Origin of the sequence: Stenotrophomonas sp. (assembly GCF_050737575.1) — a bacterium.
Lineage (GTDB): Bacteria > Pseudomonadota > Gammaproteobacteria > Xanthomonadales > Xanthomonadaceae > Stenotrophomonas.
Genome location: NZ_JBOHXW010000002.1, coordinates 570,391 through 628,061, shown reverse-complemented (window position 1 = coordinate 628,061; position 57,671 = coordinate 570,391). Strand labels below are relative to the sequence as shown.

General features: G+C 62.1%; 45 protein-coding genes, 3 tRNA genes and 2 pseudogenes (2 of these 50 only partly in view). 30 read left to right on the top strand and 20 right to left on the bottom strand.

Annotated features, from left to right (window positions below; all coding sequences use genetic code 11):
* Both mfd and ACREP4_RS06105 read left to right on the top strand, forming a co-directional pair.
* Positions 1-1,326 carry the end of a transcription-repair coupling factor gene (gene mfd, locus ACREP4_RS06110; RefSeq protein WP_431595260.1) on the top strand. Its footprint begins 2,283 nt before the window's first position, so only the last 1,326 of its 3,609 coding nucleotides appear in the window; its start codon lies off the left edge, out of view; it ends in the stop codon at positions 1,324-1,326.
* Between the two features lie 105 nt (positions 1,327-1,431).
* Positions 1,432-2,049: an HD-GYP domain-containing protein gene (locus ACREP4_RS06105; protein WP_431595259.1), complete on the top strand. Its 618-nt coding sequence runs from the start codon at positions 1,432-1,434 to the stop codon at positions 2,047-2,049.
* Between the two features lie 141 nt (positions 2,050-2,190).
* Here the strand turns inward: ACREP4_RS06105 and pbpC are convergent, their stop codons facing one another.
* From pbpC to ACREP4_RS06090, 3 genes are all read right to left on the bottom strand, one after another.
* A complete protein-coding gene (gene pbpC / locus ACREP4_RS06100; protein ID WP_431595333.1) occupies positions 2,191-4,554 on the bottom strand; it encodes a penicillin-binding protein 1C in 2,364 nt (787 codons plus the stop codon).
* 162 nt (positions 4,555-4,716) lie between these two features.
* Complete coding sequence (locus ACREP4_RS06095) at positions 4,717-9,612, bottom strand: alpha-2-macroglobulin family protein (protein ID WP_431595332.1); 4,896 nt, start codon at positions 9,610-9,612, stop codon at positions 4,717-4,719.
* A 287-nt stretch (positions 9,613-9,899) separates the two neighbouring features.
* Entirely contained in the window at positions 9,900-10,601 is a 702-nt protein-coding gene (locus ACREP4_RS06090) for an FKBP-type peptidyl-prolyl cis-trans isomerase N-terminal domain-containing protein (RefSeq protein WP_431595258.1), read from the bottom strand.
* A 170-nt stretch (positions 10,602-10,771) separates the two neighbouring features.
* Between ACREP4_RS06090 and ACREP4_RS06085 the strand changes: the two genes are divergently transcribed.
* The 14 genes from ACREP4_RS06085 (at position 10,772) to rnt (ending at position 23,885) form a co-directional block, all read left to right on the top strand.
* A complete protein-coding gene (locus tag ACREP4_RS06085; RefSeq protein ID WP_431595257.1) occupies positions 10,772-11,554 on the top strand; it encodes an enoyl-CoA hydratase/isomerase family protein in 783 nt (260 codons plus the stop codon).
* Positions 11,555-11,564: 10 nt separating this feature from the next.
* Positions 11,565-11,915 carry a hypothetical protein gene (locus ACREP4_RS06080; RefSeq protein ID WP_431595256.1) on the top strand — a complete coding sequence of 117 codons (351 nt, stop codon included), beginning with the start codon at positions 11,565-11,567 and terminating at the stop codon, positions 11,913-11,915.
* 128 nt (positions 11,916-12,043) lie between these two features.
* A complete protein-coding gene (gene nth, locus ACREP4_RS06075) occupies positions 12,044-12,679 on the top strand; it encodes an endonuclease III (protein ID WP_431595255.1) in 636 nt (211 codons plus the stop codon).
* A gap of 270 nt (positions 12,680-12,949) precedes the next feature.
* Positions 12,950-14,158 carry an OprO/OprP family phosphate-selective porin gene (locus ACREP4_RS06070; protein WP_431595254.1) on the top strand — a complete coding sequence of 403 codons (1,209 nt, stop codon included), beginning with the start codon at positions 12,950-12,952 and terminating at the stop codon, positions 14,156-14,158.
* 539 nt (positions 14,159-14,697) lie between these two features.
* Positions 14,698-15,717, top strand: a complete 1,020-nt coding sequence (gene pstS, locus ACREP4_RS06065) for a phosphate ABC transporter substrate-binding protein PstS (protein ID WP_431595253.1) — start codon at positions 14,698-14,700, stop codon at positions 15,715-15,717.
* A 380-nt stretch (positions 15,718-16,097) separates the two neighbouring features.
* Positions 16,098-17,186: a phosphate ABC transporter substrate-binding protein PstS gene (gene pstS, locus ACREP4_RS06060; protein WP_431595252.1), complete on the top strand. Its 1,089-nt coding sequence runs from the start codon at positions 16,098-16,100 to the stop codon at positions 17,184-17,186.
* Positions 17,187-17,338: 152 nt separating this feature from the next.
* Positions 17,339-18,310, top strand: a complete 972-nt coding sequence (pstC, locus tag ACREP4_RS06055; RefSeq protein WP_431595251.1) for a phosphate ABC transporter permease subunit PstC — start codon at positions 17,339-17,341, stop codon at positions 18,308-18,310.
* Positions 18,310-19,188, top strand: a complete 879-nt coding sequence (gene pstA / locus ACREP4_RS06050) for a phosphate ABC transporter permease PstA (RefSeq protein ID WP_431595250.1) — start codon at positions 18,310-18,312, stop codon at positions 19,186-19,188. The genes pstC and pstA overlap by 1 nt, the downstream gene beginning before the upstream one ends.
* A gap of 16 nt (positions 19,189-19,204) precedes the next feature.
* Positions 19,205-20,035, top strand: coding sequence for a phosphate ABC transporter ATP-binding protein PstB (pstB, locus tag ACREP4_RS06045; protein WP_431595249.1), 831 nt, complete (start codon positions 19,205-19,207; stop codon positions 20,033-20,035).
* A gap of 123 nt (positions 20,036-20,158) precedes the next feature.
* Complete coding sequence (gene phoU / locus ACREP4_RS06040; protein WP_431595248.1) at positions 20,159-20,869, top strand: phosphate signaling complex protein PhoU; 711 nt, start codon at positions 20,159-20,161, stop codon at positions 20,867-20,869.
* Positions 20,870-21,197: 328 nt separating this feature from the next.
* Positions 21,198-21,551 (top strand): HvfA family oxazolone/thioamide-modified RiPP metallophore, encoded by a 354-nt coding sequence (locus tag ACREP4_RS06035; protein WP_431595247.1) that lies wholly within the window; start codon positions 21,198-21,200, stop codon positions 21,549-21,551.
* Positions 21,535-22,413, top strand: coding sequence for an HvfB family MNIO-type RiPP peptide maturase (locus tag ACREP4_RS06030; RefSeq protein WP_431595246.1), 879 nt, complete (start codon positions 21,535-21,537; stop codon positions 22,411-22,413). Before ACREP4_RS06035 ends, ACREP4_RS06030 begins: the two co-directional genes overlap by 17 nt.
* Positions 22,406-23,149: an HvfC family RiPP maturation protein gene (locus ACREP4_RS06025; RefSeq protein ID WP_431595245.1), complete on the top strand. Its 744-nt coding sequence runs from the start codon at positions 22,406-22,408 to the stop codon at positions 23,147-23,149. The genes ACREP4_RS06030 and ACREP4_RS06025 overlap by 8 nt, the downstream gene beginning before the upstream one ends.
* A 91-nt stretch (positions 23,150-23,240) precedes the next feature.
* Positions 23,241-23,885 (top strand): ribonuclease T, encoded by a 645-nt coding sequence (gene rnt, locus ACREP4_RS06020; protein WP_431595244.1) that lies wholly within the window; start codon positions 23,241-23,243, stop codon positions 23,883-23,885.
* Positions 23,886-23,888: 3 nt separating this feature from the next.
* Here the strand turns inward: rnt and ACREP4_RS06015 are convergent, their stop codons facing one another.
* From ACREP4_RS06015 to ACREP4_RS06005, 3 genes are all read right to left on the bottom strand, one after another.
* A complete protein-coding gene (locus ACREP4_RS06015) occupies positions 23,889-24,626 on the bottom strand; it encodes a diguanylate cyclase domain-containing protein (protein ID WP_431595243.1) in 738 nt (245 codons plus the stop codon).
* Between the two features lie 179 nt (positions 24,627-24,805).
* Entirely contained in the window at positions 24,806-26,233 is a 1,428-nt protein-coding gene (locus ACREP4_RS06010) for an ATP-binding protein (protein ID WP_431595242.1), read from the bottom strand.
* Positions 26,230-26,940 carry a response regulator gene (locus tag ACREP4_RS06005; protein ID WP_431595331.1) on the bottom strand — a complete coding sequence of 237 codons (711 nt, stop codon included), beginning with the start codon at positions 26,938-26,940 and terminating at the stop codon, positions 26,230-26,232. The genes ACREP4_RS06010 and ACREP4_RS06005 overlap by 4 nt, the downstream gene beginning before the upstream one ends.
* Before the next feature lie 222 nt (positions 26,941-27,162).
* Between ACREP4_RS06005 and ACREP4_RS06000 the strand changes: the two genes are divergently transcribed.
* The 3 genes from ACREP4_RS06000 to ACREP4_RS05990 are packed head-to-tail and all read left to right on the top strand — an operon-like array spanning position 27,163 to position 31,897.
* Positions 27,163-28,509 carry an efflux RND transporter periplasmic adaptor subunit gene (locus ACREP4_RS06000; protein WP_431595241.1) on the top strand — a complete coding sequence of 449 codons (1,347 nt, stop codon included), beginning with the start codon at positions 27,163-27,165 and terminating at the stop codon, positions 28,507-28,509.
* On the top strand, positions 28,506-30,458 hold the full coding sequence (locus ACREP4_RS05995; protein WP_431595240.1) for a MacB family efflux pump subunit: 1,953 nt from the start codon (positions 28,506-28,508) through the stop codon (positions 30,456-30,458). The genes ACREP4_RS06000 and ACREP4_RS05995 overlap by 4 nt, the downstream gene beginning before the upstream one ends.
* Before the next feature lie 8 nt (positions 30,459-30,466).
* Complete coding sequence (locus ACREP4_RS05990) at positions 30,467-31,897, top strand: efflux transporter outer membrane subunit (RefSeq protein ID WP_431595239.1); 1,431 nt, start codon at positions 30,467-30,469, stop codon at positions 31,895-31,897.
* Positions 31,898-32,381: 484 nt separating this feature from the next.
* Here the strand turns inward: ACREP4_RS05990 and ACREP4_RS05985 are convergent, their stop codons facing one another.
* Together ACREP4_RS05985 and ACREP4_RS05980 are read right to left on the bottom strand one after the other, a co-directional pair.
* On the bottom strand, positions 32,382-33,572 hold the full coding sequence (locus tag ACREP4_RS05985; protein WP_431595238.1) for a P1 family peptidase: 1,191 nt from the start codon (positions 33,570-33,572) through the stop codon (positions 32,382-32,384).
* Between the two features lie 10 nt (positions 33,573-33,582).
* Positions 33,583-33,681: pseudogene (locus ACREP4_RS05980) on the bottom strand (TrmH family RNA methyltransferase); the annotation flags it as partial.
* 126 nt (positions 33,682-33,807) lie between these two features.
* Between ACREP4_RS05980 and ACREP4_RS05975 the strand changes: the two are divergent.
* On the top strand, positions 33,808-34,362 hold the full coding sequence (locus ACREP4_RS05975; RefSeq protein WP_431595237.1) for a hypothetical protein: 555 nt from the start codon (positions 33,808-33,810) through the stop codon (positions 34,360-34,362).
* Positions 34,363-34,500: 138 nt separating this feature from the next.
* On the opposite strand, the gene rlmB is transcribed toward ACREP4_RS05975, so the two are convergent.
* Positions 34,501-35,244, bottom strand: coding sequence for a 23S rRNA (guanosine(2251)-2'-O)-methyltransferase RlmB (rlmB, locus tag ACREP4_RS05970; protein WP_431595236.1), 744 nt, complete (start codon positions 35,242-35,244; stop codon positions 34,501-34,503).
* Positions 35,245-35,454: 210 nt separating this feature from the next.
* The gene (rnr, locus tag ACREP4_RS05965) at positions 35,455-37,911 is read right to left on the bottom strand and encodes a ribonuclease R (RefSeq protein WP_431595235.1); all 2,457 of its coding nucleotides are present in this window, start codon (positions 37,909-37,911) and stop codon (positions 35,455-35,457) included.
* A gap of 115 nt (positions 37,912-38,026) precedes the next feature.
* On the opposite strand from rnr, the gene ACREP4_RS05960 reads away from it, so the two are divergent.
* Positions 38,027-38,113, top strand: a tRNA-Leu gene (locus ACREP4_RS05960).
* A 136-nt stretch (positions 38,114-38,249) separates the two neighbouring features.
* Here ACREP4_RS05960 and ACREP4_RS05955 read toward each other — a convergent pair.
* Complete coding sequence (locus ACREP4_RS05955; RefSeq protein ID WP_431595234.1) at positions 38,250-39,254, bottom strand: hypothetical protein; 1,005 nt, start codon at positions 39,252-39,254, stop codon at positions 38,250-38,252.
* The gene (locus ACREP4_RS05950) at positions 39,247-40,485 is read right to left on the bottom strand and encodes a DNA cytosine methyltransferase (RefSeq protein WP_431595233.1); all 1,239 of its coding nucleotides are present in this window, start codon (positions 40,483-40,485) and stop codon (positions 39,247-39,249) included. Before ACREP4_RS05950 ends, ACREP4_RS05955 begins: the two co-directional genes overlap by 8 nt.
* A 320-nt stretch (positions 40,486-40,805) precedes the next feature.
* Between ACREP4_RS05950 and ACREP4_RS05945 the strand changes: the two genes are divergently transcribed.
* A tRNA-Leu gene (locus ACREP4_RS05945) sits at positions 40,806-40,892 on the top strand.
* Positions 40,893-41,043: 151 nt separating this feature from the next.
* Here ACREP4_RS05945 and ACREP4_RS05940 read toward each other — a convergent pair.
* Positions 41,044-41,802, bottom strand: coding sequence for a sulfite exporter TauE/SafE family protein (locus tag ACREP4_RS05940; protein WP_431595232.1), 759 nt, complete (start codon positions 41,800-41,802; stop codon positions 41,044-41,046).
* Positions 41,803-41,893: 91 nt separating this feature from the next.
* On the opposite strand from ACREP4_RS05940, the gene ACREP4_RS05935 reads away from it, so the two are divergent.
* From ACREP4_RS05935 to ACREP4_RS05925, 3 genes are all read left to right on the top strand, one after another.
* Positions 41,894-42,790, top strand: a complete 897-nt coding sequence (locus tag ACREP4_RS05935) for a LysR family transcriptional regulator (protein WP_431595231.1) — start codon at positions 41,894-41,896, stop codon at positions 42,788-42,790.
* An 84-nt stretch (positions 42,791-42,874) separates the two neighbouring features.
* Positions 42,875-42,961, top strand: a tRNA-Leu gene (locus tag ACREP4_RS05930).
* A gap of 119 nt (positions 42,962-43,080) precedes the next feature.
* Positions 43,081-45,054, top strand: a complete 1,974-nt coding sequence (locus ACREP4_RS05925) for a DUF6538 domain-containing protein (RefSeq protein WP_431595230.1) — start codon at positions 43,081-43,083, stop codon at positions 45,052-45,054.
* A 434-nt stretch (positions 45,055-45,488) separates the two neighbouring features.
* Here ACREP4_RS05925 and ACREP4_RS05920 read toward each other — a convergent pair.
* A pseudogene (locus tag ACREP4_RS05920) lies at positions 45,489-45,761 on the bottom strand (energy transducer TonB family protein); the annotation flags it as partial.
* A 1,276-nt stretch (positions 45,762-47,037) separates the two neighbouring features.
* Here ACREP4_RS05920 and ACREP4_RS05915 point away from each other — a divergent pair.
* Positions 47,038-47,379 carry a helix-turn-helix domain-containing protein gene (locus ACREP4_RS05915; protein ID WP_431595330.1) on the top strand — a complete coding sequence of 114 codons (342 nt, stop codon included), beginning with the start codon at positions 47,038-47,040 and terminating at the stop codon, positions 47,377-47,379.
* Here the strand turns inward: ACREP4_RS05915 and ACREP4_RS05910 are convergent.
* The gene (locus ACREP4_RS05910) at positions 47,369-47,941 is read right to left on the bottom strand and encodes a recombinase family protein (protein WP_431595229.1); all 573 of its coding nucleotides are present in this window, start codon (positions 47,939-47,941) and stop codon (positions 47,369-47,371) included. The genes ACREP4_RS05915 and ACREP4_RS05910 overlap by 11 nt on opposite strands.
* A 166-nt stretch (positions 47,942-48,107) precedes the next feature.
* On the opposite strand from ACREP4_RS05910, the gene ACREP4_RS05905 reads away from it, so the two are divergent.
* The 3 genes from ACREP4_RS05905 to ACREP4_RS05895 are packed head-to-tail and all read left to right on the top strand — an operon-like array spanning position 48,108 to position 51,368.
* Positions 48,108-49,229, top strand: a complete 1,122-nt coding sequence (locus tag ACREP4_RS05905) for a PP2C family protein-serine/threonine phosphatase (RefSeq protein ID WP_431595228.1) — start codon at positions 48,108-48,110, stop codon at positions 49,227-49,229.
* Between the two features lies 1 nt (position 49,230).
* Entirely contained in the window at positions 49,231-50,286 is a 1,056-nt protein-coding gene (locus ACREP4_RS05900) for a serine/threonine-protein kinase (RefSeq protein ID WP_431595227.1), read from the top strand.
* A complete protein-coding gene (locus tag ACREP4_RS05895) occupies positions 50,283-51,368 on the top strand; it encodes a protein kinase domain-containing protein (protein ID WP_431595226.1) in 1,086 nt (361 codons plus the stop codon). Before ACREP4_RS05900 ends, ACREP4_RS05895 begins: the two co-directional genes overlap by 4 nt.
* 144 nt (positions 51,369-51,512) lie before the next feature.
* Here the strand turns inward: ACREP4_RS05895 and ACREP4_RS05890 are convergent, their stop codons facing one another.
* From ACREP4_RS05890 to ACREP4_RS05870, 5 genes are all read right to left on the bottom strand, one after another.
* Positions 51,513-52,046, bottom strand: coding sequence for a hypothetical protein (locus ACREP4_RS05890; protein WP_431595225.1), 534 nt, complete (start codon positions 52,044-52,046; stop codon positions 51,513-51,515).
* 692 nt (positions 52,047-52,738) lie between these two features.
* On the bottom strand, positions 52,739-54,301 hold the full coding sequence (locus ACREP4_RS05885) for a DHA2 family efflux MFS transporter permease subunit (RefSeq protein WP_431595224.1): 1,563 nt from the start codon (positions 54,299-54,301) through the stop codon (positions 52,739-52,741).
* Positions 54,302-54,308: 7 nt separating this feature from the next.
* The gene (locus ACREP4_RS05880) at positions 54,309-55,490 is read right to left on the bottom strand and encodes an HlyD family efflux transporter periplasmic adaptor subunit (RefSeq protein ID WP_431595223.1); all 1,182 of its coding nucleotides are present in this window, start codon (positions 55,488-55,490) and stop codon (positions 54,309-54,311) included.
* 9 nt (positions 55,491-55,499) lie between these two features.
* Positions 55,500-56,978, bottom strand: coding sequence for an efflux transporter outer membrane subunit (locus tag ACREP4_RS05875; RefSeq protein WP_431595222.1), 1,479 nt, complete (start codon positions 56,976-56,978; stop codon positions 55,500-55,502).
* Entirely contained in the window at positions 56,975-57,418 is a 444-nt protein-coding gene (locus tag ACREP4_RS05870; RefSeq protein ID WP_431595221.1) for a MarR family winged helix-turn-helix transcriptional regulator, read from the bottom strand. The genes ACREP4_RS05875 and ACREP4_RS05870 overlap by 4 nt, the downstream gene beginning before the upstream one ends.
* 211 nt (positions 57,419-57,629) lie before the next feature.
* Here ACREP4_RS05870 and parC point away from each other — a divergent pair, with 211 nt between their 5' ends.
* Positions 57,630-57,671, top strand: the 5' portion of a protein-coding gene (gene parC, locus ACREP4_RS05865; protein WP_431595220.1) for a DNA topoisomerase IV subunit A. The gene runs 2,202 nt beyond the window's last position; the window shows 42 of its 2,244 coding nt (coding positions 1-42); the start codon lies at positions 57,630-57,632; the stop codon falls past the right edge of the window.

The following is a 57,671-nucleotide window of genomic DNA, read 5'->3' as shown; positions in this document are numbered from 1 at the left end:
GACGTGATCATCGGTACGCACCGTTTGTTGCAACCCGATGTGAAGTTCCGCGATCTGGGCCTGGTCATCGTCGATGAAGAACAGCGGTTTGGTGTACGCCAGAAGGAAGCGCTGAAGGCGATGCGCGCGAATGTGCATCTGCTCACGCTCACCGCCACGCCGATTCCGCGCACGCTCAACATGGCGATGGCCGGCTTGCGCGACCTGTCGATCATCGCCACGCCGCCGCCGAATCGCCTGGCAGTCAAAACCTTCATCACCGCCTGGGACAACGCGCAGCTGCGCGAAGCCTTCCAGCGCGAGTTGTCGCGCGGTGGCCAGCTGTACTTCCTGCACAACGACGTGGAAAGCATGGGCCGGATGCAGCGTGAGCTGTCCGAGCTGGTGCCCGAGGCGCGCATCGGCATGGCCCACGGCCAGATGCCCGAGCGCGAGTTGGAAAAGGTGATGCTGGATTTCCAGAAGCAGCGCTTCAACGTGCTGCTGGCCAGCACCATCATCGAATCGGGCATCGACATTCCCAACGCCAACACCATCATCATCAACCGCGCCGACCGCTTTGGTCTGGCCCAGTTGCACCAGTTGCGCGGCCGCGTCGGTCGCTCGCATCACCGCGCGTATGCGTACCTGGTGGTGCCGGACAAGCGTTCGATGACGCCCGATGCCGAGAAACGGCTGGAAGCCATCGCCTCGATGGACGAGCTGGGCGCGGGTTTCACCCTGGCCACGCACGATCTGGAGATCCGTGGTGCCGGCGAATTGCTGGGCGAGGACCAGAGCGGGCAGATGGCCGAGGTCGGTTTCAGCCTGTACACCGAGCTGCTGGAACGCGCGGTACGTTCGATCAAGGCCGGCAGGTTGCCGGATCTGGATGCAGGCGAAGAAGCACGCGGCGCCGAAGTCGAGCTGCATGTGCCGGCGTTGATCCCGAACGACTACCTGCCCGACGTACACACGCGTCTAACCCTGTACAAGCGCATTTCCAGCGCGCGCGACAGCAGTGCATTGCGCGAGCTGCAGGTGGAGATGATCGACCGTTTCGGCCTGTTGCCGGATCCGGTGAAACATCTGTTCGCCATCGCCGAACTCAAGCTGCAGGCCAATGAACTGGGCATCCGCAAGTTGGAGCTGGGCGAAAACGGCGGCCGCATCGTGTTTGCGAGCAAGCCCAACATCGACCCGATGGCGGTGATCCAGCTGATCCAGAAGCAGCCCAAGCTCTACCAGATGGATGGCCCGGAAAAACTGCGCATCGAACATCCGTTGCCGGAAAGCGCGGACCGCTTCAACGCCGCGCGCGCCTTGCTGACAACCCTGAAGCCCTAGGCTTGCTGAACGAAAGAAGGCGTGAAATTTGCGTAAGAGCGAGGCCGCACCGAGAATGCGCGCCCTCGCTTATCATCGACGAGCCTCTCCAAGGCCGTGCCGCACATGTCACCTATTTCCATGCCCGTGGGGTTGTCCATTCCTCCCGAGGACAACTCCTGCGCCATCACGGTGCTCGCCGCCGCGCTCGACCAGCGCGACAGCTACACCGACCATCACTGCAACCGCGTTTCGCAATTGGCCCATGCGATGGGCCAGCACTGCGGCTTGCCGGAAGATCGTTTGGCGCACCTGGTGCTGGCGGCACGCTTTCACGACGTCGGCAAGATCGGCATCCGCGATGATGTGCTGCTGTATCCGGGCAAATTGGATGAGGACAAACGCTCGATCATGCGCACCCATCCGGAACGTGGCGCGGCCCTGTTCAAAGCCACCGGCCGCGACGATGCGCAGCAGGTTGCCACGCTGATCCGCCATCACCACGAAGCCTGGGACGGCAGCGGTTATCCGCATGGGCTGCAAGGCGAAGAGATCCCAATGGAGTCGCGCATCCTCACCATCGTCGATGGTTACGACGCGATGACCTCGTTGCGTCCCTATCGCGCGCCGATGTCGACCGAGGCCACGCTGGAAATTCTCGACAAGCAGCGCGGTCGTTTGATCGACCCACGCCTGCTCGATGAATTCCTCGGCATGCTGCGCGAAGACAACAACGTCATCTAAACGTCCTGGCCCAAGCGCCGCACATTCGCAAGTCACCCCGTAGTGCCGAGCCATGCTCGGCAGACGTCTCACCGATAAAGCCCCAGCAGCGCGTGGCTCCGCGCGATCAAGCGCGTGCCGCCGGCCGCGCTGAACTCCCCGCTACTTCACCACCCGGAAACGCACGCGCGTCCACGCGCCGTCTTCGGCCAACGCGGTGAGGGTGTGTTCGCCGGGCTCATCGAAGTCACGCGTGAACATCCGGCTGCCGCGCGTCTGCGCAATCCAGCGGCCATCCAGCAACCACTCGATGGATGACTCACTGCCGAGCGCGCGAACCTGCAGGCGCGGCCCGTGGGTTGCACCGGGCGCGCGTGCCAACGTCGCTTTGTCGTTGAGCCCCTGGATGTGCAGCACGCCATCGGATTGCCGCCCATCCTCCGGGCAGCCCGGTGCCAACGCGGGCAGTTGCTGCGCCTGCCGCTGCGCTGGCGAAAGCCACGGCGACGCCAGCGCCGGCCAGCGTGCGATCTCGCGATCCTCACGTTGTTCATAGCCTTCGCAACCGGCCGAAATCCGCTGTCCGCTTTTTGCATCCACCTGGAAGCGCACCCTGCCCGCCTGCCACAACCGCGCCTCGCGCTCCGGGAAGGTGGGCGGTATCACGCCATCCAGCACCATCGCCGGGAAGCGTCGCTGGCACATGGCCGGCGGTGTCTGTTCGGCAGCGATGCCCAACGGCCAACAGATATCGACTTCGCTGACACTGGCGGGGACCGCCTGCGCGGCGTTGTCGTTGCCCTGTCGCGGCAGGCTGTCGATCACCTCGAACATCAACGGCAAGGCCGTCACCGCGCCGTACTGGCCCGGCAACGGCGTGCCGTCCGGCCGACCGACCCACACGCCGACGGTGTAGTTGCGCGTGCTGCCAATCGCCCACGCATCGCGATAGCCGTAGCTGGTGCCGGTCTTCCACGCCACCTGCGGGCGGCTGCCGGTATCGAACGTGCCCACGCCATAACCCGGGCGTGGATTGGATTGCAGGATGTCGCGCACGATCCACGCCGCGCCGTCGGACATCATGCGTCGTTCGATGCGTGGATCCTGCGGCGTGTAACGCACACGGCCGGCAATGCCGCCACGGTTGAACGCAGCGAACGCGCCCACCAGCCCTTCCAACTGTGCGCCGGTGCCGCCGAGGATCACTGCCAGGTTCGGCTTCGCACCGTGCGGGAATTTCAGGTTGACGCCGCCATTGGCCAGGCGTGCGGTGAAGCGCGCAGGGCCAACGCGGTCCAGCAGATCCACCACCGGCACGTTCAACGACAGGCGCAGCGCACTGGCCGCGCCAACCGGCCCGTTGAACGCCGCATCAAAGTTGCCCGGCCGATAGCCACCAAAACTCTGCGGCGCATCCATCAGCAGGCTTTCGGAATGGATCAGCCCATCGTCCAGCGCCATGCCATACAGAAACGGCTTGAGCGTGGAGCCGGGCGAACGCCAGGCCTGCACCATATCGACATGGCCCAGCCGCGCCTTGTCGGCGAACGCCACCGAACCGACATAGGCGCGCGCTTCCAGCGTGGCGTTGTCCATCACCAGCAACGCGGCCGAGGTGCGCTCGGGCAGCTGCGAGAAATACGAGGACACCCGTTCTTCCAACGTGCGCTGCAAGCCGCTGTCGAGCGTGGTCTGGATATGTGCGGCCTTCGGTTGCTGGCTGCGCAGACGCTGCGCCAACAATGCCGCATGCAATGGCTGCTTCAACGAACGCGCCACCACCGGCTCGATGCGCGCGTCGGCCACTTCATCGGCCGACCACTCGCCCAGCGCAGCCATGCGCGCCAACACCTTGTCGCGCGCACGCTGCGCCGCTTCGGGGTGACGGTCCGGGCGCAAACGACTCGGCGACTGCGGCAGCACCGTCAGCAACGCTGCCTCGGCCTGCGACAGGTACGCCGCGGATTTACCCAGGTACGCCCAACTGGCTGCTTCCACACCTTCGATGGTGCCGCCATACGGTGCGCGTTCCAGATACAGATCCAGAATCTCGCCCTTGCTCAGATGCACTTCCAACTGCAGCGCACGCAGCAGCTGCTTCACCTTTCCCCACGGCGTGCGGGTATGCGGATCCAGAATGCGCGCCACCTGCATGGTGAGCGTGGAGCCACCCGAAACAATGCGCCGCTCGAACAGCCACTGCTTGCCAGCGCGCAGCAAGGCCCACGGATTGATGCCCGGGTGCCGCCAGAACCAGCGGTCCTCATAGGTGAGCAGCGCCTGCAGATACAACGGCGACACGGTTTTGGCATCGGCCGGATAGCGCCACACACCTTCGGCATCGGCAAACGCGCGCAGCGGCGTGCCGTCGCTGGCGACCACCAGGGTGCTGGTGTCGCGTGACTTTGGCAGCGGCGGCGGGAATGCGATGTCGAGGATCAGCAGCAACGCCAGGGCGGCGGCGACGCCCCAACGCAGAAGGCGGAGCTTGGGAACAGCGCGCAGGCGAGTGCCAACATTTTTCAGCCAATGGGCGCGCGGATTCACTCGTGCTTGCTCTTCAATCGGTGTCTGCAGTTGTTGTAGGAGCGAGCTTGGTCGCGAAGCTGGCGGTGTGCCGGCATGTTGAATGCCTGCTTCCTCCGCAACCCTCCCTTTGCCGGCGGCAAAGGGAGGGAGCACTTCCGCTTACGGCTGCACCACCGTGATCGTGGTCGGGCTGGAACGGCCCACGCCACGCAGGTCGGGACGGTACATGTCCTCGGCCAGCGGCGGCGGCACCATGTAGGTGCCCGGCGTGACCGCGCGCACCAGATAGAACACATGCGCCTTGCTGCCACGCGACAGGTTCAGCGCGGCGACATAGCGGTCATCGCGGAACTCTTCGTGCTTCACATCCGCCGCGCGTGAGCGGTCGCTGATGTCCACGCCGTCGACCACGACATCAGCCCACTGCTTGGCGTCGCCCAGATTGAAGTTCTCGATCTCCAGGCCTGCCGGCAACAGATCGGTGATCAGCGCGTCGGGCATCGACACATCCGCGGTGATGCTCAGCCGCACGATCAGGGCTTCACCTTCCTTCAGCAGACGCGGCGTCCACGGCTTGCCGTCGGTGCCGTACCAGCTGCGTTCGATGCCGATGTGGGTGTTGTCCGGTGCCGGCGCCTGACGCGGAATGCCCGCCACTTCCAGGCTGGCGAACATCGGTGCCTCGCCCTGCGGCGAGAACCGCACGCCCTGCGCCAACTGCGCCATGTCGAACACACGCGCGAATGCCTTGCGTGCGTCGATGCTCTCGGTCTTATCGCCCACCACCAGTTCGCCGGACACCAGCTTCTTCTGGTTGGCCATCAACGCCTTGCCCAAGCGCGCCAGCGCAACCTGCTCCTGCGTACTCAGCCACAACCAGCCTCCGTTGCGACGGATGTCCAGTGTGCGGCCCAAGTCGATCACGCGAGCGTCGTACTCCGGCTTGGCAAGACCGCGTTCGTGCAGCAGCGCGATCATCAACGCACCGTCACGCAGCGGGCTGCCGTAATCACCAAAGTAGGCCGGGCGATCCGAGATGGACTTGGCGAAACCCGCCGCAATCGCGGCCTGGCCACGCTTGCTGTCGCCCTGCAGCGACAACGCCACACCCAGATGCACCAGCGACAGCCCCGTCACCGCCTTGCTGCGCTCGTTGTCCCACAAGGTGCGCAGCGTGCCCAGCGGTGCACGGTTGACCCGCGCCAACACATAGCCGGAGTACGCCTGATTGGCGAACTTCATCGAATCACGGCGATCCTGCCCATAGAACTGGTTGCCGCCGCTGAGCAGGTCTTCGCTGATGCGGTTCAAGGCCTTCTGCAGCACGTTGTCCGGCACCGCGAAACCAGCGTCCTTGGCATCGAGCAGGAACTCGGCGATGTACGGCGTCAGCGCCGGATTGATGTAGTCGTCATTGCCCCACATCGAGAAGTTGCCGTTGGCCACCTGCATCGAGGCCAGCCGCCCGAACGCGCCTTCCATGCGCTCGTTGCGTGCCTTGGCATCCAGCCCGTCGGCACCGAGCATGGTCGACGTCGCTTGGTCGAGCATCAACGCGGCATAGCCCTTGCTGGTGGTCTGCTCGGCGCAGCCATACGGGTAGTTCAACGCACCCTGCAAGGCCGAGGCGAACGGAATCGGCGGCAAGGCACTGACCAGCATGCGTGCATTGACCGAACCGGCCATCAAGCCGCTGGCGAAGTTGCTGTCCAGCGTGACCGGCGCCAACGGGTCCAGCGTGCGCGTCTGCGAACGCAGCACCTGCGGCCACGCCGCACGCACCGGCAAGTCGTAACGGCGGTCCACCTTGAAGCCGTTGCCGTCCACCCGCACCCGCACCTTGGCCACCGTGTAGCCTTCCTGCGCATTCAACGGGAAGCTCAACGTGCGCTTGGCGTCGGCCGCCAGCGTCACCGTGCGCGAGGATTCGCCAATGCCCAGCGGGCCTTCGCCCTCCACCCGCACCGCGAACTCACCCGGCTTGCCGGTGAAGTTCTGCACATCCAACGTGACCGTGCTGCGATCACCCGGCGCCATCACCCGCGGCATGCTGGCCTCGGCCAGGATCGGCGCGCGCACCAGCGTTTCAACATCGCGATTGCCGTAACGCGCATCGGTGTACACCATCGCCGACACCCGCAGCGTGCCGTTGAAATCGGGCACCTGCAGGGTGACGCGCGCATTGCCCTTGGCATCCAGCACCACCGGGCCGGAGAACAGATCAACCGTCTGCACCCGCGCGGTCGGGCGCTTGGCCTGCGGCAATGCCGCCAGCGCCATGTCGCCGCCGAACTTCAGCTTGCCGCTGTTGCCCTCGAAGCTCTCGATCACCCGGCCGTAGATGTCATACGCATCCACACCCAAACGCCGTTGCGCGAAGAAGTGCGCCGGTGCATCCGGCACCGCGAATCGGGTGATATTGAGAATGCCCACATCCACCGCGGACACGGTGACATGCGCTTTCTTGCCAGCCAGTTCCGGCGCGCTCACCGTCACCGCCATCGGCTGTTCCGGGCGCATCTGCTTCGGCGCGATCAGGCCGACCGCGATGCGGCGATCACTGCGATCCATCGGCACATGCACCACGCCCACGGCGCGGGCCGGGGTGATCTTGCTGGGTGCACTGCCGCCACGGAACACCAGCGCGGTGACATACACGTCATGCCGCTCCCAATCGGCGGTGACCGGGATTTCAAAGGTGCTGCCCGGCTTGGCGTCGATGTCCTGCACATAGAGCATGCGGTCGCTTTCGACCATCAACAGACCACGGCCGGCATGCGGCGGCGTTACCGTCACCTTGAGCGTGTCACCGGCGCGATAAGCGGTCTTGTCCAGCGCCACCTTGACCTTGTCAGGGCGTGCGTCCAGGCCACGGTTGTCGTCGTCCCAACTCCAACCGGCGCGGAACGGATAACGCGTGGTCAGGCCGGTGCCCGGGTCGAACACGTCCACGCGGTACTCGCCCCACTCGACCGGGAAATCGAACTTGGTCGAGGTGGTGCCCGCATCGAGCGTGCGGGTTTCCTTGTTCTCGAAACGACGGGTGAAGTCGTAGTCCCAGCTGTTGTCGGTGTAGGTCCAGTGGTAATCACGCAGCTCACGCACCAACGTGACCTTCAAGCCCTTGGCCGGCTGCGGGTTGCCTGCGGCATCCACGCGCATCAGCTCGAAACGCGCATTGGCGTTGGCATCGGCGCCATCGGCATCGCTGAACAACGGACGCACCGCCACCAAGGCCGGTGCCGGCCACACCACACGCTTGAGCGTGCGGGTGACGGTTCGCCCGCCGGTTTCATAGACGCTGCCGGACAGCAACGCCGACACCGTGGTGCCCTTGCCTGCGTCAGCCGGCAACGGCACGTCCTGACGCAGCTTGCCGTCGGCCGGCAACGTGGTGTCGATCACGTCATTGGCTTCGCGCGGCAACTGCACCGTCGGGTCGCCGAAGAACCAGCCCTGCATCGACTCCACCGGATGCTGTTCAACCGCCACCGCCAGACGCGCGGTGAACCGGTTGCCGTCAGCCGGCGCGCCGTACAGGTACGCAGCATCGGCTTGCAGCTTCAGCGGCTCGCCCGGCTTGATCGTCTTCTGCGCGCTGTCCAGATCCAGCTTCATGCGCTCGGGCAAGAATTCCTCGATACGCAGGGTCATGCCCTGCACGGCCTCCTTGCTGCCCGGGTCGGTACGGAACTCCACCTGCCAACGGCCGGTGGGCGCTTCGGCCGGAATGGTCTGCTCGAATGAGAAATAGCCCTGCTCGCCCGGCTGCAACCGCGTTTCGCGGAAGGTCTTGCCGTCCGGCTGCTTGAGCCGCAGGAACACCGGCTGGCCGCCGGTCGCCGGCCCGGCCAGCATCTTGCCGTCGTTGTCGCGCAACAGCGCCGACACGCGCACGGTTTCGCCCGGTCGGTACAAGTCGCGGCCAGACCAGGCAAACACATCAAAGTTGGCGTTCTGGCGCCCGGCCACGGCGAACTCACTCAAGTCCAGCGCCGGCTGGTTGAACGGCAGCATCGTGGTGTCGCTGCCACTGGAGGCGACCAATACATGCGCGGCATCCAGCGTGTAGTTCAGCAGCGCATTGCCGTTGCCATCGGTCTGGCCGCGCAGCACCACCTCGCCCTTGGCGTCGATGACCTTCAGTTCCACCTTCTTCGCGGCTGTGCCATTGGCCAGCGAAGCGGTGTGCACGAACAGCGTGTCCTTGTAGGCACGCGTGTGCAGGCCGATGTCACTGACGGTGAAGAATGCGGTATCGAACTCACTGTCAAAACTGCCGGTGCGCTTCATCACCGCGAAGTACAGGCCGGGCTGCTGCAGCTCCTTCACGTCCTGGATCGGCAGATAGGTCAGCACCCGTTCGTTCTGCTTGCCACCCAGCACAAAGCGGTTCACGTAAACCGGTTCGGCCATCTTGGACAGCGGCGTGCGCTCGCTGTATTCACTGTCCAGTTCCCAGCTGCCGCGACGACCGCCGCGCTGGTATTGGCTGAAGAACGTGGGCAGGTCTTTTTCGCGCACGCGCAGAAATTCGACGTCCACTTCCGGCACATTCACCGACACCACCGGCAGGCCGCGGCTTTCCTTGGACGGCAGCACGCTGCCCTGCGAGGCAAAGCCCACCGCAGGATCCAGTTCACCGGTGAACACCTTCTGCCGCACTTCGGTACCGAGCCGGTTGCCGTCAGCGGCAAGCAGGTCCGGTGAAATGATCAGCGTGTATTCCTTGGCCGCTTCCACATACGGATAGCGCAGGATCTTGCCGTCGTTGGACAGCGACCAGCTGCTTTCCTCGGTGCCAACCTTTTCCTCGAAGCGCAGCAGCTTGTCGAAATCCTGCGTGCCAACCAGCGGCCGCGAGAACTCCACCGCCAACGCCAGTCCGTCACCGCGCTGCTGGTCCGGCCAGGCGCGCAACAGCGCAAAACCCTTGACCTCTTCCTGCTTGGCAACAATCGCCTCGCCACTGGCGCCGGGCAACTGTCCGGTTTCATTCCGTTTGCATCCTGCAATCAAGGCCAGCGCCGCAAACGCGACCGCCGCCCACCGCATACGCACCGACTTCCTGTATTCCATGGTGTCCTCCAGCAGATGGCGCGGAGTATACCCAGCCATCAGTAAACACCTTGCACACACCGCAGTTTTTGAGCCAATTCCCGTGTGTGCCGATCGCGCTCACTACCAAGCCGATACCGCATTGCCAGAAGGTGCCGCGAAACCATCGCCACAGCCGTTAGCCCGCCGCTGCGCACCACCAAACTCGCACGCCGGAATCGGCGCATAAAAAAACGCCGGTGCATGCACCGGCGTTTTTCTTCAACTCAACTGATTGGCGTGAATTACTTGACGCTGACCAGCTTGATCTCGAACTGCACCGCCACGTTCGGCGGGAACGGGGTACGCGGGTCGGCACCGTAGGCCTTTTCCGGCGGCAGGGTGACTTCCCACTTGGCGCCGGCCGGCATCTGCAGCAGCGTTTCGCGCATGGCAGCCATCTCGACTTCGCTCAGCTTGATCGACGGAATCGACTGGGCCGGACGCGCTTCGGCCGGACGCTGGCCGTACGGGAACGGGCCGGCAACTTCCAGCGCAACGGTGCTGGCCTGGGTCGGCTTGGCGCCGTTACCGGCTTCGATCACGCGGTACTGCACGCCATCGGCCAGGCTCTGCACGCCAGCCTTGGCCTTGTTGGCGGCCAGGAACTGGTCGCTACGGGTTTTGTTTTCACCGGCGGCCTTGTCGTACTCCGCCTTGGCAGCCTGGGCACGGCCCTGCTCACGGCGCTGGAACGCTTCGACGGCCGGCTTCAGCTGGTCGGCGGTGATGGCCGGCTGCTTCTTGGCGTAGGCGTCCTGCAGGCCCTTCACCACCGAAGCGATGTCCAGCTGCTCGCCACGACCGGTGAGTTCGGCAAGGTTGTTGCCGTAGTCGTAACCAAAGTAATAGCTCAGCTTGCCCTTCTCGGACGAGACGTCCTGGGCGAATGCGGTGCCGGTCAGGGCCAGAGCGGCCACGGCGACCGCGATAGAACGCAACTTCATCAAACAGTTCTCCAGGAAGGGTGTCTCAGGGGCAACCATGCCGCATGAGGCGACGGGTTAGGATAGCCGTCACAAAGGCTGTCCGCCACTGACGACGCAAGCTCAGACAGACATTGCCGCGCAATAGTTCCAGCATCACTTTTTTTTAACTTTTCCAGGAGTTCCACTGCATGTCCGAAGCACCGGTTTCAATCAGCACCCGCGACGGTATTCGTACTCTTACGGTGCAGCGTCCGGAAAAGCTCAACGCCTTGAATCGACACACTTTGGAGTCACTGGATGCGGCCTTTGCCGACGCCGCCCAGGCCGACGAGGTGCGGGTGGTGGTGCTGACCGGAGCCGGTCCCAAGGCCTTCGTGGCCGGGGCCGATATCGCCGAGATGAACGGATTGAGCCCGGTTCAGGGGCGTGACTTTTCGCTGATCGGCCAGCGCCTGATGCGCCGGATCGAGCGCCTGAACAAGCCGGTGATCGCCATGGTCAACGGTTTTGCGCTGGGCGGTGGCATGGAACTGGCCATGGCCTGCCATCTGCGCATCGCCGCCGACAGCGCAAAGGTTGGCCAGCCGGAAATCAATCTGGGCTTGCTGCCGGGCTTTGGTGGCACCCAGCGCCTGCTGCGTCTGGCCGGTCGTGCCGCCGCGCTGGAACTGTGTCTGTTGGGCGCACCGATTGACGCAGCCCGTGCGCAACAACTGGGTTTGGTCAACCGCGTGGTGCCGGCCGCTGAGCTGGAAGCGGAAACCCTGAAGGTCGCCACGCAGCTGGCCAACGCCGCGCCGCTGGCATTGCGCGGCATCCTGGATGCGATCAACGTCGGCGGCGAGTGCGGCATCGAAGAAGGTCTGGAATACGAAAGCGCACAGTTCGGCCTGGCCTTCTCCACCGACGACATGCGCGAAGGCACCAGCGCCTTCCTGGAACGCCGCAAGCCGGAATTCAAGAACCGCTGAGTCACGACCGATGTCCGCCGTCCCCGCTACACCGCAACAGTTGTTGCAGTTCATTGTTGATGACGACCTGGACGCCGCCGTGCGCGCCGGGTTGATGGACTATGCCGCGCAGCCCGGCGACACCACGTTGTCGCCAGCACAGTCGCAGCAGTTGCTCGATGCACAGCAACAGCTGCGCACTGCGTGGGCCGCACGCGAACGTCACCGCGCCCGCGATGCGCGGCTGGCGCGACGTGCCGCCGAACGCGAAGCACGTCGCGCACCGCCGCCTGCTGCTGACAGCAAACCCGCCCTGCCCTCGGCGGCGGCCGCCATTCTTGCTCGCGCCAAGGCGCGCGCCGCAGAGAAGCCGTCGTCATGAGTGCTGCCGCAATCAAGAAAGCCGCGACAAAAAAGGCTGCGGCTAAAAAGGCTATTGCGAAAAAGCCTGTCTCGAAGAAGACCGCTGCCGCTGCAACAAAGCCCGCAGTGCCGCGCAGCAGCAAGCGCATGAGTCGCGAAGAAGTACGCGAGATGTTCACGCGTCTGCGCGAGCTCAACCCGCACCCGAAGACCGAGCTGGAATACAGCTCACCGTTCGAGTTGCTGGTCGCGGTCGCCTTGTCCGCGCAGGCCACCGACGTGGGCGTCAACAAAGCCACACGCAAGTTGTTCCCGGTGGCCAACACCGCGCAGGCCATTCTTGATCTGGGCGAGGAAGGACTGAAGCGTTACATCGCCACCATCGGTCTGTTCAACGCCAAGGCCAAGAACGTGATCGCCGCCTGCGCGATCCTGGTGGACAAGTACGGCGGCGAAGTGCCCGCCGACCGCGCCGCGCTGGAAGCCCTGCCCGGCGTTGGCCGCAAGACCGCCAACGTAGTGCTCAACACCGCCTTCGGCCAACCGACAATGGCGGTGGACACGCATATCTTCCGCGTCGGCAACCGCACCGGATTGGCGCCGGGTAAGGATGTGCGTGCGGTGGAGGATGGCCTCGTCAAAGTCATTCCCGAGGAATTTCTGCTCGACGCGCACCATTGGCTGATCCTGCATGGCCGCTACGTGTGCAAGGCACGCAAGCCGGATTGCCCGCAGTGCGTGATCCGCGATCTGTGCCATTTCAAGGACAAGACCGCCGCTTGATGCGGTAACCGCGCCCGTTGTCGGCGCGGCGTCTTCACCGGCGCAGCTGCCCGTTCCCTTCTGCGATCCGCCTCACCCACCGGCAAAACGACCGACGCCCGGGCGCCGCCGACTGCCATCTGCGCGACACCTGCCGGTAACAGCCCACGTGTCCAATGCGCTGACACTAACTGTGCGCCGCAAAAGTTGGTCGCCGAACTGTCACATTTACGCAATCTTTACGCCCTAGCCTTCGCAGCATCCTCAACCCGCCTGCAAGGCTATCCACCCATGAAACTGCATCGCCAACTTCTTACTGCAGCCGTTGCGGCGGCGCTGTTTGTCCCGGCCGCCCACGCTGAAGTCGCCATCGACGTCATCGGCGGCTCCGAAATCACCTTTGAAGGCCTGGTGCAGGCTGACGGCAATTGGTTCGACAACGACAAGGCCGACCTCAACGGCGTTGGCAAGAACGGCAAGGACAGCGAGTTCGAGCTGCGCCGCGCCGAGCTGGTGCTCAAGGGCAAGGGCCCGGGCAACGTGGAATGGGTGGTCGGCTATGACGCCAAGGCCGACAAATTCCTCGACACCAACGCCAAGTACAAGCTGGGCGGCAACAGCAATCACTACCTCCAGGCCGGCCAGTACAAGCAGCCCAACAGCCTGGAAGAACTGTCCAGCACCAAGAACAACGACTTCATCTCCAAGGCCACGGTCACCAACACCTACGCGGTGGCCCGTCGCCTCGGCGTGGGCTACGGCATCGGCGACAGCAACTGGTCGGTCAACGCCTCGGCGTTCGGCCGCGAGCTGACCCGCGATCTGGCCCACGGCAGCGGCTACGGCGTGCGCGGCACGTTTGCCCCGATCAATGAAAAGGGCAACGTCCTGCATCTGGGCCTGAGCTACGTCAACTACGACACCGACGCTGACCTGCTGCGCCTGCGTGCACGCCCGAACGCCGACCTGGCCACGGTGCGCCTGGTCGACAGTGGCGACCTGAAGGACACCGATCGCCTCAGCACCATCGGCGCCGAAGCCATGTACGTGCGCGGCCCGTTCAAGGCCCAGGGCGAGTACTACAGCTCCAAGGCCAAGCGTTACGACCACGACAACTACAGCAGCGACGGCTTCTACGTCAGCGGCGTGTGGAACGTCACCGGCGAGACCTGGGGCTACAAGGGTGGCACCCCGAGCCTGGGCCTGCCGGACGAGCCGGGCCGTGGCATGTGGCAGCTGGCGGCACGTTATGACCACATCGACTTGAACGACGGCGGCCTGCGTGCCCCGGCCGTGGTCGGCGGCGCTCCGCTGGTGGACGGCGTGCTCGGCGGCAAGATGGACATCTGGACCGTGGGCGCCAACTGGTACTGGCGCTCCAACTTCAAGGCGTCGATGAACTACGTGATGGTGGACAGCAAGAAGTACAGCTCCAGCGCAGGTGGTTTTGTCAGCGACAAGCCGAACATCCTGGAAGCGCGCCTGCAGTTCTTCTGGTAAGCCATTGCCAGAATCACCGATGTGACACGAACGCCCCGCAAGGGGCTTTCGTTGTTTGCGGCCTATCCATTTGCGGCCCCGCACGTAGGAGCGGCCTTGGCCGCGAAGCCAGTGACATGTCGAACATCCGACAGCTGGGCACTGGATGCGTCGGCGAAGGTGGAACCACCGGATGGCGGAGGCACGGTGATGGGAACCTGCGCCAGCTTCGCGGCCAAGGCCGCTCCTGCGTGCACGCGTCATCAGACGTGAGGCCTGTTGGTCTGCACGAAGAACGAAGAGCCCCCCTCCCCGGTCCTCCCCTACGCCGCAGGCGCAAGTGAGAGGGAAAAGCGGCAAGCGAGGGTGTGAAATCCCGAAGGCGAAAACGAGGTGACAGCGCTGCAGGAAACGGGGGTTAGCCGGCAACTTTGCATGGGGTGTGTGACATCTTTTCCACTGTCACCGCAACGTCATATGACAGACGCTGCACTGTCACCAAATGGTTATGGAATAGGCGCCGGGCGGAACCACCGCACCTCTACTCTCAGGAGCCTTTCGTGATCCACGCCATCAAGTCGCGCGCCGCCGTTGCCATCCTCGCCGCGTCGTCCGTGTTCGCTGCCAACGCCTCCGACGTCACCGGCGCCGGCGCTTCGTTCATCTACCCGGTCATGTCCAAGTGGTCGGCCGACTACAACACCGCCACCGGCAAGCGGGTGAACTACCAGTCCATCGGTTCGGGTGGCGGTATCGCCCAGATCAAGGCCAACACCGTGGACTTCGGTTCCTCCGACGCGCCGCTGCGCCCCGAAGAACTCGCTGCCTCCGGTCTGGTGCAGTTCCCATCGGTGATCGGCGGCGTGGTGCCGGTGCTCAATGTGGCTGGCGTCGAAGCCGGTGCGATGAAGCTGGACGGCCCGACCCTGGCCAACATCTTCCTGGGCAAGATCACCAAGTGGAATGACCCGGCCATCGTCGCGCTCAATGCTGGCCTGGCGCTGCCGGACACCAAGATCACCGTCGTGCACCGCTCCGACGGTTCGGGCACCACCTTCAACTTCGTCAACTTCCTGTCCAAGGTCAACAACGACTGGAAGACCAGCGTCGGCGAAGGCACCAGCGTCCAGTGGCCGGTCGGCATTGGCGGCAAGGGCAACGAAGGCGTGGCCGCATACGTCAAGCAGATCAAGGGCTCGATCGGTTACGTCGAGTTTTCCTACGCACTGCAGAACCGCCTGACGTTCTCGCGCATGAAGAATGCCGCCGGCAACTTCATCCAGCCGCGTGACGAGAGCTTCTCGGCCGCCGCTGCCAGCGCCGATTGGGCCAACGCACGTGATTTCTACCTGGTGATGACCAATGCCCCGGGTGAACAGGCCTGGCCGATCACCGCCACCAACTTCATCCTGATGCGCAAGCAGCCCAAGACCGCCGAAGGTGCCAAGTCGACACTCGAATACTTCCGCTGGATCTACGCCAACGGTGACGCGCAGGCCCGTCAGCTGGACTACGTGCCGCTGCCCGATCCGTTGGTCCGCCAGATCGAAACCTACTGGCAGCAGAACCTGTCGTACTGAGTGTAGAAACGCCGAGGCCCTCTCCCTCGTCGTCTCAGGCGCGGATCACGTGATCCGCGCCTTTTTTGTTTTTTTGGGAGCTGCGTAAACCGCGAAACCAACAATTCCTGAAACCCCGTGGAGCCGAGCCATGCTCGGCTGAAGCTTTACCGGGGAGGCCCGTTGCCGAGCATGGCTCGGGCACTACAGGCATTCCCGGGAAAGTCCCGACCTGCGGGCGACATTCCGGCCTTCAGGCCCGCCAACCGCCTACCCGATGGCCATTGATTCTGTGAGCTTTTTCAGATTTTTTTGACGATGTAATCAAGCTGTAACAAAAACATCATTTCATAGCCTCATCCGCTGGCCCTGCCGGCATTTTCCCCGCTATGGAGTGACCCATGAAGTTGCACACGACCGGTCTTGCCGCCCTTTCCCTGGCCATTGCCCTGGGCCTGTCGGCCTGCGGCGGCACTGGCAACCAGGCTGCAACCAATCCGGAAAATGCCGCTGCCGGCGCGCCCGCCGCCGGTGACAAGCTGACCGCTGAAATCTCCGGCGCCGGCGCTTCCTTCATCTTCCCGCTGGTGTCCAAGTGGTCGGCCGACTACAACGCTGCCACCGGCGCCAAGATCAACTACCAGTCCATCGGTTCGGGCGGCGGCATCGCCCAGATCAAGGCTGGCACCGTGGACTTTGGTTCCTCGGACAAGCCGCTTTCCACCGAAGAGTTGGCGCAGGCTGGCCTGGGTCAGTTCCCGTCGGCCATCGGCGGCGTGGTGCCGGTGGTGAACCTGGAAGGCCTGCAGCCGGGCCAGTTGCGCCTGAGCGGCACTCTGCTGGCTGACATCTTCCTGGGCAAGATCAAGACCTGGAACGACAAGGCCATCACCGATGCCAATCCGGGCGTGGCACTGCCCGATACCAAGATCACCCTGGTGCACCGCTCCGACGGCTCGGGCACCACCTTCAACTTCTCCAACTACCTGTCCAAGGTGAGCGGCGAGTGGAAGGACAAGGTCGGCGAAGGCACCTCGGTGCAGTGGCCGGACGGCGTCGGCGGCAAGGGCAATGAAGGCGTTGCTTCGTACGTGCAACAGATCAAGGGTTCGATTGGTTACGTCGAACTGGCCTACGCCCTGCAGAACAGCATGCCGTACGCCTCGATGCAGAACGCCGCCGGCAGCTGGGTGCAGCCGACCGCCGAAACCTTCGCCGCCGCAGCTGCCAGCGCCGACTGGGCCAACGCCAAGGACTTCAACCTCGTCATCACCAACGCTCCGGGTGCCAACGCGTGGCCGATCACCGCCACCAACTTCATGCTGATGCACAAGCAGCCGAAGGACGCCAAGCGCAGCGCCGACACCCGCGCCTTCTTCAAGTGGGCATTCGAGAACGGCCAGACGCAGGCCAACGAACTGCACTACGTGCCGCTGCCGGCCGAGTTGGTCACGCAGATCGAGGCGTACTGGGCTGCTGAATTCAAGTAACGCTATGACGCGGGTGCGCCGCTGGCGCATCCGCCTTTGTCATTGCGTCATCCCCGCGCAGGCGGGGATGACGAACAAAAGCGCGAACAACGGCTACCCCTCCAACGAGGGACTGATATTTCACCGCATCCTCCTGGGCCCCTGCCGCTGCCATGAATGCCATTGCACCGTCCCTAGCTTCTTCGCCCACTTCGCGTGATCTGCGCGACGCCCGCAACGACCGGCTGTTCCGCTGGTTCCTGATCGCCACCGTGATCTTTGTGCTGGTCGCGCTGGCCAGTGCTGCGTTCTCCATGCTCTGGGGTGGCCGCCATGCCCTGCAGGAGCAGGGACTGAGCTTTTTCTATTCCTCTGACTGGAATCCGGTCGAGAACAAATTTGGTGCGCTCGCGCCCATCTACGGCACCATCGTTACCGCACTCATCGCGATGGTGATCGGTGTACCGGTCAGCTTCGGCATCGCCTTCTTCCTCACCGAAGTTGCGCCGCGCTGGTTGCGTGGCCCGGTCGGCACCGCCATCGAATTGCTGGCAGGTATTCCCTCGATCATCTACGGCATGTGGGGCCTGTTCGTGCTGGTGCCGGTGATGACCGAATACGTCACCCCGTTTCTCAACGATCACCTGGGCACGCTGCCGGTGATCGGCGTGTTGTTCCAGGGCCCGCCGCTGGGCATCGGCATGCTCACCGCCGGCTTTGTGCTGGCCATCATGGTCATCCCGTTTATTTCTTCGGTGATGCGTGAGGTGTTCCTCACCGTGCCAACCCGCTTGAAGGAATCGGCCTATGCGCTGGGCTCCACCAAATGGGAAGTGAGCTGGGACATCGTGCTGCCGTACACGCGCTCGGCAGTGATCGGTGGCGTGTTCCTGGGCCTGGGCCGTGCACTCGGCGAAACGATGGCAGTGGCCTTCGTGATCGGCAACAGCGTTCGTTTGACGCCGTCACTGCTGGAGCCGGGCACCACCATCGCCGCGCTGATCGCCAACGACTTCGGCGAAGCCACTGAAACCTATCGTTCGGCACTGCTGCTGCTCGGCTTCGTGTTGTTCATCGTCACCTTCGTCGTGCTGGCCATCGCCCGCCTGATGCTGATGCGTCTGTCCCGCAAGGAGGGCAACTGATGTCCACCGCCGTCTCGATGAAGTCTTCCGACGCGCTGTACCTGCGCCGCCGCATCGTCAATGCCGTTGCCCTGTTCATGGGCTGCGCAACCGCCTTGTTCGGCCTGGTCTTCCTCGGTTGGATTCTGTGGACGCTGCTGTCCAAGGGTCTGCCCGGCATCAACATCAACCTGTTCACCAAAATGACGCCGCCGCCGATGCAGGAAGGCGGTTTGCTCAACGCCTTCTTCGGCAGTGCGGTGATGTGCGCACTGGCCATCGCCATTGGCACACCGCTGGGCGTGGCTGCCGGCACCTGGCTGGCCGAGTACGGCAATGCCCGCAAGGCCGGCACGGTGGTGCGCTTCGTCAACGACATCCTGCTCTCGGCGCCGTCGATCGTGCTGGGTCTGTTCGTCTACACGCTGTATGTGATGCAGACCGGCGGTCAGTTCTCGGCATTCGCCGGTGCCCTGTCACTGGCTTTCATCGTGCTGCCGGTAGTGATCCGCACCACCGACGAAATGCTGCGACTGGTGCCGGTGCAGATGCGCGAAGCGGCGTTGGCACTCGGCGTGCCGCAGTGGAAAGTGATCATGCAGGTGCTGTACCGCAGTGCGATGGCCGGCATCGTCACCGGCATCCTGCTCGCCCTGGCCCGCATCTCCGGCGAAACCGCGCCGCTGCTGTTCACCGCCTTCGGCAACCAGTACTGGAACAGCAACGTGATGCAGCCGATGGCCTCGGTGCCGGTGGTGATGAACCAATACGCCGGCAGCCCCTACGAATCGTGGCAGGTACTGGCTTGGGCCGGCGCACTCGTGCTGACCGTGTTCGTACTGCTGGTAAGCCTCTCCGCGCGCGGCCTGCTGCTGCGCAACCGAATCTCAAACGACTGATCCCATGGACCATCCCATGAACGACCTCACCAATGCCGTGCCGATGCAGCGCATCAGCGTGCCCGCCTCGCAACAAGGCTTGCAGGCGCCGGCCCCGGTCAAACTTGCGGCACGCGGACTGGACTTCTACTACGACAAGTTCCATGCGCTCAAGAGCATCAACCTGGATATCCCCGAAAAGCGCGTGACCGCGTTGATCGGCCCCTCCGGCTGCGGCAAGTCCACCCTGCTGCGCATCTTCAACCGCATCTACGCGCTGTACCCGAAGCTGGAAGCGCGCGGTGAAGTGCTGCTGGATGGCGAGAACATTCTCTCGCCGAAGTATCCGATGAACCGCCTGCGCTCCAAGGTGGGCATGGTGTTCCAGAAGCCGGTGCCGTTCCCGATGACCATCTTCGAGAACGTGGCATATGGCATCCGTCACCACGAAAAACTGTCCAAGGCCGAGATGATCGTGCGTGTGGAACAGGCGCTGCGCCAGGGCGCGCTGTGGGATGAAGTGAAGGACAAGCTCAATCAGAGCGCGCTGGGTCTTTCCGGTGGCCAGCAGCAACGCCTGTGCATCGCCCGCGCCGTGGCATTGCGCCCGGACGTGCTGCTGCTGGACGAGCCGACGTCGGCGCTGGATCCGATCTCCACCAGCCGCATCGAGCAGCTGGTCGAAGAACTGAAGAACGATTACACCATCGCCATCGTCACCCACAACATGCAGCAGGCCGCGCGCGTGTCCGACTACACCGCCTTCATGTACCTGGGCGACCTGATCGAACACGACCGCACCGAAGTGATCTTCTCCAACCCATCCAAGCAGCAGACCGAGGATTACATCACCGGTCGTTTCGGTTAAGCGCAGGGAATGCGGGAACAGGGAATCGGGAAAAAAAACGTCCCGCCACCTGTCATACCACCCGTCCTCATTGCCCCGCCCTCACGCTGCGTTGTTCCCCATCCTCCATTGCCGGCGCTCAACATGAACAATCTCCCCAACGACCACATCGTCAAGAGCTACGACGACGAGCAGCAGCGTCTGGTGGCCGAAATCCTGCGCATGGGCGAGATGTCCGTCGCCCAGCTGGAAGCGGCGCTGGATGTGATCGAACGCCGCGACGAGAAGGCCGCCCAGCGCATCGTCGCCAACGACGACGCCATCGACCAACTTGAGCAGCAGATCAGCCACGACGTGATGCGCCTGGCGCTGCGTGGGCCGATGGCCCGCGACCTGCGCGAGATTCTCGCAGGCCTGCGCATCCCCGCCGACATCGAACGCATTGGTGACTACGCCGCCAATGTCGCCAAGCGTTCCATCGCATTGGTGTCGGTGCCGCCGTTGCCGCAGATCCAGGGCCTGCGGGCACTGGGCCGGCTGGCCGCCATCCAGGTGCGCGCCGCGATGGAGGCGTACCGCAACAACGATGTTGATGCCGCCCTCAAACTGCGCGAAGACGACGCCCGTCTGGACGCGCAATACACCGCGCTGTTCCGCGAGCTGCTTACCTACATGATGGAAGACCCGCGCAACATCACCCCATGCACGCACCTGCTGTTCATGGCCAAGAACCTGGAGCGCATTGGCGACCACGCCACCAACATCGCCGAGAACGTCTGGTTCCTGGTCAAGGGCGAAGAACCGCTGCCGCCGCGCGAGAAGCGCGACGAAACCAGCACGCTCGATCACACCTGATACGCGGTATCGCGACAGTGCCTTCCGGGTTGCCGGGAGATGGTAAAGAAACAGGCCCGAACGGGCCTGTTTCCTTTTCAGGGAATGCTGCAGGCTGAAAAGCTACCCCTCCCCACCCCTCCCCTGCGCCAGGCGCAAGGGAGGGGACGAAGAACAACGCTCACCCCTCCGCGCAGGCAGGCCTCTGCTCCCTCCCTGGCGCCCGCGCAGAGAGGGTTGCGGTTACTCACTCCCGTCACCACGGTCATCCAAAACCACGACTTCCGACAGCACCACTTGCTAAGCTCGCGCCTCCCCCCGGCCCCTTTCTGTTCCGGAGCTAGACACCATGACCATCCGCATTCGCAAACCCGTTTCCCTGGCCATTGGCGCCGCGCTGATCGGCGGTATGGCCGCACCGGCCTTCGCAATGACCGACCTCGCCCAGGGCTATGCGCTGGGCGCCAGCGCACAGACCCCGCCCACCGCTGAAACGCAGGCCGCGACCGACGCCACTCAAACCACCAATGCCGACGCCAAGCAGAAGGCCGAGGGCAAGTGTGGCGAAGGCAAATGCGGCAGCGACCACAAGCACGAACCGGCCAAGACCGACGACGCCAAGGCAGCCGATACCGCAGCCGGCGCGGCCAAGTCCCACGCCGAAGGCAAGTGTGGTGAGGGCAAGTGTGGCGGTAACCACTAACCCGACCGACGACCGCCCGCGCTTGCCTGCACCGGCGAGCGCGGGCCTTGGTCTACGCCGCTCGTTGCTGGATGCATTGCACTCCGCACCGGACGGCGCATTCGATTTCCTCGAATGCGCGCCGGACAACTGGGTCGGCGTCGGAGGCAAGCTGGGCGACGCCCTGAGCGAACTGTCGGCGCGCCACCCGCTCACCTGCCACGGCCTGTCGCTGTCGTTGGGCGGCCCCTCGCCGCTGGACGTGGATTTCCTGCAGCGCACGCGCCAGTTCCTCGACCAGCACCGCGTCGCGCTATACAGCGAGCACCTGAGCTGGTGCAGCGACGACGGTCATCTGTACGAACTGCTGCCCCTGCCCTTCACCGAAGAAACCGTGCATTACGTGGCCGCGCGCATCCGCCAGACGCAGGACATCCTCGGTCGTCGCATCGCAGTCGAAAACGCCTCGTACTACGCGCTGCCCGCGGCCGACATGGACGAAGCCAGCTTCATCAACGCGGTGTTGGACGAAGCCGATTGCGACCTGTTGCTGGACGTCAACAACGTCTACGTCAACGCCATCAATCACCGCTACGACGCACGCGAATTTCTGGAAAAACTGCCTTCCAGGCGCATCTCCAGTTATCACATCGCCGGTCATCACGACGAAGCCGATGATCTGAAAATCGACACGCATGGCATGCCGGTCAAGGACGATGTCTGGTCGCTGCTCTCTGCAGCCCACGTGCTGCATGGCGTGCGCCCTACCTTGTTGGAACGTGACTTCAACTTCCCGCCGCTGGCCGAGCTATTGGACGAAGTGGCACACATCCGCAGGCTGCAGCAATCGGCGAATGCAGCGTTGGTTGCCGCACATGGCTGAGTCCCTGCTGCAGCTGCAGACACGTTTCGCCGCGCACCTGCGCGACCCGCAGCACAATGCCGCGCCCGGCCACATTCCCGACGCGCGGATGCAGGTCTACCGCGAGTTGTACTTCAACAATCTGCAAAGCCTGTTGGCCGCCAATTTCCCGGTGATCAAACGCACGCTCGGGCCGGCGCGCTGGCTGACACAGGTGCGCGCGTTCTGCCGCGACCACCGCGCGCATACGCCCTTGTTCACTGAGATCGGCCAGGAGTTCATCCACTTCCTTGACGCCGCGCCGGCCGACGCCGATGCGCCCTGGTTGTTGGAACTGGCCCATTACGAGTGGATTGAGCTGGCCCTGCAGGTCAACGACGCGCCGCTGCCAGCGCACGACCCGAATGGCGATCTGCTCGACGGCAGGCCGGTGGTATCACCGTGGTGCCGAGCGCTGGCCTATCAATGGCCGGTGCACCGGATCGGCCCGGAACATCAGCCGCTGCAGATGCCAGCGCAACCGACCCTCTTGCTGGCGCGCCGCCAGGCAGACGGCAGCATCGCCTTCTCCGAACTGTCGCCGCTGCTGTATCGGTTGCTGGAACGGCTGGAGCAGGAGCCCGAGCTCAGCGGAAGCCAGCAACTGCAGGCCTTGGCGGTGGAAGCCGGGGTTGCGGCCGACCCGGCGTTCATCGCCAAGGGCGCGGCGATGCTGCAGCAATTGCAGGTGCGCGGCTGTCTGCTGGGAAGCAAGTAACGCCAGCGATACCGCCCAGGGCGGCAACAACCGGCCGTCCGGCCTTGCCCCGGAACACAGCCCTTCAACGTCGCTCTGCTACCCTATTGCGATGAACGAACCCGCTGAAGCGCCCGTCCCGCGCCCCTCTTTCACGCCCATGGCGCAACGTTTTCGCGGCTTTTTGCCGGTGGTGGTGGACGTGGAAACCGGTGGCTTTGACTGCACCCGCCACGCGCTGCTGGAGATCGCGGCGGTGCCGGTTGAGATGGACGAGAACGGCCTGCTGTATCCCGGCCAGACCGCCAGCGCGCACGTCATTCCCGCCGACGGCACCGAAATCGACCCCAAGTCGCTGGAAGTGACCGGCATCGTGCTCGACCATCCGTTCCGCCTGGCCAAGCCCGAGCGCGAGGCGCTGGAACATGTGTTCGCGCCGGTGCGCGCGGCGATGAAGAAGTACAACTGCCAGCGCGCGATTCTGGTGGGCCACAACGCGCATTTCGACCTGAATTTCGTCAATGCCACGGTGAACCGCAGCGGCCACAAGCGCAATCCGTTCCATCCTTTCAGCGTGTTCGATACGGTCACGCTGGCCGGTGTGGCTTACGGCCAGACGGTGCTGGCACGCGCGGTGCAGGCGGCCGGTTTCCCGTGGGATGCCAGCGAGGCGCACAGCGCGGTGTACGACACCGAGCAGACCGCGCGCCTGTTCTGCAAAATCGTCAACGCCTGGCCAACCTCACCGCTGGCATAAGGCTTACGCCACGCAGGTGCGGGCGCGCCCGTCCTGCTTGGCCTGCGCCAGTGCCTGCTTTGCCCGCTGATAGAACAGCACCGGCGCCTGATCGCCGCCCAGCTGCACCACCCCCGCGCTGAACGTCACCGCGATGTCGCCTTCGCTGCGGCCGCCCCATTCGCCGTACTGGCCGAACAAACGCTGCAGCCGCTGACAGACACGCTCGGCCTCGGCCAGCGAGGTATTGGTCAGCAACACCGCGAATTCCTTGTTGCCCAGCCGCGCGGCCATGTCCGACGCACGCAGGCTGCTGCGCAGCAGCTCGCCCACTTCGCACAACACCAGATCGCCAGCCGCGCGCGACCAGGTGTTGTTGATCTGCTTCAGGTGATCGATGCTCATCACCGCCAGACTCAGCTGGCGGCCTTCACGCCGCGCCGAGGCCATCTCGCGCACCAGCGCATCGTCGAATGCACGTCGATTGGGCAGGCCGCTGAGATCGTCTTCATGCGCCAACTGCGCGAACGTCTCGGCCTGTTCGCGCAGGCGCTGTTCCAGCGCAGTCTTTTCCTGCTCGACCGCCTGCAACTGCGCGGCACTGTGTCCGGCTTGCTGTACCTGCTGCTGCAAGCTGCGCAGCTGGCCGCGCTGACGGTGCAACTGGCAAGCGCATAGCACCACGCCAATCAGCAACAGTCCGCACACCGCGCCGAGCAGGCCGGGCGACAACGTCATTGCGGAAATTACGGTCTGTGACATCGGCGTTTGCGCCGTTGCGGGTGCTGAAATCAGGCCGCACAAGGCCATGCCCCACGCCACCTTCGCCAAGCCCGCACCGCCCCCCAAAGCCACACCGGTTCGCACCGCCGGAATCGCAGTCGTTGCCATCGTTCAGAGCCCCCTGAGTTGGCCCGATACTAGCAAAGGTTCGGCGGGTTTCAGGCGCTCCGATCACGCTGGCCGGGCGCCCATTGCGGGCTCTCCCAACGCACCACCGCTTCCAGCCCACCGTCGGGATGGTTGCGCAGCACCAGCGTGGCGCCGTCCTTCTCCGCCAAGGCGCGGGCGATGGTCAGGCCCAGCCCTGCGCCACCGGTTTCGCGGGAGCGCGAGGTCTCCAGCCGCAGGAACGGCGTGAACACCGCTTCCAGCTCGTCCGCCGCGAGCCCCGGCCCGGTATCGCGCACCCGCACTTCCACTGCGTCGCCGTGATGACTGGCGCTGACCTGCACGCGGTGGCCGTACTTCACTGCGTTGTCGACCAGGTTGGAGAACAAGCGGCGCATCGCCAGCGGTCGCAACATCATCACCGCACCGCAGCCCTGCTCCAGCACCGCATCGTGGCCGGACTCGGCAGCGTCTTCGACCACGCTTTCCAGCAATGAATCCAGATCCAGCGCGGCGCGCTGTTCGGCGCTTTCAGCGCTGCGGGCCAGTTCCAATCCTTCGCGGATCAACGCCTGCATCGCTGCCAGATCACCGACCAGGCGCTCGCGCAACGGTTCGTCGGCGACGTTCTCCAAGCGCAACCGCAACCGCGTCAGCGGCGTCTGCAGATCGTGGGTGATGGCCGCCAGCATCTGCGTGCGTTCGCCGAGGTGCCGTTGCAGGCGCTGCTGCATGGCGTTGAACGCCTGCGCCGCCCGCTGCACTTCCAGCGGGCCGGTGACCGGCAGCGGCTCGCGTTGCAGGTCCTGGCCCAACTGCGTGGCGTGCGTGGCCAGCCGCTGCAATGGCGAGCTGGCGATGCGTGCCACCACATAGGCCAGCACGCCGATCGCCAGTACCAACAGCGACAGGAACCACGGATCGAACGCCGACGCCGTGCGCCGCACTACCGCCGGGTATTCCAGCGCCAGCCGCAACGGCGTGCCGTCGCTCAAGTTCAGTTCCACCACGCGACAACGCGGTGGCGTGAACGACGGATTGCGTTCGCGTTCGCGCCCGTGCGCATGCCGCGTGCGCGGGCCTTTGTCAGATGGCGGCAAAAACTCGGGCAACGGCGGCAGGCACGCGCGGAAGCTGCTCGCGCGCACCCGCGCATTGGCGACCACGCCGCCGCGTGCGGCCAGCACTTCCATCAACGCTTCGTCGTTGTCGCCGATGCGGAACTCGCCCTTCACTTCACGCACGCTGGGGCTGCCGACGGCCAACAAGCGCGTGCGCAGCTCCGGATTGCCGTCGATCAAATTGACGAAGCCCTGCAGGCGGTCGGCGATCCGCGCCAGATTCTGCCGCTCGAATTCCTGCTGCCGGCGCGATTCGGCCAGCAAGGTCGCGCCGATCGCCGCCACCATCATGCCGACCAGCAGGATGACGAACAGCCGGCCTGCCATCGACGACAGAAACTGGCGCAACCGCTTCATTCCAACGTCACCGCACTGGCGAACACATAGCCTTCGTTGCGCACCGTCTTGATCAAGCCATCGCTGCCGCCGCCATCGCCCAGCTTCTGCCGCAGGCGGCTGACCTGCAGATCGATGGCGCGGTCCTGCGCTTCATAATTGCGGCCGGTGCTCAACGCCACCAACTGCTCGCGCGACAACACTTTGTTGGCATGCGCGACGAACACCCGCAGCAATCGAAATTCGGCGCCCGACAGCATCACCACGCGCCCAGCCGGATCAATCAGATGACGGTGTTCCAGATCGAACACCCAGCTGGAGAATGCCGCGCGGCGCATTGCCAGCGGTTCCATGTTGGCCGGCAAGGCTTCGGTCCGGCGCAGCACGTTGCGGATGCGTGCCAACAACTCCCGCGGCTCGAACGGTTTGGCCAGGTAATCGTCGGCGCCCATTTCCAGCCCGAGCACGCGATCAATCGGCTCGCTGCGCGCGGTCAGCATGATGACCGGCGTGCTGGAGCGCGCGCGGATTTCGCGGCACAGCGACAGCCCGTCTTCGCGCGGCAGGTTGAGGTCGAGCACGATCAGGTCGATATGCTCGCGCGCCAACACCTGCCGCATCTGACTGCCATCACCCGCGGTGCTCACGGCATAGCCGGCCCGCCCCAACTGTTCGGCCAGCAGGCTGCGGATGTCGCTGTCGTCGTCTACCACCAACAAGCGGTGCATGGTTTGTACGTCCGTCATGGTGCAATGATCCATGCTAGCGGATGAATCCGTGTGATCGCGCATGTATCGCTGTGTATCGGCGCGCATGCCCGATACATGCGGATACACGCGAGCGCATACCCGACACAAAACGACACACGGCGAGCATTGAGCCGCCATCACCGGCTGGCCACACTGGCATCGACGCCGCGGTCCGCGGCCCGCCATGAGTGCCCCACCATCGTGAAGCTGCTGCCCTCCTCCCGACGCAATCGCCTGCTGCTTGCCACCGCCATCGTCGTCCTGCTGGCCGGGGGCGCGGCCTGGGCCATGCGCAAACCCGCTGCGCCTTCGATGGCCACCTCGCCGGTCACGCGCGGCAACCTGGAACAGACCGTCGATGCCACCGGCGTGATCGATGCCTACAAGCTGGTCAGCGTCGGCGCGCAGGCGTCCGGCCAGATCAAACTGTTGACGGTGCAACTGGGGGACGTGGTCAAACAAGGCGATCTGATCGCCGAGATTGATTCGGTTACCCAGGAAAACAGCCTGAAGAACGCGCAGGCCGCGCTGGAGAACATCCGTGCCCAGCGTGCGGTGCAGACCGCCTCGCTGAAGGAATCGGAGCTGGCTTTCATCCGCCAGAAAGACATGCTGGCCGCCGAAGCCACCTCGCGTTCGGAATACGAATCGGCCGAGGCCAACCTGGCCAGCACCCGCGCGCAGATCCGCGCCCTGGATGCACAGATCCGCCAGCGCGAAACCGAACTGGGCACCGCCCAGGCCAACCTTGGCTACACCCGCATCACCGCGCCCATCGACGGCACCGTGGTTGCCGTGGTCGCCGAAGAAGGCCGCACCGTGAACGCCAACCAATCGGCGCCGACCATCGTCAAGCTGGCGCGGCTGGACCTGGTCACGGTCAATGCGGAGATCTCCGAGGCCGATGTGGTCAAGGTCAAGCCGGGCATGCCGGTGTACTTCACCATCCTCGGCAATCCCGACCACAAGTACGAAGCCAAATTGCGCACGGTGAACCCGGCGCCAGCGTCGATCAGTACCGACAGCACCAGCTCCAGCAGTTCGTCGTCGTCCAGCTCCAGCACGGCGGTGTACTACAACGCGCTGTTTGACGTGGAAAACCCGGACGGCACGCTGCGCATCGACATGACCGCGCAGGTGTCGGTGCTGTTGGCGCAGGCAACGGATGCGCTGCTGATCCCCACCGTCGCGCTCGGCCCCAAAGTTCCCGAAGGCGGCGGCCCGCGCGCCGGTGCAGGCAACGCCAACGGCGAGCCGCGTGCCGCACGCAGCAAGCAGGAAGGTCAGCGCCAGCAACGTCGTCAACCCGATGCCGCCGCGTTGGCCAAGAGCAACAGCTACATGGTGCGCGTGGTCAACAAGGACGGGCAGCCGGAGCCGCGCCGGATCAAGGTCGGCCTGAACAACGGTTCCAACGTCGAAGTGCTTGAAGGCCTGAACGAAGGCGAGTTGGTGGTCGTGGGCGAAGTAAGCGCCGCCGACAAGGCCAGCGCACGCAGCAGCCAGCGCAACCCGATGAGTCCGATGATGGGCGGGCCGCGTCGATGAGCCAACCGCTGCTGCAACTGCGCGAACTGCGTCGTGAGTTCCCGGCCGGCGAAGAAACCATCGCCGTGCTGAAGGACGTCAATCTCGACATCCACGCCGGTGAAATGGTGGCGATCGTCGGCCAGTCCGGCTCGGGCAAGTCCACGCTGATGAACATCCTCGGCTGTCTGGACCGGCCGACCGTCGGCTCCTACACAGTAGCCGGCCGCGAGACAGGCAACATGCAGCCCGACGAACTGGCCGAGCTGCGCCGCGAGCACTTCGGCTTCATCTTCCAGCGCTATCACCTGCTGGGTGATCTGGACGCGCGCGGCAATGTGGAAGTACCGGCGATCTACGCCGGCACGCCGTCCGATGCGCGCCGTACCCGCGCCGAAGCCTTGCTGGCGCGTTTGGGCTTGTCCGACCGCATGGGCCACAAGCCCGGGCAGTTGTCCGGCGGCCAGCAACAGCGCGTGTCGATCGCGCGTGCGCTGATGAACGGTGGCGAGGTGATCCTGGCCGACGAACCCACCGGTGCGCTGGACAGTGCATCGGGCGAGGAAGTGATGAAGATCCTCGGCGAGCTGCATGCCGAAGGCCACACCATCATCATCGTCACCCACGACATGCATGTCGCCGAACACGCGCAGCGCATCATCGAGATCCGCGATGGCGTGATCATCGACGACCGCCATAACGACAAAGTGCCGCCACTGCAGAAGCAGCAGCGCGCTGCTCCGGTAAAGACCGGCGGCAGCGCCTTCCAGGCGGCGCGTGATCGTTTCCTCGAAGCGTTCCGCATGGCACTGCTGGCGATGAACGCGCACCGCCTGCGCACCTTCCTGACCATGCTCGGCATCATCATCGGCATCGCCTCGGTAGTGTCGGTGGTGGCGATGGGCAATGGCTCGCAGCAGCAGATTCTGCAGAACATCTCCGCGCTCGGCACCAACACCATCGACGTCTACCCCGGCCGTGGCTTCGGTGACATGCGCTCGGGCCGCGTGCAGACGCTCAAGGCCAGCGACGCCGATGCGCTTGCTGCGCAGAGCTACATCGACAGCGCCACGCCCAGCGTGTCCAGTTCGGTCACCGCACGCGTCGGCAACAAGGCGGCCTCGGCGCAGGTCAGTGGCATCGGCTCGCAGTATTTCCGGGTCAAGGGCATGACGCTGGTGTCGGGCCGCTACTTCGACGAAAGCGAAGTGAAGGGGCTGGCGCAGGTGGTGTTGATCGACGAAAACACGCGCACGCAGCTATTCGGCAGTGATGACCCGATCGGTCAGGTGGTATTGCTGGGCAACGTGCCGGCGCGGGTGATCGGCGTGGCCAAGCGTCAATCGATGGGCTTTGGTGGCAGCACCAATCTGGCCGTGTGGGCGCCCTACACCACGGTGATGTCGCGCATGCTCGGGCAGAGTTACATCAGCGGCATCACCGTGCGCGTGGCCGACGACACGCCGATGGACGCGGCGCAATCGGCCATCACCAAGTTGCTGACACTGCGCCACGGCACCGAGGATTTCTTCCTCTCCAACACCGCTGAAATCCGCGAGACCATCGAGTCCACCACCAAGACGATGACCCTGCTGATCGGTGCGATTGCTGCCATCGCCTTGGTGGTCGGCGGCATCGGCGTGATGAACATCATGCTCGTGTCGGTGACCGAGCGTACCCGCGAAATCGGCGTGCGCATGGCCGTGGGTGCGCGGCAGAGTGATATCCGCCAGCAGTTCCTGATCGAAGCGGTGCTGGTGTGCCTGCTCGGCGGCATCCTCGGCATCGTGCTGGCGCTGTCGATTGGCTGGGCATTCAAAACCTTTGGCGCCAGCTTCACCTTGTTGTTCTCCACCAGCTCGATCATCGCCGCCTTCGCCTGCTCGACCTTGATCGGTGTGGCGTTTGGTTTCCTGCCGGCCCGCAATGCCGCACAGCTCGACCCCGTGGAGGCATTGGCCCGCGAATGAAGAAGACCATGATCCGTTCCCCAAAACAGACCTATCGCCCCCTGCTGCTGCCCGCCGCACTGACCGCGCTATTGGTCGGTTGCGCCACCACGCCCAGCGCCGATCCGGCCGCACACCTGCCGGTCGCTGCGCAGTACGGTCGTGGCGATGCCGCCGCCAATGCCCCGGTGCAGGACATCGAGCGCAACCTCACCGCGCCGCCGGCCGACGTTCGCGCGGATACGTGGTGGCAGGGCTTCGCCGACCCGCGTCTGGATCAACTGATCGAGCGCGTGCTCGACAGCAACACCGACATGGCCTCGGCCGGGCTGAAGCTGGAGCGTGCACGCGCACAGGCCGGTTTGGCCGGGCTGGATCTGTGGCCGCAAGCCACGGGCTCGGCAAGCGCCAACGGCAGCCGCAGCATCGACAGCAGCGACGACTGGTCACGCAACCACAGCGCCAACGTGTCGCTCGGTTGGGAGCTGGACTTGTGGGGCAAGCTTCGCGGCCAACGCGATATCGCCCGCTGGGAAGCACAGGCCACCGCGCAGGATCTGCAGAGCACCACGCTGAGCCTGATCGGCCAGAGCACCGAGTTGTATTGGCAGCTCGGGTATCTCAACCAGGCCATTGCCACCGGCCAGGCCAACCTGGAACGCCTGGAACGCACGGCTTCGCTGGTGCAGACCCAGTTCGATGCCGGCGCGGTATCGCGACTGGAAGTGCGCCAGGCCCGGCAGAACATCGAGAGCCAGCGCGCGTCACAAGCGCAGCTGCAACAGCAACGCGTGGAAACCCGCAATGCACTGACCGTGCTGCTCGACGGTCAACCGTGGCCGCAGGCCGACGAACCGCAGAATCTCGACGTCGCCCACAGCCCGGAAATCGCCGAAGGTCTGCCGGCCGAACTGCTGGCCCGCCGCCCCGACTTGCGTGCGGCCGAACTGCGCCTGCGGCAGTCGCTGGCCAGCATCAAGGTCACCGCCACCAGCTACTACCCGAGCCTGAGTTTGAGCGGCAGTGTCGGTAGCTCCAGTCCATCATTGGGCGATGTGTTGAGTAATCCGGTAGCGACGCTGGGCGCCGGATTGAGCCTGCCGTTTTTGAAATTCCGGCAGATGCAGCTGGATATCGACTCAGCTGATCTCTCGTATCAGATCGCCGCCAATGATTTCCGCAAAACGTTGTACACCGCGCTGTCGGAAGTGGACAACGCACTGTCGGCACGCACGCGATTGACCGAGCAGGTTGCAGCGGCGCTGGCGTCGTATGAGGAGGCGGTGGAGATCGCGCGTCTGTACGAAGTGCGTTACCGCGCCGGCGCGACCGATCTGCGCACCTGGCTGGAAGCGGAGCAGACGCGCCGCAACGCGGAGTTGTCGTTGGCGCAGGTCAAGCGCAGCCAACTGGTGAATGATGTGACCCTGTACAAGGCGTTGGGTGGTGGGGCGACTTGAGCCCCTCTCCCCTTGCGGGAGAAGGGTTGGGGAGAGGGTTGTTTCAAAGCAAGCAACGTCAAAAGCTCCCCTCATCCGGTGCTTCGCACCACCTTCTCCCGCGTGCGGGAGAAGGGAGCGAGCGAGCATAGCCACACCCCGCGGAAAATCGGACCCCGCGCGTTCAAAGCCCATCTCCCGTTTACGGGAGAGGGGTTGGGGAGAGGGTTGTTGCAAAGCAAGCAACGTCAAAAGCTCCCCTCATCCGGTGCTTCGCACCACCTTCTCCCGCACGCGGGAGAAGGGAGCGAGCGAGCATTGCCACACCCCGCGGAAAATCGGACCCCGCGCGTTCAAAGCCCCTCTCCCGTTTACGGGAGAGGGGTTGGGGTGAGGGTTGTTTCAAAGCAAGCAACGTCCAAAGCTCCCCTCATCCGGTGCTTCGCACCACCTTCTCCCGCACGCGGGAGAAGGGACTACATCGGGCACTGCGGCACCCCGCGCCCTACCGCTTCAACGCCTCAACCCCATGCGCCTTCAATATCTCCCGCACACGCTCCAGCGGAATCGCTTCTACCGTCTGGCCGTTGCCACTCACCGTGGTTGCCATGAACAAGGCGTTGTAGACGGATTCCTCCACCGCATCCACGCTGGCCTGGAACACCGCGCTCATTGATTCGTTGGCCAACTCGGTGGTCTGCAGTTGCGGCGCATCGAAGGCTCGCCGCACTGACTCCGCCGTGGAAAACGCCAGCACGTAATCGCCGCTGCCGTTGGATGCGGAACTGCCGGTGCGGCCCAAGCCCATCATTCCGCGCGACGCCAATCGTTTCAGGTTTCGGTCTGACAACGGAGCATCCGTGGCGATGACGATGATGACCGAGCCATCACCGCGGTCATCCGCCAACCCACGTCGGTTGTCCTGCTGCGCGACCGCATTCTGGAACGCATAACGATCCAGTTCGCGGCCGACCGGTGCACCTTCCACCTGCAGCACGCCGCCGAAGTTGGCCTGCACCAACACGCCTACGGTCCAGCCACCGAGGCTGTCGGGCAGCTTGCGTGATGAAGTACCGATACCACCCTTCCAACCAAACGCCACCGTGCCGGTGCCCGCGCCAACGCTGCCTTCCTGCACCGGTCCGCTTTGCGCGGTTTCCAAAGCGCGGCGCACGGCATCGGCCGTGACTGGCCGGGCGCGGATGTCATTGAGCCCGCCGTCGTTGGTCTCGCCGACCACGACATTCAGCGAACGCACCTGCTGCATGTCCGGCTTGGCCAGCATCCACTCGGCCATCGCATCGGCGGCCTTCCACACGCACAACGTGCAGGTCAGCAGGATCGGGGTTTCCAGTTCGCCCAGTTCGTTGACCTGGGTGCTGCCGACAAACTTGCCGAAGCCATTGCCCACATGCACCGCCGCCGGTACGCGCGAGCGATAGACATTGCCGGCATGCGGCAGGATCGCGGTGACGCCGGTGCGCACCGTGTCGCCTTCGACCAGGGTTACCTGACCGACGCGCACGCCGGTAACGTCGGTAATGGCGTTGTATTTGCCGGGGGCGAAGATGCCCGGTGCGACGCCCAGATCACGCGCATGCACGCGCGGGGCATCCTTCGCGGAGGCCGCAAAGGCGCACAGCCCCAGCAGCGCCGCAGTCAGTGGAAGCAACAGACGGTGCGGCGCGTGGAGCATGCAGATTCCTTTAGAGACGTTGGCGGACGGCTTCGAACAGAGCCACGCCGGTGGCGACGGAAACGTTGAGGCTTTCAATATCACCCGGCATCGGGATGCGCACCAGCCCATACTCTTTTTATTTTATATATCAATCAAGATTTAGGAGATTCGTCTGATAGCACTACCATCCACAATAGTGATAGGTTCAGGGAGCGCACAAAAAGTGCGCCTTCATCACAAGGATTGTTATTCAATGAAGAAGATCACTCAAGCTTTGGCGCTGACGGCCACTTTGACTGCTGCAACATTCGCTCAAGCTCAAAGTCTTGTACAAATTCCGGACCCACCTCAAGTATCCCAAAGAGTTGATGCCAGCACATTAGCACTTCCCGTGGGAGTTCAACTTGTTGAACTCCACCGCTACTACAATTCCAAGGAAGCCAACCATTGGTCTGGCCGCGAAATGCCTAGGAATTGGCAAGATTTAGGATGGAGACACCAAGGAAGTTTAGGGTTTATCTCATACACTTCATTCAGTGGTGGACACGCGCTTTACAACTGTTTCATAGCTGGAAAGAACGACTTCTTCACTTCTCCCGACCCCAATTGCGAAGGCAAGAACCTGTCCACTTGGATGCCCATCCTGGGATATGTTGCAGATACGCAGATCCCCGGAACCGTTCCGCTTTATCGCTGCATGCGCGGCTACACACCATCTCGCGCAGATCATTTTGACACCCTTAGCTCAGCATGTGAAAACGTACCCAACAAAGCACTGGACGGCATTATCGGATACGTATTTCTCTAGTACGAGTAATACCAAGAATTTCTCCATCACTGAATTTCCGAAAACAGCCACGGAGAATTGACAGGACTTAGTTTTTTGGCCAACAAGAAGCCCCGCAAATGCGGGGCTTCTTAGTAATACAGCAATCCAAATTTGAATTTACAGACGTTGGCGGACGGCTTCGAACAGGGCCACGCCGGTGGCGACGGAAACGTTGAGGCTTTCGATATCACCCGGCATCGGGATGCGCACCAGCTGGTCGCAGGTTTCGCGGGTCAGGCGGCGCATGCCGTCGGCTTCGCCGCCCATCACCAGCGCCACGTTGCCGCGCAGGTCGAGCTTGTGAATGGCCGTGTCCGATTCACCAGCCAGGCCGTACACCCACACGCCCAGCTTCTGCATGTCCTTGATGCAGCGGACCAGATTGGTCACCGCCACCACCGGAATGCGGTCAGCCGCACCGGCGCTGACCTTGCGCACGGTCGCATTGACCGGCGCGCTCTTGTCCTTGGGAATCACCACGGCGGTAACGCCAGCGGCGGCGGCACTGCGCAGGCAGGCGCCGAGATTGTGCGGATCCTGCACTTCGTCCAGCACCAGCACCAGCGCCTTGCCTTCGGCGGCTTCGATCAGGCCCTGCAGTTCGTTCTCGTCCCACAGCTTGGGCGCGGCATAACGCGCGACCACGCCCTGGTGGCGTACCTGGCCGGCCACGCCGCCCAGTGCCTGGGCGTTGACCTTGCGCACGTCGATGCCCTTGCGCAGGGCTTCTTCTTCAATTTCGACCAGGCGCGGGTTTTTGGCACCGGCCTCGATCAGGACTTCGCGAACGTTTTCCGGGTCCTTCTCAATCGAAGAAGCCACGGCATTGACGCCGACGATCCACTGGTTCTGCTTGCTCATGGGCGTCACATGGGGGGAAATTTGGGGGGCAATGGTACTACCGACACGTCGGCGAAACGGAATCAGCAGCGAGCAGGCGCAAGCGCAACCGCCCGGAAAACCGGGCCAGCGGCCCCTGCTGAAGCGGAAGGAGGAGCGGCGCAGGGCGCTCGCCCCGGCTCACTCCTCACTCCCTTTCACGCGTGCCTGAGAACCCTTCGGTCCCGGCGTTCAGTACTTCTTCTTGACGCGCTTGGCCGGCTTGCCGCGCTCGGGCAGCGGTGCCACCTCGCTGGCCTCGCCGTCCTTCTGGACCAGGCGGAAGTCGATCTTGCGCTCTTCCATGCTGGCCTTGAGCACCAGCACGCGCACCCGGTCGCCCAGCCGGAACTCGCTGCCACGGCGGTCGCCGTTGAGCGTTTTGCGGATCGGGTCGAACTGGTAGTAATCGTGCGGCAACTGGGTTACGTGGACCAGGCCGTTGACCTTGGATTCGTCCAGTTCCACGAACAGGCCGAAGCTGGTCACGCCGCTGATCACGCCATCAAACTGGCCGCCCACGTGTTTTTCCATCCACGCCGCGCGGAACCGCTCATCCACCTCGCGCTCGGCCTCATCGGCACGGCGCGCACGCTCGGAGCACTGCAGCGACAACGCCGCAATCTCGCGCGGGGTATAGGTGTATTTTTCGCGCGGTCCGCCGGTCAGCGCGTACTTGATGGCACGGTGCACCAGCAAGTCGGGATAACGGCGGATCGGCGAGGTGAAGTGCGCGTACGCCTCCAGCGCCAGGCCGAAGTGGCCGTTGTTGTCCGGCGAATACACCGCCAACGACTGGCTGCGCAGCAACACCGATTCCAGCAAGGCCGCATCCGGACGTTCGCGCACCTTCTTCAGCAGCTTGGTGTAATCGGCCGGCTGCACCTTGTTCCATGCCGGCAGGCTCAGCTTGAACTCCTTGAGGAACTCCAGCAGGTCCGCGAACTTGGACTCCGGCGGCCGCTCATGCACGCGGAACGGTGCCGGGACGTGCGTGGACAGCAGGTAACGCGCGGCTTCAACGTTGGCCGCGATCATGCATTCTTCGATCAGCTTGTGCGCGTCGTTGCGCACCATCATGCCGGCCTGGGTGACTTCACCCCGGTTATCGAGCACGAAGCGCACTTCCGAGGTTTCAAACTCGATGGCGCCACGGCGGTCGCGTGCCTTGGCCAGAATGCGGTACAGCTGGTGCAGGCTCTGGATCTGCGGCAGCAGCGGGCCGATGAAAGCCTTGGCATCCGCGTCGTCTTCGCCCACCGCATTCCACACCTGCGTGTAGGTCAGGCGCGCATGCGAGTTCATCACCGCTTCGTAGAACCTGGAGCCGCTCACTTGGCCATCGCGCCCCACCTGCATGTCGCAGACGAAGCACATGCGGTCTTCCTTCGGCCGCAGCGAGCAGATGCCATTGGACAGCGTCTCCGGCAGCATCGGCACCACGAATCCGGGGAAATACACCGACGTGGCACGCTTCTGCGCTTCGTCATCCAGCGGCGTACCGGGACGCACATAGTTGGACACGTCGGCGATGGCGACCACCAGGCGGAAGCCATCGTGGTTCGCTTCGCAATACACCGCGTCGTCGAAATCCTTGGCGTCTTCACCGTCGATGGTCACCAGCGGCATCGAACGCAGGTCCACGCGCTTGCCGATCATCGACGCTTCGACCGTCATCGGAATGGCGGTGGCTTCGTCCAGCACTTCCGGCGGGAACTCATACGGCAGTTCATGGCCGTGAATGGCGGTTTCCACCACCAGCGACGGAGTCAGCTTGTCGCCGAGCACGGCGATGATCTTGCCGATCGGCGGGCGGCGTGAATCCGGCGCATGGGTCAGTTCGCACACCACCAACTGCCGGTCCTTGGCGCCACCGGTGAGGTCGCCCGGGATCTGGATGTTGCGCTGGATGCGCTTGTCATCCGGCACCACGTAATTGATGCCGAACTCCACACTGAAGTGGCCGATCAGGCGGTTGACGCCGCGCTCCAGCACACGGGCGATGGCGCCTTCGCGGCGGCCGCGGCGGTCAATGCCGGTGACGTTGGCCAACGCGCGGTCGCCGTGCATCACCTTGCGCATTTCATACGGCGACAGGAACAGATCGTCGCCGCCCTCGTCCGGGCGCAGGAAGCCGAAGCCTTCCGGGTTGGCGATCACCACGCCGGGGATCAGGCTCAGCGCCAGCACCGGCGCGAAGCCGCCACGGCGGTTCTGCACCAGTTGGCCATCGCGCACCATCGCGCCCAGGCGCTTGGACAGTGCGTCGGCGCGATCCGGCTCGGTCAGGCCGAGCTGGCGGCCGATCTCTTCAGCGTTCTGCGGACCTTCGCAGCGTTCCAGCAGCTGCAGGATGGCCTCGCGGCTGGCAATCGGCTGCGCGTAACGTTCTGCCTCGCGGGACGCGTAGGGATCATCGATAGCGACAGCCGGGCCCGGCTTGCGCCGGCCGCGCACGAAACTCTGCGGCGCGGAAGCGGAGTGATCTTTGGGTTTGCCACGGCCGGGCTTGGCGGGAGCCGACAGGCTCTCCGGCATCCACGGCGGCAGTTTTGCGGATTTGCGGGCTTTGCCCGGGGCCTTGTCCGGCTTGGCGCCGGCGGCGGACTTGCGGGCCTTTCCGGCCCCAGTGGTCTTTTTGTTGTTCATCGACCGCCATGGTACCTGCTGAACCGTGTACGCAGTGCGCACGCCAGCACGCAGCGCCAATGTGAAAAGCCGTTGACAAATACACGCGCACTCGCCAAACTCGCCGGCCTGAAGTGCCCAGGTGGCGGAATTGGTAGACGCACTAGCTTCAGGTGCTAGCGGGGGCAACTCCGTGGAGGTTCGAGTCCTCTTCTGGGCACCATCTGAATTAAAAGAAACCCCTGATTTTTCAGGGGTTTCTTTTTTTTACCCTTCACTTAAAGGTGGAAGTGCACCTCCGCGACACCGCACACAAGATGGCATCAAGCTTCCTGTAGCTACGGACCGGCTCGGAGAACCTACTCTTTGACGTCAACAGACGCCCCAAAGATTCGACCGAAATTGTATCGCCACTGCAGTGCGAAGCTGAGCCCCATCTTGCCCTCCAAGGGACCGTTTACTAACCGCGCTTCCTCATTTTCATTGGGAGCCCGCGAAGCGTCCCGCAAGAACTCGCCAACCCAGTTTTCAAGCTGATTGATAACGCCCAAGTATCTTGGCGAAGCCACAAAGATCTTCTGAAGCGCCTCGAGATCGGCCTCTGGAATCAGCTCTCTACTCGCACTCAGCCTGCTCTTGTTCTGCTTGGCGTAGTCTTTTTCAATACGCAACTTGTTCATATCAAACTTTTCCTGCGATTCCTTCATCTGCTCTGTCAGCTTCAGCAACCAGCGCGCCCTCCAGTCGCCCTGATTGACATAGGCGAGAAACCGGAAAACACGCATGGCAGTTGAAGTACTTTCTTTCAGCAGCCAATCGCGATGCATTTTCGCGATTCGACAAAGCTCAAAGTCCGCAATCTCCGTGCCCCTCATGTACCTCCAGCGCTCAACCTGCAAGCGAAAGTCTCCCTTTCGCTTCTTCGCCTCCTGATAATCAGTAAGCAAAACCAAACAGTCGTACTCGCTTCCATACAAGCGTTCGTAGGCTGAGAAGAATGGCTCACTCGTACAATAATTCTTGGAAGGAGACTTGATACCAAGATCAAGGTCAGGCAGATCGACACCTCGCGCCGGATTAATCCGGAATTCGATACCACTAGTTGCCAAGACCCCTGTTTCCAAGACCGCCACAAATAGCATCTCCAGAATTGAACCGATGGTTTTACCATCCAGATTCACAATGGTGTGCTTCTCCTTCAACTCTTCATACCAATGAGGAAGTCGCCCTCCTCGCGCCATGCGCTTGATGACCGGCTCAATCACATCAAGCCCCTCGCCCCTCAATGCTGCGTTGAGCCTGGCAATGGTGATATCAAGATTTTCGCGCACGACACTGCGATGCAAAGCTTTTTCATCAGACACCGAACAGCTCCTTCTGTTTCAGCTCTTCGATAATCATGCATTCCTGCGGATGGATCAGCTGCCGAAAGACCCACTCAATCATCGGTGGAGGAACCGCATTTCCATAGAGCCCGTACTGGTCGTAGGGTTTGGCCGCAGAACAATGATCATCCGGAAAGCCTTGCAAACGCGCGTACTCCTTCGGCATCAAACGCCGATAGCGCTCTCCTATTTGGTAGCGCTCGTAATGACGACTAGTTGATGCCGTCAAAGTTGGAGCGAGCCCCTTAATACCAAAAATCGTATAGCCCATCCTTGCCCCGCCACCTTGATTGCTGATGATCTCAACTCCATTCACAAATCGCTCGACCATCTCGTTCATGTGGAGTCGGTCAAGCGTCGATTGTGTGTAATCAAATTCGTCAGGAACATTTTGCTCAAGCACATCCAACAAACAGCACTTTGGCCCAGCAGCAGCAAATGCTAGAGGATCAACGGACAAATACTTCCCACTCAGAGCGACACCCCACATCGGAAATCGAGCCTTATGACTACGGAACGATGGCCAAGCGGAATAGTTTCCTAACATTTCCCTCACCCCTAGTGGCAACTCAGGAGAAGTCGCTAGACGAATCGCCTTAGAGGGCAGAGTCCTGTCTGCAGGCTCATCCAATCGCGTACCGACGATCAACACCCGTTCGCGATTCTGCGCCAAACCGAAATCCTTCGCGTTCAGCACTCGCCACTCTATGAAATAGTTCAGCGACGACAGCGCAGAGAGTACGGTCTCAAAATGAATGCCCTGCTCCATCGACAACAGGCGCTTGACGTTCTCCAGAACGAAATGCCTAGGACGCCTATTGCGAACAACATTCACAATTACCTGAAAAAGCGTCCCTCTAGGGTCACGAATGCCTGCTTTTTTCCCAGCCGAGCTGAATGGCTGACAAGGAAATCCTCCAGTCAAAATGTCATGCGATGGGATTGAATCCATGACATCGTTGATGTCCCCTTCATGCAGTCCGTCAGCACCATGGTTGGCGCGGTAGACACTGCATGCCATGGCACCAGAGTCATTCGCCCAAAGGGTCCTGAGCCCAACAGCGTCCGCTGCGCGACGGAACCCGCCGATACCACAGAACAACTCCACCGTGGTCAGCTGGCCCTGCCTGCCTGCCCTTCGTTCTTGTCCCTTGACAGAACTGTGCTCATGCTCGCTTGGAACGAGACCTATTGCTGATTCAAACGCCATCTCGCATCAATCCTTCAAGTGTGGACCCCTGCGTTGTCCACAGTGGCGAGAAAGCAACCGGAAGTACCAGCAATGCCTGCTCTCAACGCCTGCGTGCCGGGTCCCGGCAGCAGGTAGTGCGATTGTAGAAGCCATCGCCTTCATTGGCGATGATGGTCGCGCATGCACTTTCGAGCCTGAGGCCCCTGCGGTCCACATCGTGCGCTCACAATTCCTATTCTTCGCAGCCACTCGCCCAACCCCGCTCCTCTTAACGTAGAAAAAATGCACAAAAGTGTTGACGGAGCAGAAGCCGCCCTGCATAATTCCGCTCCTGAGTCGCCCAGATGGCGGAATTGGTAGACGCACTAGCTTCAGGTGCTAGCGGGGGCAACTTCGTGGAGGTTCGAGTCCTCTTCTGGGCACCATGACTCAAGAATGAAACAACCCGCGAAAGCGGGTTTTTTCATGCCTGCGATTTGAGCGGCACCGCAGGCTGGGATGAAACCCCAGCACTGGCTGGTGCATGGGGTTGCCGGGATTTCATCCCAGCCTACGTGTGCAGACAACGTCCCTCCGTCAGCCCCACGAAGACAGAACCGGTCGCAGCAACAGCTGCAGCCCCAGCAGCAACAGGAACATCAGCAGGCATTGGCGGAAGCGGCGCGGACTGATCCGCGCGCGGATCTTCTGCCCCAGCCACATGCCGGCCAGTGCGGGCAACACCGACAGCGTCGACAAGCCCAGCGTGCTCAACGCGAACGCGCCCTGCATCCACAAACCCATGGCCAGTGCGAACGTGGAAACGGTGAACGACAAGCCGAATGCCTGCACCAGCACCTCGCGCTCCATGTCCAGCGATTGCAGCCACGGCACGACCGGTATCACCGACACGCCGGTGGCGCCGGTGACGATGCCGGTGACCACGCCAACGGCTGGCGAAAACCGCCTCTCCACCCAGCCCGGCACCTGCAACGCCGGAGCCAGCAAGCCGTGCAGCACGTAAGCCACCAACACGCCGCCCAGTGCGAAGCCCGACCACCGCGCATCCACTTTTGTCAGCAATGCCGCTCCCGCCAGGGTGCTGACCATGATTGCCAGCATCATCGGCCACAGCCGTTGCACCACCGTGTGCAGATGCGGCCCGCGCAACAGCTGCCAGACATTGGTCACCAACGACGGGATCACCAACAGCGCCGCCGCAATGCTCGGCGACATCAACGTACCCAGCAGGGCCATGGCGACCGTGGGCAGGCCCATGCCGGTCACGCCCTTCACCGTGCCAGCGAGGGTGAAGGTGACAGCCAGCAGTAGCGTCAAAACAAGGGAATCGGACATGTCCGCATTGGAGCGGCGCCCGGGCCTGGCCACAATGCGGATATTCCGCGCTACCCTTCGGCCCATCCGAAGGCTGGACAGGAGAATGCCCATGCGACTGGATCTGGCCGACCTGCGTCTGTTCCTGTGTGTGGTGGACGCCGGCAGCATCACCGCAGGCGCTGCGCGCGCCAATCTCGCATTGGCTTCGGCAAGTGAGCGGCTGCGCGCCATCGAAACCGATGCCGGCGTGGAACTGCTGCAACGTCACCCGCGCGGCGTGACGCCGACCGAAGCCGGCGATGCCCTCGCCCACCACGCGCGATTGATCCTGCAACAGCGTTCGCGCCTGCGTGATGAGTTGCAGGATTTCGCTCAAGGCGCGCGCGGCACGCTGCACCTGTATGCCAATACCGCCGCGCTGACCGACTTCCTGCCGCCGCGGCTTGCGCCGTGGCTGGCCGAGCGGCCAAAGCTGCGGGTGGAGTTGAAGGAACGCACCAGCATCGAGATCGTCCGCGCGGTGAGCGCCGGCCTGGCCGAAGCCGGCATCGTCAGCGATGCGGTGGCAGCCGATGGTCTGCACCTGCAACCGGTGGCGAGGGATCACCTGGTTCTGATCGCCCCGCCGAAGCACCGCCTGGCGCGCCACACCTCCGTTGCGTTTGCAGACGTACTCGGCGAAGCCTTCATCGCACTGGCCGACGGCAACGCCCTGCAGGAGCACATCAACCTGCAGGCACAGGATGCCGGTCGTGCATTGGCAGCGCGCGTCCACATGAAAACTTTTGAGGGCCTGTGCGCGATGGTGGGTCACGGCGTCGGGATTGCGGTGGTGCCGCAGGCGCAGGCGCGGCGCTTCCGGCGCGCGCATGGCTACCAGGTGGTGGCGTTGCGCGACGACTGGGCGCGGCGCCATCTCTGCCTGTGCTTTGCGCAATGGAAATCCCTGTCCCCGGCGATGCGCAGTCTGCTGCTGCATCTGGGTGCGGTGGCGCCGCCGCATTGAAGCTACTGCCCCGGACAAACACATTTGTCGCTGAAAACCTGTTGACACATTCTGCGTTCTCACACAGAATTCGCCCCCTGAGTCGCCCAGGTGGCGGAATTGGTAGACGCACTAGCTTCAGGTGCTAGCGGGGGCAACTCCGTGGAGGTTCGAGTCCTCTCCTGGGCACCACGACTCAATGGCTTAGGCCGCGAAAACCCCGCTCCTGCGGGGTTTTTCGCTTTCTAAAGCCTCCACTGGGTACAGCGGGTCCCAGAGAGCGACGAGTCGCTGTGCCGGTCAGCACACACATGACCGCCCGCAGCTACCTCTACCGCCGCAACGGCATCTACTACTTCCGCTGGCCCATCCCCCTCGCCTGCCAGCAACAAATGCCTCCCGGCAGTCCCATCGAATTGCGCACCTCGCTGCGAACCTCCCATCCCGGGACCGCCCGCCACCTTGTTGCGAGGCACTGGCTGGCCGCACTGGACGTTGCGCAGAGCGTCCTTGTCTCCCGCTCAGCCATTCGCTACAACGACCTCCTGAACGCAATCAAGAGGCATGCTGGGATGAATGGCGACACCGCGCCTGCGCAAGCTGCTGGCGATACGCTAATAACCCTGGGAGAGATGGCTGGCACGGTTGAGGTGCAGCAACTCAAGGACGCTCTAGCCGCCTTGGAGCGCGTTGGCGCAACGTTCTACATCGCTGTGAGCAATCAATCCGTGGAAGTCTGGGGACAGAGCTACGACGATGAGGGTGCGTTTCGACCTCAAATCATTGAGGCGCTTGCCGACTTCACCGATGACCACGCCCGTCTAACCCGAGATGGCATCCGGGCCGCATTGGCCGCTGACAAGAACTCGCTTCTCGTCGAAAAAGTTCACTCAGACCAACCGGGTCTGCAAAGTAGCGTTGGACGTAACCGCTATTATGAAATTGTTCTCGCCTCACCCATAACCCGCAACCTGAGCGAACTCAAGGTTGCCAGTGCTTATGCACGCCAAACAACTATCAAGGCAACACCGGCGACCACCTCATCATCCGCTGCCACAGACTGCGAGCCTATTGCCCTCAGCGAGGCTAAGGAAACATGGGTCAAGGAGAACCGCATTGAGAACGGCGGCATTTGGAAAAAAGCGACCGTTAGCAACTATGACTCTTATGTCCAGCAGTTCATCGTCCTTGTCGGCGACAAGCTCACTACCGAGCTACAAGCAAAAGATTTCGCCAGTTACGAAAAGTTGATGCGAACCCTGCCCGCTGACTGGTACGTCACTCACAAGAGGACAGGACTATCCCCAGCGAAGATTGCACTAAGCAAGTCCGACGCCAAACTCTCGCCCAAAACTCTGAAGGACAAGGGAAGCGCCATCTCCCTCTTCTTCTCCTATCTGCAGCAGAAGGGGTTCTGGCATGGCCGTTACGGCGCTGCGCTTTTCACTACAGTGAAGGCCTCCAAAGCCAAGAAGCCACGGCACGTCTTCTCCAATGACGAACTGAAGATACTCTACGCCGGAGCCGGAATTGAAACCTTCAGAAAGGCTAAGTTTCCGCTGTACGTATGGGGAAGCATCCTTCTGCTATTCACCGGTGCTCGGCCAGCCGAAATCAGTCAACTGCAGTACCAAGATGTTACACAGGACGAGAACGGGACCTGGTATCTCCGCCTTATGCCGGATGATGAAGGGGAAGAAGGGATTGCAGATGACGATGAGCAAGACACGCAGAAGCAGTTCAAGACAGCCTCCAGCCTTCGCTCAATCCCCCTCCACACCCAAGTCATCCAACTGGGCTTCTTGAGCTTCATCCAGCGGTTCAAGTCCGGGGAACAGCTATTCCCTGAAGCATTCCGTCACAACCAGAAGATAAGCAGGGAAATCGGCGATTGGTTTAACGGCAAGCTGCTGAAGAATGCAGGACTGAAGAAAAATGGAGTCGTCCTATACTGCCTCCGCCACACCGTCATCAATCGCTTCAAAGCCGATGCCACGATGGACCACTACGCCTGTGCATACACAGGCCACAGTACTGCAGATGACAAAGCAATCTCGAACCGAATCTATCGAGAAAGGTACGGCCGCGCCTTCAAGCCAACCCTTCTAGCTGAGAAGCTACACCCCCTGCTCGACTTCGATATCGACTGGAGCCACTTAAAGGGAGTTATAGACGAAAAGGGCTGGGCGAGCCCCACGCTCACCCAGCCCTTGCCTAGGCCGCGCAATGGAGTACCTAGAAAAGCGACTCCTCGCAACACCAAACTTGTTGCGCCAAAACCCTAGCCCTCCTGGACAAACCTTCCATTGTTGTAGCGCCAAGCCTTCTTTGCTGGAAGGCTTCGGACCTTAATAGCGCCCCCACTCCCATCGAGGAAGTAGTTGCTTCCATTCCTATTAATGTATCCGGGCAGCGTCGCTGCACTGACATCCCGCCAATGCCTACCATCGAAGCGCTCCACGGTCAGGAATGGCGTGCCCGCATTGTTCTCGGTGTACATGACGAGCGTGTCGGTAGACCCAGGCGGTAGGAACATCTGCGTGCTGGCATCCAGTTCGGCTACACCTCTGGCGGCATCTATGCGAGAAAAATCCACCTCGCGCAAATTGGCGTAGTCAGAATGTGCCCATAGTTCAGCTATCGCATCACGAATGCTCCCGAAGGCCGCAGAGGAGGTTGATTCATCCTGTGGGGAATCCCCTTCGGCGGATTCATTTCTATCAAGCGAGAACGTGACAGGCACTCGAATTCTACCCGCCACGGACTTCCCGCTCGAGGATTTCGCAGCGTTGAATCCCCACCTTCTTGCGGCCTCTATTGCTGCACGGTCCAAATCCCTGTTCCGACTCGACCTCTCAACAGTCACATTTACGACACCCCCATTAGCATCGACGTCAACAACGAGGCCAACCACGCCCTGAACTCCCGCCCTAAACGCAGCTGGCGGGTACTTGGGCGGATTCATATTGCGCGATGTGATGTCAATCGTAGCTTCTTCAGCCACCTGCCCTTCATGAGTTGACGTATCAATTGAAGAAGATGACTGTGATTGCGCATCGTTTGAAGCTGCGCCCTCATTCCCCTCTCGAACTTGCCCTGTCGGCGAAGAGGCAACCGAAGAGCAGCCCTCCATGACCTTATTGGCAATCCACCCGGAAATTTCGCGACATGCATTGAAGTTTCCGGATTGACATTGCTGCCTTGCTTCTGCCTCCCCCCGCTCTATCAACTCACATTTCGATGAGACATCCACCACCTTCCGTTGGGGCTGCTCGACGCCACTAGCCCGCACCTTGAAGCGCGCCCTGAATAGCCGCCCTCGACTGAAATCCTCTACTAAAAGCCACGGCACTGAAGCTGCAATAGTCTCCCTAGACTTGTACTTTCCATCAGTACTTTCTTCAACAGGAGCAGGCGCAATGGAAGAGCAAACGAGATACCACGGCTGTTCGTTAGCCAGCGCATCATTTATGTTTGTTCCTCGACAAACCGCAGGCATATCCTTAGTGTGATTTAGCGCTAGTGGCGCACCGCAACCGACTGACGGGGAGCAAGCCTGAATCGTGTTCCTATCTAGTACAAAGAAGATTTCAGGGCCGTCTCCAAAGGGAATTATTTCCTTTCGCTCCACGAAGAAGCTCTCTGATGTGATAGCCGAAACTCCACCATCGCTGGACGTCTTGTATGACGATGCCTCGCCTTCCGATGTGTAGTCAGACAACCCCATTTTATCGATGCTTGCACCTGAGCTTTCCGACTTACAACCAGGGAGCAATCCAATGAATGATGCAACCAGACATGCATAGGCAGTACGACTCAACATTATTTCGTCCTTGTTTTGGGGTAGTTCGAGTACGACAGTAGATAGATGGACTGCGCCTTGTGTCCGAGGTTTGGGGCTGGGGGCCTAGATAGGACTTGGCCTGAAATGCTGACATGACTCATCACCACAAACTCGCCCTAACTCACCCATGCCCCCGCTTCTATCTGGCAACCCTTTGCTACGCATAGCAGGGGCAGTTGAATAACTCACTTGCACCCTAAGAACCACAGGTTGCCTTCAGAACCCCGCTGGGCAAGGCTATCCGGGCAAACACCTACGTCAGTTCCCGTGCGAACATACAAGTCACCAGCTAGCATTCGAGCCAGTCTATATTTTCCGCACCCCCAAAGTATGGGATTTCATAACAAGCAGAGTCAATCTAAGCCGAACGACATGAGTGCGGAACCTCCATATTTTGAAGGTCCAGATTTCGCGGGCCATCAACATGAAAAGCTTTGGAGACAGATTGCGTGAGGCGCGAACTGCGACTGGCATGACACAAGAACAGCTAGGCTTTGCTTTGGGAGTGACAAAAGCATCAGTTTCGGCATGGGAGAACGGGCGGGAGACCCCAAGCTTCCGTGTTCTGCCTGAGCTACGGAATGCACTGAAGCGCTCGCTCGACGAGCTTATTTGTGGAGTCGATGCCTCCATCAACACCAAACCCCAAGATGGAGATTTGGCCGAAGTGAGGGTCGGCAGCATTCATGAGCGAACACTACTAATCCGGTTCAGGGCGCTCCCTCCGAAGAAACGCGAAGCCTTCTTGGAGGTACTCAAGCCTTAACACTGTGCTGTAGTGCCCGATACACGCTACTGCGACTGATTCCGAATCGCTCGGCCAACTGCTCGATGCTGAAGTCCTCCTCGGCCCGCATCTTGCGTATGCGCTCCTCCTGAGCCCCTGTCAGCGCCTTCTTGCGGCCGAACTTGACGCCCTTCAGCTTTGCCAGCGCGATGCCATCAGCTTGCCGTTCAGCACGAATGTCCGCCTCAAACTCAGCGAACGCCCCCAGGAGGTTGAACATCAACTTCCCTTCTGAGGTCGTTGTGTCTAACCCTTGGTCCAACACATGCAAGCTGACACCCTTCCGCTTCAGCAAGTCAGCAATCTTCGCCAAATCAATGACACTCCTTGCGATGCGGTCGAGGCGGCTCACGACCAGTACATCCCCCTCCCGGACGTACTCAAGGGCCGCTTGAAGCTCCGGGCGGTTGTCCGCCTGTCGGCCTGAGCGCTTTTCCCGGTACACCTTGGTGCATCCAGCCTTCGCCAGCTTCTCAAGCTGTACATCAAGCGACTGCCCCTGCGATGACACTCTCCCGTAGCCGACCAGCGCCATCCGCATGTCTCACAACTTTTTAGAGATTATGAGAATAGCATTTTGAAATTACTTTTGGAACGCCATAGAAGGCATCCCAATAGCTATACGTATTGAAAGCACTCTCTGCACCAAGGCGCGAGGCCGTGGCGTATCCTCTATCATCAAATCTACGCGCACAGAAGACGCATTCATGACCGATAGAGCACCTATGGCACGACAGCAATTGGAGGAATGGTTTCTCCGCAGGTCCCCAACGACTGGTGCGCGGCGTGTTCTCCCCTTTTCTGCAGCAATCGCTAGCGAAACCGGTTTGGTTCGGAAGCAGAACGAAGACCGCGCTGCGATTGCTCGCGGCCGTGATACTGAGGGTCGAGTTTTCGTTGTTGCAGCAGTTGCTGATGGTATTGGAGGCATGCAGGACGGGCATGTATGTGCCTCGACTGGGCTGGCTTCGCTCCTGACGAGCCTGCTCAGTCAAGCACGGGCGGGGGTTCCATCAGAGCGATGGCTTGAAAGCGCGCTCATTGCAGCGAATGAGTCGGTGTACCGGCGGTACTTGTCCAATGGCGGTACAACACTTTCAGTTCTTCTGCTGCTGGAAGGTGGTGGTGGGTACTGGGCAAGCGTAGGGGATAGCCGTATCTACGCTATGGAGTCTGCGTTGGTGCAGCTCTCGAAAGACGACACTATTGCAGGCCAATTAGGAAAGCAGAGGGGGGTGGCAGAGCATTCAAAGCTGCTTCAGTACATAGGGATAGGTAGCTCCTTAGAAGTGTCCGTCAGTGCCGTCACGCCAGGGCAGCAGGGCATGGCGTTGTTGACTACGGATGGCGTGCATTTCATGGAAAGCGCGACCGGCATCCTTGAGCTAATTGTTCGTAATGCCGGGGACTATGGAACTTGTGTGCGCAGGCTTGTCGAGCTTTCCCGGTGGTGTGGTGGCCCTGATAACGCTACGGCGATTGCTATTCCCTTCGGTAACGACGCCCTCGCAGATGAAACACCGATGAGCAGTTCTTGTCTCGAAGTTTGGGATGCGTTCGGCGAAGTGCGCATTCTGGATTTTGGGGGCGGGCCAAGTTCGAGGCACGAGCCCGAATATGCGGAGGTCCTAACTAACCGTGACTCCGAGGTCCCTCCCGGACCTCCGGTTAGTCAGGCGGACGCTGATGCACCGAGCGCCCCTCCCTCCACCGGAGTGAAACGAAAAAAGAAGCCGAAGACAAAGGCAGCGGTAAAGACAACAACAAAGAGCAAGGAAGAAAACAAGGTACCTCAAGTACAAATCCAGTTCTCAGACAAGGAAGGCTGACATGGCATTCGGGGAGCGCTACACGGTCTTGGGGGGCGTTCTCAAGGGAGGAATGGGGGATGTGTATCCGTGTCAGGATGAAATACTGAGTCGTCCCGTTGCGGTGAAGATTGTGCAGAGCGGGGTGGAGCAACGAAGAATGCTCGACGAAGTCCGTGCTTTGCTGAAACTCCGGTCTAAGCATGTTGTGCAGGTTTATGACCTGCTACAACTCGAGAATGGCGCTGTCGCAATTGTGCAGGAGTTCATAGGTGGCGATGACCTTATGAACGAAGCCACAGCCGCTACCGATTCTCATCAGCTGACTAGGCAGTTGTGGCAGATTGCCGCAGGAATAAGGGACATCCACGCTGAGGACATCATTCATCGGGATATCAAGCCGAACAACATGAAGTTGGACGATGAAGGGGTCGTGAAAATCTTCGATTTCGGCTTGGCGCGGAATGAAGGGAGCGAGGCATCTACCATGGGCTTCGTGGGTACTAGGGGGTTCGCTGCTCCCGAGCTGTATTGCGATGTGGTCGAATTTACGTCAGCGGTTGATGTTTACGCATTCGGTGCAACTGCGGTGTTTTTGGCAGCGCGAGGTTTGCCGGAAGAGTTGATGGCAGCTCCTCCTGCCTCGCCTCCGACTGGCGTTCTTGACAGCATCTTTGCGGGCCTTGCGCCTGATGTGAGAGCTATTCTCTGTCAGTGTCTTTCGCAGAACCCTGCAGACCGACCCAGTATGGAGGTCGTGGTGCATCTCCTCTCTCGCCATCTTTTGGTAAACCGTCATCAGGGGCTTCTTGTCTACGAACAGGCACCCTCTTATCTAAATGCTGGGAACGGCACGGTCGTGGCAAGCCTTCCAAACATGGGGGGCATCACGATTCACTACGATGGTCTGGATTTTGTAGTACAGGCTTTACAGGGGGACGTGCACATCAATAATAAGGTCCCCTTCGTGGGGCAGGTCCTTCCTGGCTCCTGCGTCATTGCTTTGGGTGGGCCAATGATGGGGAGTCGTCGCCGATACATTACCTTTGACCTTTCCTCTCCGGAGGTAGTCCTGTGAGCGGAACGTTGGTGGTTGGGCAGCTGATTGGCGGCCGCTACAAGGTCGTGCGCTATATTGACGAAGGAGGTATGCAGTACGTCTATGAAGCGTACGATAGTCTGATGGAGCGAGCCGTGGCGCTTAAGACTCCAAAGAATCGTTCTTCAACGAAGAGGTTCCGTCGAAGTGCCATCGTGGCGGCTAGGGTGAATCACCCTAGTGTCGCTAAGACTTTGGACTACGTTCGTGATGGAGATGACCGTTTTTTAATTGAGGAGCTGGTGGATGGCGAAGATTTGTCCAAGGCTCTTCTGAGAAGGACGCAGTTTTTAGACCCTTATCTGGCTGCTCGCGTTTTTCACCATCTCGCTAAGGGTGTAGCTGCAGCTCATCACGCAGGCGTCATTCATCGTGATTTGAAGCCATCCAATGTCATGGTGGTTGGTGACTACAGTCTTGCCGCAGTGAAGGTAACTGATTTCGGTATCGCAAAGCTGGCTCAGGAGGAAATAGACGAGGCGGTAGCAGGCGGAGACACGAGTTTGTCGATGTCTCAAACTGCGGTTGGAGCACTTCCTTACATGGCGCCAGAAGCCATTGACTCTCCGGAGCTGGTTGGGCATCCGGCCGATATCTGGTCGATTGGCGCGATGATGTTCCACTTACTGACTGGTGCCCCTCCTTACGGAACGGGTCTTCGTGCCGTAAAGAGTATTTTAGCCGCGGATACTCCTTCAGTACCGGCATTCTTGTCCAAGAATCCCCAGTTCTCCCCTTTATCCAAAGAAGTACTGGCGTTGGCACTCAGGTGCATGCAAAAGGAACCTCAGGCTCGGCCGACTGCTGACCAGTTGGTGAAGAGTTGTGGCGACCTCTACTACAACTCTTCTCCTCGTAGGACTGGTGTGGTCAAGCGAATCGACTACGGCAAGTACGGGTTCATTCGCACCGATGGTGATGATGTCTTCTTCCATATCGATAGTTGCTACGGGCCGGAACCTCTGCAAGCTGGAGATGAGGTGCTGTTCTCAAGCTATGAAGGTGGTGGAGCACACAGGGCATACCCGGTCGTGAAGTTGAACTCACTGGTCAAGGCATAGCACTAACGCGGTTCATCGCGCTTTGGGTGATTGTTTTGACAATAGTGTAGTCAAGGGCTGGGGCAGCCAATCCCCAGCTCCAACGACTTCAGCGATGTACAACCTTGACTCTGGCGCTCCGCAGGGAAGCCGTCTAGCGGCTAATCAAGCAGTCCGAATCTTGCGCGCAAAGTTCCAGAGCACAGGCTGATGGTCGAAACAGCACTGCTTCAATGAGTAGTTGACGTACCTCCTCATTGCGACAGGCGTTGCAATACCAATGAACCACTTGTCACCATCTCGGTCGTGGACATGTGGGTCACCGCATACTCCGCCCGCACCAAGCCACATCTTCCGGACCAATTCCTTATGGTCCAGAGGATTTCCGGGTAGCTTGATGCAACAATGGATATGAGTCCGTTCGATTGGGTCATGCGGGGAGCCGCTGCACAACGGCCTCCCCGGATAACTTTCAATGACTGGAACCAAGGGCATCCTGTACGTGCATCTTTCCTTGAACAGGCTGCACCGGAGCGCATGCATGAAGCGACCGAAAGTCTTCTCGGCGTGGCCATAGCTGACCGCCCCTTCCGACTCGAAGGTCAGGGTGATGAAGGCGTTGTAATCGTCCTGAAGGAAGTGGCTTGCTAGCCCCTTCTGCAATTCGGTTTGTCTTGCTTCGTATTCCCAGTCTTCCATTGCGTTCCTCGCGGAGCATTGCGTTTTTACGCTCTCGTGAAGTATTTGTATTGCAATATTACATTTCGCAATTAGAGGAAGCAGAATGGCAAGGCCCGGAGGCAATCCGAACCTTAAGACGGTCCGAAACGAAGACACTGCTTGCGCCAACACAAAGCGACGAGCGCTTGCCCATGCCTATGCCATGCGTACCGCCGAAATGCTCTTGGACGCCTCCAGACAGCAACAGGGGATGACCGATACGCAGTACGCCGAATGGCTCAACGCCGAAGGTTGGCCAACCAGACGAGGCTCGCTATGGACCGCCACCCAGGTTCGTCGGGTCTTCTGTCACTTAGGACTGAACAAGCCACCACGAACCAAAAAACCTCGCAATAGAAGGTGAACCACCCATAGCTAAGCCCATGTCGATATGTGACTATGGCGTGTGACATCTGGGAACCAAACTCCAAGATGCCACCATATAAATCAATGACATAAGAAGGAGTGACCGGTAGAGCGCCAGTCCTCTCCTGGGCACCATGACTCAAGAATGAAAAAACCCGCGAAAGCGGGTTTTTTCATGCCTGCGATTTGAAGATTGCGGCTGTAGTGCCGCGCCCTCTGCCGAGCCATGCTCGGCAGAGGCTTCACCGGTAACACCTCAGCGGAGCATGGCCCCGCTCTACCAATGCAGCGCAGGTCCGCGGCACTCAATGCCCGCCCGCAGCCGCCGCGCCACCGCCAGCACCGAACGGTGGCTTGGCCATCCACACGAAGATGATGACTGCGAGGAACACCCAACCCAGCAGCAGGAAGATGTCGTTGAAGCCCATCTGCGATGCCTGGTGGACGATCATGTTGTCGAGCACCGCCGCGCCGTGTTGCAGGTCGCCCTGCCCCATCGCCGTGACCTGCTCGCGCATGCCCGGGTCGTAAAGCGAAATGTGCTCGGTCAGGCCGGCGTGATGTTCCTGGGTGCGCCGTGCCCACAACCAGGTGGTCAACGATGCGGCGAAGCTGCCGCCCAGGGTGCGCAGGAAGGTCGCCAACCCCGAACCGGCCGCCACTTCGCGGCCTTCCAGATCGGACAGCAGAATCTGCAGCACCGGCATGAAGAACAAGGCCAAGCCCATGCCCATCAACAACTGCACACCAGCCACATGCGCAAAGTCCACCTGCAGGTTGAACCCCGAACGCAGGAAGCTGGTCATCGACAACACGAAGAACGCAATCGTCGCCAACATGCGCATATCGAACTTATGCCCGAACTTGCCCAGCATCGGTGCCAACAGGATCGGCAGGAATCCCAGCGGTGCGGTGGCCAGGCCCGCCCAGATGGCGGTGTAGCCCATGTCACGCTGCAACCACTGCGGAATCATCAACGCCACCGAGAAGAACGCGGCGTAACCGACAATCATCGCCAGCGTGCCCGCGCGGAAGTTGCGATGGCGCAGCAGACGCAGGTCGACGATGGGATCTTTGTCGGTCAGCTCCCAAATCAAGAACACCGCCAGCGACACCACCGAAACGCAGGTCAGCACCACGATCTTGGTTGAAGCGAACCAGTCCTCTTCGTTGCCCAGATCCAGCAGCAACTGCAGGCAGCCGACGCCGATCACCAGGGTGACCAGGCCGACGTAATCCATCTTGGGTTTTTCGACCTGCTCCACGCGGTGCCGCAGCTGGCCACCAACGATGACCGCGGCAATCACGCCCAGCGGTACGTTGATCAGGAAGATCCATTCCCAGCTGTAGTTATCGGTGATCCAGCCACCGAGGATCGGCCCGGCGATGGGCGCGACCACGGTGATCATCGCCAACAGCGCCAACGCCTGCCCGCGTTTCTCTCGCGGGTAGATCGACACCAGCAGTGATTGGGTGATCGGGTACATCGGGCCGGCGACAAACCCCTGCAGCGCGCGCGATACCACCAACATGCCCATGCTCTGCGCGATACCGCACAGCAGCGAGGCGATGGAGAAGGCAATCGTCGCCCAGATGAACAATTTGACCTCGCCGAAGCGACGGCTCAGCCAACCGGTCAGCGGCAGTGCGATGGCGGTGCTGACCGCGAACGAGGTGATGACCCACGTCGCCTGCTGTGAGCTGGCGCCGAGGTTGCCGGCGATGGTCGGCAGCGACACGTTGGCGATGGTGGTGTCGAGCACCTGCATGAACGAGGCCAGCGCCAGGCCGGCCGTGCACAGGGCTACATTGGCCGGCCCAGCACCAACCGCAGGAGCGGCGGGTGCGGTGGGAGCTTGAGCGGACATGGTGACCTCAGCTGGCGCGTGCCGACGATGGCAGGTTGCCCTGGATGATGGTGTGGATCAGCGCGTCAGCGTCCTGCAATTGGCGGGCGTACACCTCGGTGCCGTACACCGTGCCCTTGGCCGCATCGACCGGCAGCACCGTGCCCTTCTGGTCATGCAGGTTCACGTCGGCCTTCATCGACAGACCAATGCGCAGCGGGTGTTCGGCAAGTTGCTTGGCGTCGATGGCGATGCGCACCGGCACGCGCTGCACGATCTTGATCCAGTTGCCGCTGGCGTTCTGCGCCGGCAGCAGCGAGAACGCCGAACCGGTGCCGAGACCGAGGCTGGTGATCTGGCCGGTGTAGGTCACATCGCCGCCGTACAGGTCCGAGCGCAGCTCCACTGCCTGGCCCAGGCGCATGTGCCGCAGCTGGGTTTCCTTGAAGTTGGCTTCCACCCACATCTGTTCGGTCGGCACCACCGCCATCAATGCAGCGCCGGGTTGCACGCGCTGGCCCACCTGCACCGAACGACGCGCCACATAACCGGTGACCGGCGCGACGATGCCGGCGCGGGCATGGTTCAAGTACGCCTGACGCAGCTGCGCGGCAGCGGCCTGCACGTCCGGCTGGGTGGCGATGACGGTGTCATCGACCAGCGCGCGGCTGCGCTCCACGGTTTCGCGCGAACCGGCAACCGAGGCTTCGGCAGCGGCCAGCTCGTCACGCGCATGGGCGAGTTCTTCGTTGGAGATGGCGCCGGTGGCGGCCAGATCCTTACGCCGCATGAAGTCATCGCGGCTCCGCTTGAGGGCGACCTGACGCGCATTGAGGTCGGCCTGCGCGCCTTCAACGCTGCGGTACATGCCGCGCACCTGGCGCACGGTGCGGGCCAGGTTGGCCTGCGCCTGCTGCATCGCCACTTCGGTGTCGGATGGATCCAGCTGCACCAGCAGCTGACCCTGCTCGACCTTCATGCCGTCATCAGCGGCGATGGCCACCACGGTGCCGGCGATCAGCGGCGTGATCTGCACCTGGTTGCCGACCACATAGGCGTCATCGGTCTCTTCGGCCCAACGGCCGATGAGGTAATACCACGCGACAAACGCGGCAAGCAGGATCACCACGATCAGGAACAAACCGCGCAGCAATTTGCCGCGACGGCTGGGGGCGGCGGTTGCCGCTTCGGGGGAGGAAGTCTGGCTCATCAGGAGTTCTCAGGAATGCGTGGTATCAGATTCAACGGCGACCGGCAGCGCGTTGTCGGCAGGCTGGAAGCCGCCGCCAAGGGCTGCGCTCAAGCGCACGCTGGACAGCAGCCGCTGCGACTGCAGATTGCTCAACCGCTGCTGGGCCTGCAGCAGCAGGTCCTGGGTGCTGAGCACGTCCAGGTAATTGCCGATGCCGGCGCGGTAACGCTGCTGCGCCAGCTCGTATGCGGCCTGCGCGATGGACATCGCCTGCTGCTGGGTTTCCACCTGCGTGGTCAGCGAGCGCACCGCGTTGACCTGGTCGGCCACGTCGCGCAGGGCATCGACCACGGCGCGGTTGTAGCTGGAAACAGCCAGGTCGTAATCGGCATCGCGTGTGGCAAGTCCAGCACGTAGGCGGCCGCCGTCGAAGATCGGCAGGCTCAGTGCCGGGGCGAGGATGCCGAAGGTGGAGCCGCTTTCGAGCAGGCTGCCGATGTCCTTGGACACCACGCCGCCCAATGCGGTGAGGTTGAGGCTGGGATAGAAGCGCGCCTTGGCCGCATCAATCTGACGGCCGGCCGCTTCCACTCGCCAACGCGCGGCAACGATGTCCGGGCGACGGCCCAACAGCTCGCTGGGCAACACGCCCGGCAACTGCAGCGCCAGCGGATTCAGCGGCTGCGGTTGGGCGATCTGCAAACCGCGATCCGGGCCCTGCCCAAGCAGCGCGGCCAGCGCGTTGCGGGCGGCATCCATCTGCTGCTGCGCGGCCAGTTGTTGTTGCTTGGCAACCGGCAGACGCGCTTCGGCCTGACGCACCTGCAACTCGCTGTCGATGCCGGCGCTGCGGCGCTGGCGGGTCAGCGACAGGGTTTTGTCGGCACGCGCCAGTTCGTCATTGGCAACGTGCTGCAGTTCCCACGCGTGGGCCAATTCCAGATAGGCCTGGACGATGCCGGTGGACAGGTCCAGACGTGCCGCCTGCGCATCCACCGTGGCGGCATGGTTGCTGTCCACAGCGGCTTCCCACGTAGCGCGTTTGCCGCCCCACAGGTCCACGCCGTAGCTGAAGTTCAACACGGCCTGCACGCTGCCGGCATAGTGACCGCCGGCCTCGTCACCGAGCATGGATTCGGGCAGGCGCATGCCGGTGTAACCCGGCGACACCGACAGGCTGGGCAGGCGGTCGGCCTGTGCACCGGCCACCTGCGCTCGCGCTTGCCGCAGGCGCGCATCGGCGATGTCCAGCGACGGGCTGTTGCGCAGGCCTTCCTCGACCAGCGCATCAAGCTGGGCATCGCCCAGCGCGCGCCACCAGTCGGCAGCAGGAAAACCGGAGGCACTGAGTCCGCTGCCAGCCAATGTCTGGCCAGCGTGCAGGCTGTCGGCATCGAGCAGGCGTCCTTGCGGTTGCAGCCCACGGCTGCTGGCGCAGGCGGCGAGCGCCAACGCCAAAGCACCCACCAACAGCGGGCGGGACAAACGAATGGGGGAAGTTTTCATGGGGGTGAGAGTGAGTCGCGTACGCGGGTGAGCAGGGAGAACAACTGATCGCGCTCGGCGCGGTCCAGGTCGTGCATGGCCAGATCAATCACCTGGTCACCGCGCGACTTGAGGCGCAGCCACAGCGCGCGGCCTTCATCGGTCAAGACGATCTGCAGGGCGCGGCGGTCCTGGATGTGGGGTTCGCGGCGCACGCAGCCCAGCTCTTCCAGCCGGTCCAGCAGGCGGGTCACCGCGCTGGGCACCTGGTCGATGGCATTGCCCAGCTCCGCCGCCGTGCAGGGCGCCTTGCAGGACAGGGCCTTGAGGCCGAGGTAATGGGTGAAGCCGATGCCGAGGTCTTCCTCGCGCATGGCAATGTCCAGTTGCCGGACAAGGCCATCGCGGACCTGCCGGAGCAACAGACCAAAGCTCGGCGGCATGGGAAGGGGATCGTTCATGGGGCGCTATATTATTTCCAACTGGAAATATTCTCCATGGAATATTTCCAACAAGAACTGAATTCAGTGTTACACATTTGAACAGAATCACGCCCCGCCACTCCCCGCAGGTCGCATCCGGCTTGGCATCCCCGCCGCCATCCGGATAATCGGCAGGCTGGAAGCCGGCAGCCACGCCGCGGCTTCACGTTTACAGGTAGCACCACCCGCAATGACCGACCTCGCACGCCCAGCCTTCCACGGCTTCGAACAG

Excerpts from the sequence above, each read along its gene's own strand:
- ACREP4_RS06105 (WP_431595259.1), top strand. The coding sequence starts at position 1,432 with ATGTCACCTATTTCCATGCCCGTGGGGTTGTCCATTCCTCCCGAGGAC.
- ACREP4_RS06095 (WP_431595332.1), bottom strand. The coding sequence starts at position 9,612 with ATGCGGTGGGCGGCGGTCGCGTTTGCGGCGCTGGCCTTGATTGCAGGA.
- ACREP4_RS06090 (WP_431595258.1), bottom strand. The coding sequence starts at position 10,601 with ATGAAGTTGCGTTCTATCGCGGTCGCCGTGGCCGCTCTGGCCCTGACC.
- ACREP4_RS06085 (WP_431595257.1), top strand. The coding sequence starts at position 10,772 with ATGTCCGAAGCACCGGTTTCAATCAGCACCCGCGACGGTATTCGTACT.
- ACREP4_RS06080 (WP_431595256.1), top strand. The coding sequence starts at position 11,565 with ATGTCCGCCGTCCCCGCTACACCGCAACAGTTGTTGCAGTTCATTGTT.
- nth (WP_431595255.1), top strand. The coding sequence starts at position 12,044 with ATGAGTCGCGAAGAAGTACGCGAGATGTTCACGCGTCTGCGCGAGCTC.
- ACREP4_RS06070 (WP_431595254.1), top strand. The coding sequence starts at position 12,950 with ATGAAACTGCATCGCCAACTTCTTACTGCAGCCGTTGCGGCGGCGCTG.
- pstS (WP_431595252.1), top strand. The coding sequence starts at position 16,098 with ATGAAGTTGCACACGACCGGTCTTGCCGCCCTTTCCCTGGCCATTGCC.
- pstC (WP_431595251.1), top strand. The coding sequence starts at position 17,339 with ATGAATGCCATTGCACCGTCCCTAGCTTCTTCGCCCACTTCGCGTGAT.
- pstA (WP_431595250.1), top strand. The coding sequence starts at position 18,310 with ATGTCCACCGCCGTCTCGATGAAGTCTTCCGACGCGCTGTACCTGCGC.
- pstB (WP_431595249.1), top strand. The coding sequence starts at position 19,205 with ATGAACGACCTCACCAATGCCGTGCCGATGCAGCGCATCAGCGTGCCC.
- phoU (WP_431595248.1), top strand. The coding sequence starts at position 20,159 with ATGAACAATCTCCCCAACGACCACATCGTCAAGAGCTACGACGACGAG.
- ACREP4_RS06035 (WP_431595247.1), top strand. The coding sequence starts at position 21,198 with ATGACCATCCGCATTCGCAAACCCGTTTCCCTGGCCATTGGCGCCGCG.
- ACREP4_RS06025 (WP_431595245.1), top strand. The coding sequence starts at position 22,406 with ATGGCTGAGTCCCTGCTGCAGCTGCAGACACGTTTCGCCGCGCACCTG.
- rnt (WP_431595244.1), top strand. The coding sequence starts at position 23,241 with ATGAACGAACCCGCTGAAGCGCCCGTCCCGCGCCCCTCTTTCACGCCC.
- ACREP4_RS06015 (WP_431595243.1), bottom strand. The coding sequence starts at position 24,626 with ATGTCACAGACCGTAATTTCCGCAATGACGTTGTCGCCCGGCCTGCTC.
- ACREP4_RS06010 (WP_431595242.1), bottom strand. The coding sequence starts at position 26,233 with ATGAAGCGGTTGCGCCAGTTTCTGTCGTCGATGGCAGGCCGGCTGTTC.
- ACREP4_RS06005 (WP_431595331.1), bottom strand. The coding sequence starts at position 26,940 with ATGCACCGCTTGTTGGTGGTAGACGACGACAGCGACATCCGCAGCCTG.
- ACREP4_RS05995 (WP_431595240.1), top strand. The coding sequence starts at position 28,506 with ATGAGCCAACCGCTGCTGCAACTGCGCGAACTGCGTCGTGAGTTCCCG.
- ACREP4_RS05990 (WP_431595239.1), top strand. The coding sequence starts at position 30,467 with ATGATCCGTTCCCCAAAACAGACCTATCGCCCCCTGCTGCTGCCCGCC.
- ACREP4_RS05985 (WP_431595238.1), bottom strand. The coding sequence starts at position 33,572 with ATGCTCCACGCGCCGCACCGTCTGTTGCTTCCACTGACTGCGGCGCTG.
- ACREP4_RS05975 (WP_431595237.1), top strand. The coding sequence starts at position 33,808 with ATGAAGAAGATCACTCAAGCTTTGGCGCTGACGGCCACTTTGACTGCT.
- rlmB (WP_431595236.1), bottom strand. The coding sequence starts at position 35,244 with ATGAGCAAGCAGAACCAGTGGATCGTCGGCGTCAATGCCGTGGCTTCT.
- rnr (WP_431595235.1), bottom strand. The coding sequence starts at position 37,911 with ATGAACAACAAAAAGACCACTGGGGCCGGAAAGGCCCGCAAGTCCGCC.
- ACREP4_RS05950 (WP_431595233.1), bottom strand. The coding sequence starts at position 40,485 with ATGGCGTTTGAATCAGCAATAGGTCTCGTTCCAAGCGAGCATGAGCAC.
- ACREP4_RS05940 (WP_431595232.1), bottom strand. The coding sequence starts at position 41,802 with ATGTCCGATTCCCTTGTTTTGACGCTACTGCTGGCTGTCACCTTCACC.
- ACREP4_RS05935 (WP_431595231.1), top strand. The coding sequence starts at position 41,894 with ATGCGACTGGATCTGGCCGACCTGCGTCTGTTCCTGTGTGTGGTGGAC.
- ACREP4_RS05925 (WP_431595230.1), top strand. The coding sequence starts at position 43,081 with ATGACCGCCCGCAGCTACCTCTACCGCCGCAACGGCATCTACTACTTC.
- ACREP4_RS05915 (WP_431595330.1), top strand. The coding sequence starts at position 47,038 with ATGAAAAGCTTTGGAGACAGATTGCGTGAGGCGCGAACTGCGACTGGC.
- ACREP4_RS05910 (WP_431595229.1), bottom strand. The coding sequence starts at position 47,941 with ATGCGGATGGCGCTGGTCGGCTACGGGAGAGTGTCATCGCAGGGGCAG.
- ACREP4_RS05905 (WP_431595228.1), top strand. The coding sequence starts at position 48,108 with ATGACCGATAGAGCACCTATGGCACGACAGCAATTGGAGGAATGGTTT.
- ACREP4_RS05900 (WP_431595227.1), top strand. The coding sequence starts at position 49,231 with ATGGCATTCGGGGAGCGCTACACGGTCTTGGGGGGCGTTCTCAAGGGA.
- ACREP4_RS05890 (WP_431595225.1), bottom strand. The coding sequence starts at position 52,046 with ATGGAAGACTGGGAATACGAAGCAAGACAAACCGAATTGCAGAAGGGG.
- ACREP4_RS05885 (WP_431595224.1), bottom strand. The coding sequence starts at position 54,301 with ATGTCCGCTCAAGCTCCCACCGCACCCGCCGCTCCTGCGGTTGGTGCT.
- ACREP4_RS05880 (WP_431595223.1), bottom strand. The coding sequence starts at position 55,490 with ATGAGCCAGACTTCCTCCCCCGAAGCGGCAACCGCCGCCCCCAGCCGT.
- ACREP4_RS05875 (WP_431595222.1), bottom strand. The coding sequence starts at position 56,978 with ATGAAAACTTCCCCCATTCGTTTGTCCCGCCCGCTGTTGGTGGGTGCT.
- ACREP4_RS05870 (WP_431595221.1), bottom strand. The coding sequence starts at position 57,418 with ATGAACGATCCCCTTCCCATGCCGCCGAGCTTTGGTCTGTTGCTCCGG.